Here is a 56,181-nt window from a genome sequence, read left to right on the forward strand (position 1 = left end):
AGAGCTTTTCGTCTCAACCGAGGCGCGCATTCTACGCTTTCCTCAGAGCCTGTCAAGCGTTTATTTTGAAGTTTTTTACCACCACTTCCTTTCGAAAGCTAACAACTTCAACAACTTACCGCTTGCCCCGAAGCGTTCATCGCTGCGAGGAGGCGAATAATACGCGCTTTGAAATCAGAGTCAACACCTTGTTCTGAAAAACTTTTCCATCACCGTTTTGCCGCTAACCGGCAACTAATGAAAGCGCCGTGGATCTGTAAAGAAACACACCACGGAGCGTAGCGGCCATGAGCAATGGGCAAAGCGAGAAAACCCCCGGCCTCTCTGCAGATGAAGAGCAGGAAGTCAGCCACAGCCAACCGCCGCGGGCGGCTGTGCTGCACGAAATCATTCGCTACCAGGGCGACCAGGAGCTGGAACGTACACTTGCCGCGTTGTGGTGGTCGGCACTTGCCGCCGGCCTGTCCATGGGGCTGTCGTTGATGGCCATGGGGCTATTCTACGCCCGCCTGCCGGAAGGCGATGGTGCCCAGGTGGTCGCCAGCATTGGCTACAGTGCGGGCTTCCTTGCCGTGATTTTGGCACGCCAGCAACTGTTCACCGAAAATACGCTCACCGCCGTGCTGCCCGTCATGACCGCCCCTACGCTGGCCAACTTCGGACGACTGCTACGCCTCTGGAGCGTGGTGTTGCTTGGCAACCTGGCAGGCACCCTGCTGGTAGCCTGGGTGATGCTGGAACTGCCGATCTTCGACAGCAAGACCGATGTTGCATTTCTGGAGGTCGGTCGCAAGGTAATGAAGAACGACATCAGCCAGATGTTCGCCAAGGGCATAGTCTCAGGCTGGATGATTGCCACCATGGTCTGGATGATCCCTTCAATGGAGCACGCCAAGATCTGGATCATTCTGATGATCACCTACCTGATGGCCCTTGGCGATTTCACTCATATAGTGGTGGGGTCAGTCGAAGTGTCCTACCTGGTGTGGGCTGGCGACGAAACCTGGAACCGCTTCTGGCTGGAATTTGCACTACCGACGCTGGCGGGCAACATCATCGGTGGCAGTTTCATCTTCGCCTTGATCAGCCATGCACAAGTGCGCAGTGACAGTGGCAAACCACCCTCGCGGCTTCTTAACGACGACCAGCCCCAGTCCGCGCGCAGCAGACATGAGCCAAAATGATACTCAGCGTGCTGCTACAGTGAGCTCATGCCCCTGGCCCTGCTTACTCACGGGCCAGGGCTACACATCCGTTCTGCCCGCCATGCGGTGACTCCAGGTTGCCCCGCCCCCGTCCGCGGCGCGCTCAGTCGCACCTGAGCCTGGTAATCGGCTGCCCACCACAGTGATCGAATCAACCGTGAATTGGCTTGCAAGGTCATTTCTCGCCGATGACACACTGTTCAACAATATTCATGCGTGTTATGCGATGAACGGTACACCGACAGAAAACTGTGAGCACTATGGATAACCGCAACGGCAAAGGACTTTCATTCGTCAAGCGCATCTACCTGCCGCGGGTCATTGGCCTGGGAATCGGCCTGTTCACTGTCATGGCGGCCATTGCGCCGCTGTCGCCCCCCTCCTGGGCATGGCTGCTGGTACTGTTCAATGGTCTACTGTGGCCGCACGTGGCCTACCTGTGGGCTGCCCGCTCGACAACGCCTTACCAGGCGGAACAGCGCAACCTCCTGCTGGACTCCCTGATGGGCGGGTTCTGGACCGCCGCCATGCACTTCAACCCGCTGCCCAGCGTGACCGTGCTGGCGATGATGACGATGAACAACGTCGCCGCCGGTGGCAAGCGCATGGTCTTTCGCGGGGTGCTCGCGCAACTGGCTGGCATGCTCGCCGCCATCCTGCTGCTCGGCCCTGGCTTGCAATTGACCGCCACGCCCCTGCAGGTCTATGCGTGCCTGCCCATGCTGGCGCTGTACCCGCTGGCCTTGGGCTGGGTGTGCTACCAGCTTGCGATCAAGCTGGGCGACCACAAGCGCCGGCTGAGCGCCCTGAGCCTGACCGACAGCCTGACCGGGCTGTTCAACCACGGTGCCTGGAAGGACCTGCTGCAGCTCAAGTTCCAGGCGTGCAAGCAACAACAGGGGCACGCGGTGATTGCCCTGATCGACATCGATCACTTCAAGACCATCAACGACACCTTTGGCCATGTGGTCGGCGACTGTGTACTGCGCCAGCTCAGTGCTGAGCTGCGGCGCAGTTTGCGCGAGGGCGACCAGGCCGGACGTTACGGCGGCGACGAGTTCTGCGTGATCCTGCCCGAAACCAGCGAAGCCCAGGCCTGCCAAGCCATGGAGCGTCTGCGCGAGCGGGTTTCCAGCTACCGCAACCCACAGTTACCGCACCTGCGCATCAGCCTGAGTATCGGCCTGTCACCCTTCGAGGCCAACCTCGAGTCCCCCGAGCACTGGCTCGAACAGGCGGACAAGGCGCTGTACATCGCCAAGCACGCTGGCCGCGATCAGGTCAATTTTGCCCGTGGTGAAGCTGCCGCGCTCAGGCTGGCCTATCCTGATTGAACCTCCTTCCTGACTGCCTGGCGGGAGGTTGCCTGAAGGAGCCGCTCGCGCATGGCCAGGACCGCCAAGCTTCCACCCGCTAGCCCCACACCGCGCTTTCAGGTGCGCCACCTCATTGCCGGTTTCAGCGCAGTGTTCGGCCTGGCTTGCCTGATCATTCTCGGCGCTCTGTTCAATATCGCCCGCACGCTCGACCAACAGGAGCGCCAGCGTAGCGCCTTCCATGCGAACCAGGCGCTGGAACAACGGCTGCTCGCCTCGCGCCAGTTTCTGTCCAGCTATGCCGTATGGGATGCAGCCTTCGAGCACTTGTCGGGCGAAGCCGACTGGCAATGGGCCTACGAGGAAAAAAACATAGGCGAGTCGCTGTACAGCGCCAGCGGCTACGAAGGGGTGTTCGTAGTGGAAAACGACCGCACCACCTATGCCTTGTTCAAAGGACAGCTCAGCCAGGCAGGCGCCGACACCTATATAGACACACCACTGCAGCCGATCATCGAACAGGCCCGCGCGGCGGCGATTTCACGCGAGCAGGTCACCCGTTTCGTGCTGTTCAATGGCTGGCCGGCCGCACTCAGTGCAGCAGCCGTGCGCCCGGACCGGGAGGTTACCGACAGCGAGGTGAGCCAGGCGCCGGTAATGCTGTTCATTGACCAGCTCACCGAAAGCAAACTGGCGCAGTTGGGCAAAGGCGCCGGCCTGACCGGCATGCACGTGGAAAAGGAGGATAGGCAGGATCACAACCACCTGCGCATCGACCTGGGCGACACCGGCTACCATCTGACCTGGAACAGCCCGCTGCCGGGGCAACAGATGCTGCGGGCAGTGTTGCCAGCACTGTTGTGCGCACTACTGATACTTGGCCTGGTGATGCTGTACCTGTTCCGTCATGCCTTGCGCAGCTCCCGGGCAATCGGCCTCACGCTCGTGCATCTGCAACAAAGCAACCAGGCCCTGGAGGCCAGCGAGCAGCGTTTCCGCGCGGTGGCCGAGTCGGCATCCGACTGGATCTGGGAAACCGACCGGCACCAACGGGTGACCTACCTGTCGCAACGCTTCGCCAACGTCACCGGCTACCCGGTGGACGGCTGGCTGGGCCACCCGCTCAACCAGTTGCTGGCCTGCGACACCACGCCGTTGTCACCTTGGCTCGACGCCCTGGCTACCGCTGACCCGCAGCAATTGGCCAACCTGCGCTGCACTTACCGCGACCAGAATGGCCAGAACCGCTACTGCCGGATATCCGCCCGCGCTATCTGGCGCGATGGCAAGGTCATCGGTTTTCGGGGTACCGCCAGCGATATCACCGACGAAGTCGACGCCCACGCGCGCATCCAGCACCTTTCGCTGCACGACCCACTGACCGGGCTGGCCAACCGCAACAAGCTCGCCCGGCACCTGGAGCAGGCCTTGTTGCGCGGCAGTGATTCACCGCCGCTGACCTTGTTGTTGCTCGACCTGGACAACTTCAAGCCGATCAACGACTCGCTCGGTCATGCTGCCGGAGATGCCGTTCTGCAAGAAGTTGCAACGCGCCTGCGCGACACCACCCGCGATGGCGACCTGGTCGCGCGCCTGGGCGGCGACGAGTTCATCCTGGTACTCAGCGGCATGGACAACAGCAGCGAGATCGACCGCTTCTGTGCGCGCCTGATCGGCCTGCTGCAGCAACCCATCGTCTTCGAAAGCCAGCCGCTGCACATCGGTGCCAGCATTGGCGTTGCCCAGACGCGTAATCAGGGCTTCGATGCAGGGGAGCTGATCCGCTGCGCCGACATCGCCCTGTACCAGGCCAAGGCCGATGGAAAGAACACATGGCGCTACTTCGTTGCCGAAATGAACCAGCAGATCCAGTATCGCCGCCAGCTGGAGAATGACCTGCGCCGGGCCCTGCGCAATGAGGAGTTCGAGTTGCATTACCAGCCGCGCTACCGCCTCGACGACCTGCGTATCGTCGCGGTCGAGGCCTTGGTGCGCTGGCGGCACCCACAGGAAGGGTTACTGGGGCCGGACACCTTCATTCCATTGGCCGAGCAGAGCGACATCATTGTTGCGCTGGGCCGCTGGGTGCTTCGCGAAGCTTGCCGCACTGCCCATGACTGGCCAGCCGACGTGCTGGTTTCGGTCAACCTGTCGCCTGCGCAGTTCTTGCGCAGCGATGTGGTAGCCGACGTGCGCGAAATTTTGCTCGACACAGCCTTCCCCGCCCAGCGGTTGGAACTGGAGATTACCGAGAATGTGATGCTCAACGACATCGAGGGCGCGCTAGGCACCATGCTGTCGCTCAAGGAGTTAGGGGTGCGCCTGAACATGGATGATTTCGGCACCGGCTATTCGTCGTTGGGCTACCTGCGTACTTACCCGTTCGACAGCATCAAGATCGACAAGCGCTTCATCAGCGGCCTGAACAACAACGGCGGCAGCGACCGCGCTGTGGTCCAGGCCATTATCAACCTGGGCGAGGCGATGGGGCTGACAGTGACAGCCGAAGGCGTGGAAAGCGAACATCAACTCAAGGCGCTGGAAAAGGACCGCTGCCATGAAGTACAGGGCTATTACCTGAGCATGCCCCTGGACAGCGCAGGGTTGGCGGCGTTATTGCACCAAACCTCCCAAAGCACTGCACAGCCCTTGTAGACGTGGCCTTGCTCCTAAAAAGGCTGGGAGTGCTGCTGCAGGCTGCGCTGCGCCACGATTTCGGGCAGATCACAGCGGCGCAGGTAGGCGCGCAGCGGTTCACCAATGTTCAAGCGGTCATCCACGTGCTGATCCAACAACAGCGACAGCCGTTCGCGGCACAACACCATGCGCTGCCCTTGCTCGGGCCGCCAGACAAACTCGCTGCAGGGGGTGATACTGGCGTCGGCCACGTCCATGCCGAACGCGTCCTCGGAGAAACGCACGATATGAACACCGCGCTTGCCGTGAAAACCGACAAAGCCTTTTAGCTGATCGGCGGCGTTGCAGATATCCTGGGAAGTGATGGCCATGACGTAACCTCGCAATGAAATCGGAAGATACGCACGCCAGGCGGGAAAAGGGTTACCTCTGTCGGGCAACTCACAACGGCAGCCTAACGCAACTGGCCGGCCGCTCGCCAAGTTTTTTCGTGTTTGACCGACGTCGTCGGCGAACTCGAGCTGTACGGCCTTCACCACACGACCCGGCTTTACCGCTTCGAACATTTCATTTCTGTCTAATGAGGCAGCACCATCACTGCGGGTCGCGGTCCTCGTGCACTTGCACACTCGCCGTCATCCCCGCACTCAAGGTCAGCCCTTCCGGCACCTGATCCAGGCGAATCCTCACGGGTATGCGTTGGGCCAGTCGCACCCAGTTGAAAGTCGGCTCTACCTCCGGCAGCAACTGGCTGTCCGGGTTGCTGTTGCGGTCGGTGATGCCGCGGCTGATGCTCTCCACGTGTCCCTGCATCGGTTCACCCGTGCCCATCAGCCACACCTTCACAGTGTCCCCAACGCGAATGCGCGGCAGCTTGGTTTCCTCGAAATAGGCCTGGATGTAGAACGTCGAATCATCCACCAGTGCCATCACCGATTCCCCGGTGTTCACATAATTGCCTTCGGCCAGACGCAGATTGGTGATATGCCCGCTGCGCGGTGCCCGCACCTCACTGCGCGCCAGGTTGATCCTGGCCACCTGCAACTGCGCCTCGGCTTCATGCAGTTCGCCACGCGCGATGGCGGCATTGATCTGGGCGTTTTCACGCAACTCGGCACTGATCGCCTCTGGCCCCAAGGCAGTACGCCGCGCTGCTTCACGCTCGCGCAAGCGCAGTTGCTGGGCGCGAGTCTCGGTCACCGCGCTGGCCTGATCGAACGCGGCCTGGAAGCGCTCGCGGTCAATACTCATCAACAAGTCGCCAGCCTTGACCTGCTGGTTGTCATGGACTTTGAGTTCGCGAACCCAGCCAGACACGTCAGGCGCAATCACCACCACATCGGCGCGTACACGGGCATCGCGCGTCCATGGGGTGAGCATGTAGTACTGCCACAGCTGGTAGCCGGCCAACACGGCCAGGGCCACCACACACAGGGTCACCAGAATACGTACGGCCGCACGCATCGAAACACTCCTTTATAAAGTCCCAGACAGGCGTACCACCAGGAACAGCACACAGACGAACAGCGCTGCGTCGAACAGCGCTTCATGCCAGATCCAGCGCCCCAACGGTGTGGCATGCACCACCAGGCGCAGCAGGCCGGTGAGCAGCAGCGCCAACAACACATAAAGCAGAAACGGGCTGAGCAGCACACCGCCCACTTCCCACTCACGCAAACCCATGGGTGTCCTCCTGCCAGCGGCACCATTTGCCCCAGCTTTTCTGCAATTGCAGCACCGCCCCCTCGGCCAGCCGAAGCGGGTCGCTGGCTGGCTGCCGACGCAAGGCAGCGATGAACTGCTCACTGGCAGCATCCAGCCGCTGCCCACGCCCGGCAGCCGGCCCTTTGGCCAGCACTGCCTCCACGTGTTGCAGGTACTCGCGCTCGGCCCGCCCCAAAGGGGCCTGGGCGACCGCCAGGCACATGCGCAGGTGTACCAGTTCGTCGCCGATATCCAGCCCGTGCAGGCCGTCATCCCAGCGTTTGCGTTCGCCTTCCGGCAATTCACTGGCATGCCGCGCCAGTTGCATCAGCCGGTCGGCCATGCGCCCGCCAAACCAGCTGTCAGCCCCTCGCAGGTCGCGCCGAGTCAGGCGCACCAGGTCGTTCTGCGTGGCCGCACGCAAGCGCCGGCCCAGCCAGGCCGGGTGGCGGAACACCAGCAAGCGGAAGGCCATGACCGCTGCCGACACCCCCACCAGCATGGCCAGGGCACTGTTCAGCATGGTCGCCACGCCGAACTGCATGGCGTTGAGCGGCGACACCAGCACAATGAAGTGCAGGCAATAGGAAGTGGCCGTAGCCCCGGTACGAGGATGGGCCATGCCCAGTGCACCAAGAAACAGTGGCACGCCCATGCCCAGGCAGAGCATGGCGAAGCTGCTCCATTGCGGCAGCATGATCTGCCCGACCACAAACGCCGCCGGTATCGCCAGGAATATCCCGCGCAGGAAACTCAGGCCAATCTGTGCGCCGTTCTCGCGACTGGCGAACAGGCTGCAGACCACGCAGGTCAGCACCAGGCCACCCGGGGCCGAAGGCCAGGCCGTGGCCAGCCAGAAACCACTCATTACCAGGAAGGCCAGCGCGCTGCGCGAGCCGAACAGCAAGGCCAGCGACCAGTCTCGGTGCGCGGCCAGCCCCTGGGACACGTCCTTGGGCGCCCTGCCCGCCTCCACATCCTCAAGTGCCTGGCTGGCGGCCATGGCATAGTCCAATAGCAGGGCCATGCGCGCCAGGCAGAAGTGCTCCGCCGAACTGATCTGCTCATCGTGGGCGGCATCCCAGATACGCTGACGCAACACCAAAAGGCTGGGCTGATCGGGTTGGGCCAGCAGCGTGCGCACTTCCTGCAACCAAGGCGTCAGGTGCTCGATCTCACCCTCATCCAGTTGCCGCCACTGGCGGCGCACCGAACGGGAAATACGCAACAGCACCATCAGTTTCTGGCTAAGGCCACGAATGGCACGGGCACGTTGGCGCCCGCGATTGCCCTCGAACCAGGCATGTTCACGCTGGCTGTCGATGGCAACGATGCGCCCCAGGCTTTCCAGCAGGCCTTTGCGCGCCTCGTCCTCTCCGCCCAGCATGGCACCGGCGGCCTGCAGGCCGTTCTGCCAGGCCTGCCGCGCCTGCCCGCCCAGTTGCTGCTCGACCCGCATGGGCCAGAGCAAGGCACTGCTGGCTGTTGCACAGAAAATACCCAGGCAGATCTCGGTACAGCGAGCCACGGCCTGGTCGAATACCTGCAGGGGGTGGTCAATGGCCGGCAAGGCAATGATTGCCGCGGTGTAGCCGGCCAGCACGAAGGCATAGGCCCAGGCGCTGCGCAACTGGGTGGACGCGGCGGTACACAACGCAAGCCAAAGCGCCAAGGTAAGCAGAAACAGGCCGGGGGTCTGAGCGAACAGGCCGATGAACAGCACCGACATGACTGTGCCGACCAACGTGCCGGCCAACCGCGCCAAGCCTTTCTGCACCACCATGCCCGATAGCGGCTGGGCGACGATGAAAGCGGTCATCAATGCCCAGGAGGGTTGCTCCAGCCCCCAGCGCATCGCCAGCCACAACGCCAGGCCGCCCCCGAGCAGGGTCTTGATGGCAAACTTGAGGGCGAGGCTGCTGGGCGCGAACAGAGCCTGAAAGGTGATGGGCACGAGGCGGACCTTGCGGGGAAAAGTCTTGCTGAAAAGATAGACAATGATGAGCAGGATAAAGCGGAAACGATTAATTAGCTAGCTAATCATGTATATTCGATTAGCCTGCACTGAAAGGGACAGCTCAGACAATAAAAAATGCAGGCAAAAAAAATGGGCGACCGAAGTCGCCCTAAATGCCTTGCGTGCTCGTGTACCCGGAAGGTCAGCGCGGCTTGCGCTTGTTCGAGTCCTTCCAGATGAAAATGCCCAGACCGGCAAAGAAGGCGACCATCAGCCCGACCGTTACCACACCGGCGATAACCACGTTGTCGAAGAACATGCTGGCCTCCCCATTCGTTTGCCGTTGTCCGATGGGTACACGTTAACCAATGTGGCGGCGGGGAAAATTGATCAGTGTCAATGGTGCCCGAGGCCGGGCACGCGAGGGGGGCGCAGGGTTGACCTGCGTCAAGTTTCAACGCTTCTTAGGTTTGCCCTTGGGCTTCTTTTTCTTGCTGGTACTCAATGGCAGGGCCTGCTCGAAAGCATTGCGCATTTCGTTCAGCCGCTTTTCCTTGAGGTCGTGGGCGCGCTTGGCACGTTCGGCATCGAAATCGATGAGGTTGTCTTGGCTCATGGGGTGGGCTCGACGATCAACAGAGAATTGCATGATGAAGCCAGGCGCAGGCGCTGACCAGCCCCGTATCAGACTTCGATGTCCACCAGCAGTCCTTGGCGTACATGCTCGCCCATCAATGGCGCTACCGGCACGGTATTGTCGGCATTGACCTCGTCACCCGGGACGGCATCGTAGCGTTCCTGCTCGCCCTTGTTCCGGCGTTGCTGCTGGCGGCGCTGTTCATCGCGCAGCAACAATACCTGCTCCTGCGGGTCGCGCTGGCGCTTGAGGTCAATGGCACTTTCGCCGGACGCAGGCTGCGTCGGCACCACCGGCTTGATGTCAGGGGTCGGCTTGACCGGGTCCTGTTGCGAGGTGACCGGGGCGGCACTGAGCGGAATGATCGGCGGCAGCATGGGCGTTCTCCTATGCCCACTGTATCGGCAGGCGCAGCTTTACCTTGATGTCATGGACAACATTTACTCGGCTTCGTCACCCGGCTCGTCGTCGACTGGCGGGCTGGCCTCGCTCCAGGGCCGCTTGTACACCTGCTGCCAAACCGCATCCATATGATCGCGCAATACCTGCGGCGCGGATTTCAGCGAAGCGCTGTCCTCGCGCTCACCACCGATCGGTTCCTCGCCCGCCGGGGTGATCAGCGACTGGCCGGTAATGGTGTAACTGGCCTGCCCTTCACGCATTTCGATGGCGATGTCATGCGGGTCGATACCGCCGCCGCAGAATGCATGGCTGGCCACCGTTATCTCGGCCACCCCATTCTTGTTCAGGTCGCTGACATCACTGACGTCATTATAGAAGTCCACGTCCAGGTCCAGCCCCGGGCAGGTCGTTTCCTGCTCGACCTGCCAACGCGCCTTGAAGGCGTCGCTCTCGGCCGTGCGCCCGTACAAGGTGGCCTTGAGCACCACCTTGTCCACTTCCTGTTCGCTTTCCAGGTCGCTGGCCTGGCCATCGCTGCGGCTCAGGACCAGCAGCCCTTCGCCGTCACTGTCACGAAAGTGCACGCTCTTTATCGGCGTCTGCACGCCCAGTACCTCAAGCTGCTCCATCGGAATGGGGGGCAATGTCTCAAAGTTTTTCTGCTCGCAGGCGCTCAGCAGCACCAGGCTGCCCACGGCCATCGAAGCGCTGATCCAGCGGTGCTTGGCAGACATGTTGATCCGGGGCCCTCGTCGGCGGCGCTGTGCAGGGCGATGAAACGACTAGACTGTGCCTTTCGATACCTTTCGGTGCTCTCGGCACTTTGGTCTGACCGGCCGATCCGTTAACATAATCGGCTTTTTCATCGCGGGAGTTCAGGCAGTATGGCGCAGCAGTATCAACCGGGGCAACGCTGGATCAGCGACAGCGAAGCAGAGCTCGGCCTGGGTACCATCCTGGCGCAGGATGGCCGCCTGTTGACCGTGCTCTACCCGGCCACTGGCGACACCCGCCAGTATTCCCTGCGCAACGCGCCGCTGACCCGCGTGCGCTTCTCGCCAGGTGACCAGATCACCCACTTCGAGGGCTGGAAGCTGACCGTTCGCGAGGTCGAGGACATCGACGGGCTGATGGTCTACCACGGCCTGGACGGGCAGAACCAGCCTCGCACCCTGCCTGAAACCCAGTTGTCGAACTTCATTCAGTTCCGCCTGGCCAGCGACCGCCTGTTCGCCGGGCAGATAGACCCACTGTCGTGGTTCAGCCTGCGCTACAACACCCTGCAGCACACCAGCAAGCAAATGCAGTCGGCACTGTGGGGGTTGGGCGGTTGCCGCGCACAGCCCATCGCCCACCAATTGCACATTGCCCGCGAAGTCGCCGACCGCAGCGCCCCACGCGTTCTGCTGGCCGACGAAGTGGGCCTGGGCAAAACCATCGAAGCCGGCCTGGTCATTCACCGCCAGCTGCTGTCGGGTCGCGCCAGCCGCGTACTGATCCTGGTGCCGGAAAACCTCCAGCACCAGTGGCTGGTGGAAATGCGCCGGCGTTTCAATCTGCAAGTGGCGCTGTTCGACGCCGAGCGCTTCATCGAAAGCGACGCCAGCAACCCGTTCGAGGATGCCCAGCTGGCGTTGGTTGCCCTGGAGTGGCTGGTCGACGACGAAAAGGCCCAGGACGCGCTCTTTGCCGCTGGCTGGGACCTTATGGTAGTCGACGAAGCCCACCACCTGGTCTGGCACGAAGACCAGGTCAGCGCCGAATACGGCCTGGTCGAGCAACTGGCCCAAGTGATTCCGGGCGTACTGCTGCTGACCGCCACCCCCGAGCAGCTTGGCCAGGACAGCCACTTCGCCCGCCTGCGCCTGCTCGACCCCAACCGTTTTCACGACCTGGCCGCTTTCCGCGCCGAGAGCGAGCACTACCGCCCGGTAGCCGAGGCGGTGCAGGAACTGCTCGACGAAGGCCGCCTGTCGCCCAAGGCCCACGCCACCATCCTGGGCTTCCTGGGTGCCGAAGGCGAAGCCCTGCTGGCGGCAGTCAGCGACGGCGACACCCAGGCCAGCGCGCGGCTGATTCGCGAGCTGCTGGATCGCCACGGCACCGGCCGCGTGCTGTTCCGTAACACCCGTGCGGCGATCCAGGGCTTCCCCGAGCGTCAGTTGCACCCCTACCCGCTGCCCACGCCCGAGCAATACCGCAACCTGCCAGCCGGTGAGCACGCCGAGCTGTACCCGGAAGTTGCCTTCCAGGCCCAGGGTGAAGTGGCCGATGACGAGCGCTGGTGGCGTTTCGACCCACGCGTCGACTGGCTGATCGACACCCTGAAGATGCTCAAGCGCACCAAAGTACTGGTGATCTGCGCCCACGCCGAAACCGCCATGGACCTGGAGGACGCCCTGCGCGTGCGCTCCGGCATCCCGGCCTCGGTGTTCCATGAAGGCATGAGCATCCTCGAGCGCGACCGTGCCGCTGCCTACTTTGCCGATGAAGAGTTTGGCGCCCAGGTGCTGATCTGCTCGGAAATCGGCAGCGAAGGCCGCAACTTCCAGTTCGCTCATCACCTGGTGATGTTCGACCTGCCGGCGCACCCCGACCTGCTCGAACAGCGCATCGGCCGCCTTGACCGGATCGGCCAGAAGCACACTATCCAGCTGCACATCCCGTACCTGCAGGACAGCCCGCAAGAGCGCCTGTTCCAGTGGTACCACGAAGGCCTCAACGCCTTCCTCAATACCTGCCCCACCGGCAATGCCCTGCAGCACCAGTTCGGCCCACGCCTGCTGCCGCTGCTCGAAGGCGGCGAAAACAAGGCCTGGAATACCCTGGTGGCCGACGCCCGCAGCGAACGCGAGCGCCTGGAAGCCGAACTGCACACTGGCCGTGACCGCCTGCTGGAACTCAATTCCGGCGGCGCCGGCGAAGGTCAGGCGCTGGTCGAGGCCATTCTGGAACAGGACGACCAGTTCGCCCTGCCGATCTACATGGAAACCCTGTTCGACGCCTTCGGCATCGACAGCGAAGACCATTCAGAGAACGCACTGATCCTCAAGCCGAGCGAGAAGATGCTCGATGCCAGCTTCCCGCTGGGCGACGATGAAGGCGTGACCATCACCTACGACCGTGGCCAAGCGCTGTCACGCGAGGACATGCAGTTCCTCACCTGGGAGCACCCGATGGTGCAGGGTGGCATGGATCTGGTGCTGTCAGGCTCGATGGGCAATACCGCCGTGGCGTTGATCAAGAACAAAGCGCTCAAACCAGGCACCGTACTGCTTGAACTGCTGTTCGTCAGCGAGGTGGTGGCACCCCGCAGCCTGCAACTGGGCCGCTACCTGCCGCCGGCGGCACTGCGCTGCCTGCTCGATGCCAATGGCAACGACCTGGCGTCACGCGTGGCCTTCGAAACCCTCAACGACCAGCTCGAGAGCGTACCGCGCGCCAGCGCCAACAAGTTCGTCCAGGCCCAGCGCGATGTGCTGGCCAAGCGTATCAGTGGCGGCGAGGAGAAGATCCTGCCGGCCCACAACGAGCGCGTGGCCGAAGCCCAGCGCCGCCTGGCAGCCGAGGCCGACGAAGAGCTGGCGCGCCTGGTGGCATTGCAGGCGGTCAACCCAAGTGTGCGTGACAGCGAAATCGACGCCCTGCGCAAGCGGCGCGAAGATGGCATGGCAATGCTGGAAAAGGCCGCCCTGCGCCTGGAAGCCATTCGCGTGCTGGTGGCTGGCTAACGCAGGCCCCGCGCCCCTTGTGGGAGCGGGCACGCCCGCGAACACCGGCGAAGCCGGTGGCATCCACCGCAGTGGATGCTTCGCGGGCTCGCCCGCTCCCACAGGAAGGCATTAGGGCCCCAAATTTATTCCTCACTGCGATTGGAGTTATAACCAAATCGTAGAAATCATTGTGCCATTAGTCAGGAAGGCTTAAGTACTCCTTCCTATACTGCCTCTGGACAGTCTGCACAGGGTTGTAGCGCAGACGAGTGAAGACTCGATCAAGAGGCATTCCATGGAATGGCTGGGGCTGCAACTGTTCGCCGATCTTCCCGCAACCGGGCGCATCGTCATCGACTGCCGTCATGAACCGCTCTTGGTTCTGCTCGCCTATTTCGTTGCTTGCGCGGCCTGTTTCGCCACGCTCGACATGGCCGAACGTCAGTCCCACAGCGACGACCCCACCGCCCACCGGCAATGGAACATGCTCGGAGCCTGCTGCCTGGCAGGCGGCATATGGGCCATGCACTTCATCAGCATGCTGGCCTTTCGGGCCCCGGTGGATGTGCACTACGACGTATCCCTGACCATTCTTTCGCTGCTCATCGCACTGGGCGTGGCCTGGTTGGCCATGCACAGCCTCGAACGCAGCAACATGCGCGCGCACCATTTCGTGCCGAGCGCTGGGCTGATTGGCCTGGGCATCATCCTCATGCATTTTGTCGGCATGGCCGCGATGGAAACGGGTGCGCGCCAGTACTACCAAACCGGCTTGCTACTTGCCTCTGCCGCCATTGCCCTGCTCACCGCCCTGACCTCGCTGTACCTGGCCCGCTACTTGCGCAATGGCAGCGGTACCCTGTACCAAGCCATGAAGTACGGCGCCAGCCTGCTGATGGCGGGCGGCATCGTCGCCACTCATTTCACCGCGATGTCGGCCATGACCTTGGTCATCCCTGCCGATACCGCACTGCGCCTGCCGTCTGGCGACAACAGCCTGCAGCTGGGACTGGGCATCGGCTTCATCACCCTGCTGATCAGTGGCGCCAGCATCAGCGCCGCACTGGCCGACAAGAAGCTGCAAAGCAAGGAGCACGACCTGCGCCGGGTCAGCGTACTGCTCAGCCAACTGGACCAGGCCCGCGCTTCGCTGCAGCAAGCGGCGCACTATGATGCCCTGACCAACCTGCTCAACCGCCGCGGATTCAACCAGGTATTCGCCGAGCGCCTGGTCGAACATCAGGCCAGCGAAAACCGCCTGGCCGTCATGTTCCTCGACATCGACCATTTCAAGCGTATCAATGACAGCCTTGGCCACGATGCCGGTGACGAGCTGCTCAAGGTGATCGCCAACCACATCAAGGCCGCTACCCGCAACCACGACCTGGTTGCGCGCTTTGGTGGCGACGAGTTCTGTGTGGTCACCAGTCTGAACAGCCGCGACGAAGGCCGCCACCTGGCACAGCGCATCATGCATCGGATGAAAGAGCCCATCGACCTGGGCGGGCGGCGCATGGTCATGACCACCAGCATTGGTATAAGTATCTTCCCGGACGATGGCAGCACAGCCGAAGAGCTGCTAAAGCATGCCGACCTGGCCCTCTACCAATCCAAGGACAACGGGCGCAACAGCCTGAATTTCTTCAATGATAGCCTGAAGGCTCGCGCGTCGATCGCCTTGCAACTGGAAGAAGAGCTGCGCCTGGCCCTGCTCGAGGAGCGCGGGCTGTGTGTGCACTACCAGCCGATCTTCGACCTGCGCAGCGGGCAAGTGGCCAAACTGGAAGCGCTGGTACGCTGGCAGCATCCTCAACACGGCCTGCTCGGGCCCGACCGTTTTGTCGGCATTGCCGAAGCCAACGGCCTGATCATCGACCTTGATCTGTGGATGCTGCGCCATGCCTGTGCCGACCTGGCCCACTTGCAGCGCCACGGCTACGGCGAGGTCAAGGTCACGGTCAATTGCTCGGCAGTCACCCTCAGCCACGACGAACTGCCTAACGAAGTAGAAAAGGCGCTGTTCCACGCAGGCCTTGCGCCGCGCCACCTGGAGCTGGAAGTGACCGAGAACGCCCTGGTGGGCGATATCCAGCGCACGGTCAGCCTGCTCAAACGCGTCAGGGCTTTGGGGGTGGCACTTTCGATCGATGATTTTGGTACCGGCTATTCGTCACTGGCCTACCTCAAGCGCCTGCCGCTGGATGTGCTGAAGATCGACCGCACCTTTCTGCAGGATGTACCGGGCAGCCAGAAAGACAGGGAAATTGTCCAGGCGATCATCGCCATGGCGCATACCCTGCACCTACGGGTAGTCAGCGAGGGCGTGGAAACCGCCGAACAGCAGGCATTCCTCGAAAGCCATGGCTGCGACTACCTGCAGGGCTACCTGTTGGGGCGCCCCGTACCGCTGCCCGAGTTGCGCCCACTGCTGGAGCGGTTGCAGCGCCAGAACGGCCGGATCACACCTTGTTGCGGTACAGCTCTACCAGGGTCGCCGGATCTTTTTGCAGGTAACCCTGGCTACCGTGCAAGCGCATCAGTTGCGCGGCAAGGCCACTGAGCGGCGTCGCCGAGCCTTGCTCGCGGGAAAACTTGACCGCACCATCTAGGTCCTTGAGCAGCGTGCGTACGTGCCACTTGATTGGCTCGAAGCGGCTCTCGGCCATTTGCGGCGCAAGAATCTGCAATGGTTTGGAATCGGCAAAGCCACCCGCCAGCGCTTCAGCGATCAGCGTCGCGTCCACGCCCGACTGTTCAGCCAATGCCACCACCTCTGCAATTACCAGGGCATTGCACGCTACGATCATCTGGTTGCAAGCCTTGGTCACCTGCCCCGTGCCTACCGCGCCCATATGCGTCACGCGCTGACCAAGCACCTGCAGCACCGGGCGTGCACGCTGCAGATCGGCCGCTTCACCGCCCACCATGATCGCCAGCGTGCCCGCCTCGGCACCGGGGGTACCGCCAGAGACAGGTGCATCCAGCCAGGCCATGCCGCACAGTGCTGCCAGTTCGGCAGCCATTTCACGGGTGGCGGTGGGTTCCAGGCTGGAGAAATCGATCAACAACTGGCCGCTGCGCCCGCCCTGGGCAATGCCTTGCTCGCCGAACACCACTTCACGCACCACCGCCGTGTCGGCGAGGCACAGTAGCACCATGTCGCTGTCACGGCACAATTCGGCCGGGCTGCTGGCCAGGCGCGCGCCAGCAGCGACCAGTGCAACGCACTTGTCCGGGCTGCGGTTCCATACCGTCAGCGGATAACCCGCTGCCAGCAGGCGGCGGCACATGGGCAGGCCCATCAGGCCGATGCCGGCGAATCCAAGCGAAGGTAGTGCAGTGCTCATCGATAAACTCCTGACTGATTCGAACATTTCCCAGGCTGGCGACGGTCCCGGTGGCGCCTGGCAGAACGATGGCCACATTACGCATCCCGTAAACTGTTACCGCCACGCCGAATTGTTACTTCCCTCTACCCGTCTTGATTGCTTTCAAGCACCAAAACGGCGCTGATGCGTATTTTTGCGCACTAAAAAAGATCACGCCTCTTCCTGGCCCTTCACCTGAATCACGATGAACGGTGAAACCACCACCGCCCAGATCTCTGGGTCGCGGCTTTGCAGGTCCAATGCCTGCTCGGCCGACACCGGCCCAACAGTGCCATCACTACGCCACTTGGCGAAGATCTCGCTGCGATTCTCGGCCATCGCCTCGGCAACGGCGATCAGGTCAAGGCTGGGGTCGACCCAAATCAGGTCACCCTTGGCCCAAAAACGCTCCAACGCTTTCCACTCGATGATTGCCGTCTCGCCAAGCAATTTGGCATAGAGGGTGCTTGTTTGATCAGTCATGGGTGGTATCCGCAAAAAATCGGTCAATAAAAAGGCCGGCATTTTTGCAGAAAAACCCGGTTTCAAATATGTAATTTGGTCGATTGGCCCCGAAGTTGTGAGACGGGGTCGCAGATGCAGGCAGTTTGATGGCGCCTTTCTGTATCTTTCTGTCGATCAAGCGACAACGCAGGAAAGACGCACTTTTCGACCGCTTTTCAAGCGCTCGAACAGCGCTCTACACTGTACCGGTACAGTTCCGGGACATGTTCCGGGGGAAGGTGGGCTAGCGCGTTGGCATGGCCACGCCGCAAATCCCGCCCGGTCTGTAGCCCTGGCCGCCAGGACTATAAGAATTACAACAGAATGAGTGGAGCACTATGATCAAGATTTCCAAGCTGTTCGCCGCAATGGTACTGGCCGGGGTAGCCAGCCATTCGTTTGCCGCCGATACCATCAAGATCGGCATCGCCGGTCCCAAGACGGGTCCCGTGACCCAGTACGGCGACATGCAGTTCATCGGCGCCAAGCAAGCCATCAAGGATATCAACGCCGCGGGCGGCGTGGATGGCAAGATGCTCGAAGCCAAGGAATACGACGACGCCTGCGACCCTAAACAGGCCGTGGCAGTCGCCAACAAAGTGGTCAACGACGGCGTCAAGTTCGTAGTCGGCCACCTGTGCTCCAGCTCCACCCAGCCAGCGTCCGACATCTACGAAGACGAAGGCGTGATCATGATCACCCCGGCCGCCACCTCGCCGGAAATCACCGCCCGTGGTTACAAGCTGATCTTCCGCACCATCGGCCTGGACAGCGCCCAGGGCCCGGCCGCCGGCAACTACATCGCCGACCACGTCAAGCCGAAGGTCGTTGCCGTCCTGCACGACAAGCAGCAGTACGGTGAAGGCATCGCCACCGCCGTCAAGCAGACCCTGGAAAGCAAAGGCACCAAGGTTGCCGTGTTCGAAGGCCTGAACGCGGGTGACAAGGACTTCTCCTCGATCATCCAGAAGCTCAAGCAGAACAATGTCGACTTCGTCTACTACGGCGGCTACCACCCAGAGCTGGGTCTGATCCTGCGCCAGGCTCAGGAAAAAGGCCTGAAAGCCAAGTTCATGGGTCCGGAAGGCGTGGGTAACGACTCCATTTCGCAGATCGCCCAGAACGCCTCCGAAGGCCTGCTGGTCACCCTGCCGAAATCGTTCGACGCAGACCCGGCGAACAAGAAGATCGTCGACGCCATCAAGGCTGACGGCAAGGACCCAAGTGGCCCGTTCGTATTCCCTGCCTACTCGGCTGTCGAGCTGATCGCTCAAGGCATCAAGAAAGCCGGTTCCGATGATACCGACAAGGTGGCCGAGGCCATCCACAAAGGCACCTTCAAGACCCCGACCGGCGACCTGTCGTTCGACGACAAAGGCGACCTGAAAGACTTCAAGTTCGTGGTCTACGAATGGCACTTCGGCAAGCCGAAGACCGAAGTCTCCCCTCAGTAACTGCGTGACTAATAGCTGACCTACGAGCCCACTGTGCGAGCAGTGGGCTTCGTTTTATGAGGTTCATGGGCCCGATCCCCGCGATCCGGGGGCAGGTTCACCTGAAAATCTTAAAACCGTCACCCGCGGTTTCCTGGCCGTACCCCTGCCAGTGAAATGCAAATCAGGTTTTTAGGAGCGCTGTAATGCCTGAGATCTACCATTTCTTCCAACAACTGGTTAATGGATTGACCATCGGCAGCACCTATGCCTTGATCGCCATCGGCTACACGATGGTGTACGGCATCATTGGCATGATCAACTTCGCCCACGGCGAGGTGTACATGATCGGTTCCTACGTGGCCTTCATCGCCCTCGCGGGCCTGGCCATGATGGGTATCCATTCGCTGCCGATCCTGATGACCGTCGCCTTCGTCGCGACGATCTTCGTCACCAGTGCCTATGGCTACAGCATCGAACGGGTTGCCTACCGCCCCCTGCGCAACAGCAACCGTCTGATCCCGCTGATTTCTGCCATCGGCATGTCGATCTTCCTGCAGAACACAGTCTTGCTTTCGCAGGACTCCAAGGACAAGTCCATCCCCAACCTGATCCCCGGGAGTTTCTCCTTCGGGCCAGGCGGTGCTGAAGAAGTACTGATCAGCTACATGCAAATCCTGGTGTTCGTCGTCACCCTGGTGGCCATGACCCTGCTCACCCTGTTCATCTCTCGTTCCCGCCTGGGCCGCGCCTGCCGCGCCTGTGCCGAGGACATCAAGATGGCCAACCTGCTGGGCATCAACACCAACAACATCATCGCCCTCACCTTCGTCATCGGTGCCGCCCTGGCTGCCGTGGCGGCCGTGCTGCTGAGCATGCAGTACGGGGTGATCAACCCCAACGCCGGTTTCCTGGTGGGCCTGAAGGCTTTCACCGCGGCGGTGCTGGGCGGCATCGGCAGTATCCCGGGCGCCATGCTCGGCGGGCTGGTGCTGGGTGTGGCCGAAGCGTTCGGTGCCGATATCTTCGGCGACCAGTACAAGGACGTGGTGGCATTCGGCTTGTTGGTTCTTGTCCTGCTATTCCGGCCGACCGGCATCCTGGGCCGCCCGGAGGTTGAAAAAGTATGAACAGAAATCTCAAACAGGCGTTCTTCAGCGCCTTGCTGGTCTGGGCCGTGGCCTTCCCGGTACTGGGCCTGAAACTGAGCATCGACGGCATCAGCCTCGTCGTGCACAGTCAGGGCTCGTTCACCATCAGCATCATCGCCGTGTGTTCCGTGCTGATGTTCCTGCGCGTGCTGTTCGACAAGCAGTGGAGCTCGGTGATGGGCCGCCGATCGGATCGCAAGCTGATCCCCCCGGCAGTCAGCAACTACCTCACCCTGCCCAAGACCCAGCGCTATGTCATCATCGGGTTGATCGTGGTGGCACTGGTATGGCCGTTCTTCGGCTCTCGCGGTGCGGTCGACATCGCCACGCTGATCCTGATCTACGTGTTGCTGGGCCTGGGCCTGAACATCGTGGTCGGCCTGGCGGGCCTGCTCGACCTCGGCTACGTGGGCTTCTATGCCGTCGGTGCCTACAGCTACGCCATGCTCTCGCATTACCTGGGCTGGAGCTTCTGGGTGTGCCTGCCGATTGCCGGCCTGATGGCTGCCACGTTCGGCTTCCTGCTCGGCTTCCCGGTGCTGCGCCTGCGTGGTGACTACCTGGCGATCGTGACCCTCGGTTTCGGTGAGATCATCCGCCTGTTCCTGCGTAACCTCACCGATTGGACCGGCGGCCCCAACGGCATCAGCAACATCCCCAAGCCAGAGTTCTTCGGCCTGACCTTCGAACGCCGTGCGGCCGAGGGCATGCAGACCTTCCACGAGTTCTTCGGGCTGCAATACAACTCGATCAACAAGGTCATCTTCCTGTACCTGGTGGCCCTGCTGCTGGCCCTGCTGGCGTTGTTCGTGATCAACCGCCTGCTGCGCATGCCGATCGGCCGTGCCTGGGAAGCCCTGCGTGAAGACGAGATCGCCTGCCGTGCTCTGGGCCTGAACCCGACCGTGATCAAGCTCTCGGCATTCACCCTGGGTGCCTGCTTCGCCGGTTTCGCCGGCAGCTTCTTCGCCGCGCGCCAAGGCCTGGTGACGCCGGAGTCGTTCACCTTCATCGAGTCGGCGATCATCCTCGCCATCGTCGTGCTGGGTGGCATGGGCTCACAACTGGGCGTGATTCTCGCGGCCATCGTGATGATCCTGCTGCCTGAGCTGATGCGTGAGTTCAGCGAATACCGCATGCTGATGTTCGGTGCGCTGATGGTGTTGATGATGATCTGGCGTCCGCAAGGCCTGCTGCCTATGCAACGTCCACATATGGAGCTGCGTCGATGAGCCGCGAAATTCTGCAAGTCAGCGGCCTGAGCATGCGCTTCGGCGGCTTGTTGGCGGTCAACGGCGTGGCCCTGACCGTCAAGGAAAAACAGGTGGTGGCATTGATCGGCCCGAACGGCGCCGGCAAGACCACCGTGTTCAACTGCCTGACCGGCTTCTACAAGCCCAGCGACGGCACCATCCTGCTCGATGGCCAGCCGATCCAGGGCCTGGCCGGCCACCAGATCGCCCGCAAGGGCGTGGTGCGGACCTTCCAGAACGTGCGCCTGTTCAAGGAAATGACAGCGCTGGAAAACCTGCTGATTGCCCAGCACCGCCACCTCAACACCAACTTCTTCGCCGGCCTGTTCAAGACCCCGAGTTTCCGCCGCAGCGAGAAGGAAGCCTTGGAGCGTGCGCAGTACTGGCTGGAGAAGGTCAACCTGACCGAGTTCGCCAACCGTACCGCGGGCACCCTCGCCTACGGGCAGCAACGCCGCCTGGAAATCGCCCGCTGCATGATGACCCAGCCACGCATCATCATGCTCGATGAACCGGCAGCCGGCCTGAACCCGAAGGAAACCGAAGACCTCAAGGCTCTGATCGCCTACCTGCGTGAGTCGCACAACGTCACCGTGCTGTTGATCGAGCACGACATGAAGCTGGTGATGAGCATTTCCGACCATATCGTGGTGATCAACCAGGGTACCCCCCTGGCCCATGGCACGCCGGAGGAAATCCGCGACAACCCTGACGTGATCAAAGCCTACCTGGGGGAAGCGTAAATGCTGAAGTTCGAAAACGTTTCCACTTTCTACGGCAAGATCCAGGCGCTGCACAGCGTCAACGTGGAGATCAATCAGGGCGAGATCGTCACCCTGATCGGCGCCAACGGTGCCGGCAAGTCGACCTTGCTGATGACCCTGTGCGGTTCGCCGCAGGCGCACAGCGGTAGCATCAAGTACCTGGGTGAAGAGCTGGTCGGCCAGCCGTCCTCGCACATCATGCGCAAAAGTATCGCGGTAGTGCCGGAAGGCCGCCGCGTGTTCGCTCGCCTGACCGTCGAGGAAAACCTGGCCATGGGCGGTTTCTTCACCGACAAGGGCGACTATCAGGAGCAACTGGACAAGGTCCTGCAACTGTTCCCGCGCCTGAAAGAGCGTTACATCCAGCGCGGCGGCACCATGTCCGGTGGCGAGCAGCAGATGCTGGCCATCGGCCGGGCGCTGATGAGCAAGCCCAAGCTGCTGCTGCTCGACGAGCCTTCGCTGGGCCTGGCGCCAATCATCATCCAGCAGATCTTCGACATCATCGAACAGCTGCGCCGCGATGGCGTGACGGTGTTTCTGGTGGAGCAGAACGCCAACCAGGCGCTGAAGATCGCTGACCGGGCGTATGTGCTGGAGAACGGTCGGGTGGTGATGCAGGGCACCGGTGAGGCACTGCTGACCGACCCGAAGGTGCGCGATGCCTACCTCGGGGGTTGAATGAAAAAGGGCCTTCGGGCCCTTTTTTCTGCCCGCAGGACGTGTATCGTGGCCAGCTCTTTGGCAAAGATTCCCCGGAGCCCGCCCATGCGCCTCACCCCTACCCTGCTGCTCAGTGCCCTGCTGCCCCTGTTCGCTGGCTGCCAGTTACTGGCCGAGCAGCCCCGTGACCCGAACATCGGCACCACGCGCATGCAGGGCGAACTGAGCGCCAACGGCGGCCGCCTGTTGTTCAAGCCCTGCAGCGAAGCACGCCGCTTCGTGATCAACGACGTCGCCGGCACCGGCATCCTGCAAGAGTCCGCCAACCTGGCCAAGGACGCCAACGCCAAGTTGTTCGCCGACGTGCGCGGTCGCCTCACTGGCGCCAAGCAGGCCGACAACGACGGCCAGCTGGAAGTCAGCCGCCTGTACCGCCTGGAACCCTCCACCCGCGCTTGCGACGACCCCAACTTCAAGCAGCTGACCCTGCGCGCCAATGGCCATGAACCGGACTGGGACATCAAGGCCAGCGGCAAGGGCATGGTGCTCAACCGCATCGGCAAAGACCCGCTGCCTCTGCCATTCCTCGAAGAAGAAGTGCCCGGCGGCGGCCTGACCCTGACCAGCGAAGCCAACGGCCAGCACGTGGAACTGTGGGTCGCCCCGCAACGCTGCGTCGACAGCGCCACCGGCGCCGTGCGCCACTTGCGCGCCGAACTGCGCATCGACGGCCAGACCCTTCGCGGTTGCGGTTACTACGGTGGTGCGCGCGACAACTGATCGCCGGGCGCTTTAATCCTGCCAGTCGGGGCGGCTAACAGCTTATACTTGGCGGTTTGTGTAAAGCCGCCGGCCGCCCATGGCCGGGATACTGGACCCTGCCATGCTACGAATCACCGAACTGAAGCTGCCCCTGGACCATCCCGACGAAGCGCTGCGCGAAGCCATCGTCCAGCGCCTGGGCATTCGCGACGAGCAACTGCTCAGCTTCAACCTGTTCAAGCGCAGCTACGATGCGCGCAAGAAGAACAGCGAACTGCTGTTCATCTACACCATCGACCTGGAAGCCAGCAACGAAGCCGAGCTGCTCAGCAAGTTCGCCGATGATCGCAACATCGGCCCAGCCCCAGACGTCACCTACAAGTTTGTCGGCCAGGCCCCGGCAGGCCTGCAGGAGCGCCCGATCGTGGTCGGTTTCGGGCCGTGCGGCATCTTTGCCGGTCTGTTGCTGGCACAAATGGGCTTCAAGCCGATCATCCTCGAACGTGGCAAGGAAGTGCGCCAGCGCACCAAGGACACCTGGGGCCTGTGGCGTAAAAGCGTGCTCAACCCCGAGTCCAACGTGCAGTTCGGTGAAGGCGGCGCCGGTACCTTCTCGGACGGCAAGCTGTATAGCCAGATCAAGGACCCGCAACACCACGGCCGCAAAGTGCTGGAAGAATTCGTCAAGGCCGGTGCGCCGGACGAAATCCTGTACATCAACAAGCCGCACATTGGCACCTTCCGCCTCACCGGCATGGTCGAACAGATGCGCCAGGACATGATCGCCCTGGGGGCCGAGGTGCGCTTTCAGGAGAAGGTCACCGACCTGTTGATCGAAGATGGCCAACTGACCGGTGTAGTGCTTGAAAGCGGCGAGCAGTTGCACTCTCGCCATGTGGTATTGGCCCTGGGCCACAGCGCCCGCGACACCTTCCGCATGCTGCACGCCAAAGGTGTCTATATGGAAGCCAAACCCTTCTCGGTGGGCTTCCGTATCGAGCACCCGCAAACGCTGATCGACAAGGCACGCCTGGGCAAGTACGCCGGCCACCCGAAACTGGGTGCCGCCGACTACAAGCTGGTTTACCACGCCAAGAATGGCCGCTCGGTATACAGCTTCTGCATGTGTCCGGGTGGCACCGTGGTCGCGGCCACCAGCGAGCCAGGGCGAGTCGTCACCAACGGCATGAGCCAGTATTCGCGTAATGAGCGCAACGCCAACTCCGGCATCGTCGTCGGCATCGACCCCGAGCGCGACTACCCGGGTGGCCCGTTGGCCGGTATCGAACTGCAGGAGCGCCTGGAGGCACACGCCTATGTGATGGGCGGCAGCAACTACCAGGCTCCGGCACAGCTGGTGGGTGATTTTGTCGCCGGCCGGCCCTCGACCGCACTGGGCAGTGTCGAGCCGTCCTACAAGCCGGGCGTGACCTTGGGTGACCTGGCGCCGAGCCTGCCGGACTTCGCCATCGAGGCGATCCGTGAGGCACTGCCGGCTTTCGACCGGCAGATCAAGGGCTATAACCTGCATGATGCGGTGTTGACCGGTATCGAGACGCGTACCTCGTCGCCACTGCGGATTACCCGGGGTGAGGATTACCAGAGCCTGAACCTCAAAGGGCTGTTCCCGGCGGGTGAAGGGGCCGGGTACGCGGGCGGGATCCTGTCAGCCGGTGTGGATGGCATTCGCATCGCCGAGGCAGTGGCGCGGGATATGCTCGGCCTTTGATGCTTTATCGACTGACAGGGCCTCTTCGCGGGTAAACCCGCCCCTACACGGAACAATGGTCCCCTGTAGGAGCGGGTTTACCCGCGAAAGGGCCCGGTCCGGCATCAGACTATTCCAGCACCTACTCCAGACTACCCTCCCCCATCCTTCCCCAAATCCATCTAGGCTTGCCCCAGGCCTGTCAGTAACAACATATAACAAAAACGAATATGTTTTCTTTTTTAAGGAACATCGTCACAGGCTAGGGTGTACGCCCGTACCCTTCGTAAACTGCTCATGGAGGGCCTACAGCCCGTGCGTAGCCTGTTTGCCCGTTTCTTCCAGCTCGAAGCCGCCAGTGGCCTGCTGCTGATCGCCGCCGCCGTTCTGGCCCTGATCATCAACAACTCGCCACTGTCCTACCTGTACGGCGGCTTGCTCGAGGTACCCGTCGCCATCCAGGTCGGCGCGCTGAACATCGCCAAGCCATTGCTACTGTGGATCAACGACGGCCTGATGGCGCTGTTCTTCCTGCTCATCGGCCTGGAGGTCAAACGCGAGGTGGTCGACGGTCACCTGTCCAAGCCCTCACAAGTGATCCTGCCTGCCACCGCAGCCGTGGGCGGCATGGTGGTGCCAGCGCTGATCTACTGGTTCATCAACCGGGACAACCCTGCGGCCGTGGCCGGCTGGGCGATCCCTACCGCCACCGACATCGCCTTCGCCCTCGGTGTCCTGGCCTTGCTCGGCAAACGCGTACCGGTGTCACTGAAGTTGTTCCTGATGACCCTGGCGATCATCGACGACCTGGGTGCGATCATTGTCATCGCCCTGTTCTACTCCGGCACCCTGTCGAGTGTATCGCTGCTGCTGGCTGCGGCCTGTCTGCTGGTACTGGTGGCGATGAACCGGCTTGGCGTGATCAAGCTTGGCCCCTACATGATCGTTGGCCTGATCCTGTGGGTCTGCGTGCTCAAGAGTGGCGTGCATGCCACCTTGGCCGGTGTCGCCCTGGCCTTTTGCATCCCGCTGCGTACACGCAATGCTGAATCGTCGCCGCTGCTGGCGCTGGAACACGCCCTGCACCCCTGGGTGGCCTATGCCATCCTGCCAATTTTCGCCTTCGCCAATGCCGGCGTTTCGCTGGCAGGCATGACCTTAGACAGCTTCACCCACCCCGTGCCGATGGGCATCACGGTCGGCCTGTTGCTGGGCAAGACCGTGGGGGTTTTCGGCCTGACCTGGGTGGCGGTCAAGCTGCGCCTGGCCGCGCTGCCTGCGGGTGCTGGTTGGGGGCAAATTCTGGGGGTGGCGATACTCTGCGGCATTGGCTTCACCATGAGCCTGTTCGTAGGCTCGCTCGCCTTCGCCCCGGGTAGCAGCGAGTACGCCGGCATGGACCGCATGGGCATTCTTACTGGTTCGTTCTTTGCCGCGGTGATCGGCTACGCCGTCACCGCAATGGCCAGCCGCAAAACCAGCGTTGTCTGACTTGGCTGAGGCATGAAAAAACCCCGACCGGCAGCAGCCATGTCGGGGTTTTGTTTGACTGCGCTACGGTCAGTGCGAAACGCGGCTGGTACCGTCAACTGTCATGATGCGCACGCGTTCGCCAACGCGGAAGACTTCGTTCTCCTGCACGGCCTGTACATAGGCGCGCATGCTGCCATCATCTTCACGAACGGTAATTTCGACACCTTGGGTACGGGTCAGGCCTTCTTCTGCTGCGGAACCCGCCAAGCCACCGGCCACGGCACCGATCACGGCAGCCACGATGCTGCCACGGCCACCGCCCACGGCGCTGCCGGCTACGCCACCCACGATGGCACCGGCACCGCCGCCAATCGGGGTCTTGGTGCCCTCGATCTTGACCGGACGCAGGGATTCGATGGTACCCATACGCACGGTTTGCACGCGGCGGGCTTCGTCACGAGAGTAGCTGTCACCGGTCAGGCTCGAGGCACAGCCCCCCAGCAGCAGCGACATGGTGGTAAAGGTCGCCACCAGCAAAGCGGATTTACGCATGGGTAAAGTCTCCATAAGTCAGGTGCTCATTAGACGCTGCACATTGACGGCTGTCACGGTACAAACGTAATAAAATTGTTTTCATTCAGCCGGGGTACAGCCTGCCGGGCTGTGTCGAAGGCCTTTCAAGTGAGACCAAGAATAGCCATGGATTACTTCATCGTCGTGGTCACCACCGTTACGGGACTGTATTTCCACTGGTGGCTGTATGTGCGCATGCGTCGCTGGATGGACCGCGACCTGGCGTTGTCGCTGGCAGGAGCCGATCCTGAAAAACGCGCGTTCATGCTGGAAAGGTTGGCGCAGGCGCGGCAGGAGAAGGTGGGGCGTAAGCAACTGGCGGGGTGGTTGGCGCGCGAGGCGGCGGGTTATCCGGGGTAGCTTTGATCGATGGCTGGGGCCGCTTGGCGGCCCCGGTTGCTCAGGGCGCCAGCCGCTCTCGCAGCCACTGCCCATCCACCAGTCGGTAGTTCAACCGGTCATGCAGGCGGCTTGCCCGCCCCTGCCAGAACTCGATGCGCTCGGGCAACAAACGGTATCCCCCCCAATGCTCAGGGCAGTGCGGCTGGGTGTCGGAGAAACGCGTTTCGGTGGCCTTTACCAGGCTCTCCAGCTCTTCACGCCCGGCAATCACGCGGCTCTGTGGCGAAGCCCAGGCCCCCAGGCGACTGCCCAGCGGGCGTACCTGATAGTAGGCATCCGACTCCTGCGCCGTGACCTTCTGCACCCGGCCCTCAATGCGCACCTGACGCTCCAGCGCAGGCCAGAAGAAGGTCATTGCCGCAAAGGGGTTGACTTGCAGTTGCTGGCCCTTGGCGCTGTCGTAGTTGGTGAAGAAGGTGAAACCCTGCTCGTCGAGCCCCTTCAACAGCAATACACGGCAATGCGGGCGACCTTCACCGTCCACGGTGGCCAAGGTCATGGCGTTGGCTTCTACCGGTACCTGCTCGGTTTTCACCGCATCGGCGAACCACTGGTGAAACAGGGCGAACGGCTCCCCTGGTGCCTGGGCTTCGGCCAGGCCATCACGGGTGTAGTCGCGGCGCATATCGGCCAGGGATTGGGTCATTACTGCGGTTCCTTGACGATCAGTTGGTCTTCGCAGGGCTGTTGGCAGCTACTTTCTTGTCAACGGCAGCTTTCTTGGCGGCAGGCTTGGCCGGCGCAGCTTTTTTCTTGGCTGCAGTCTTCGCAGGCGTTTTGGCCTTGGCTACAGGTTTCTTCGCCGCAGCCTTGACGGCCGGTTTGCTGCCAGCGGCCTTGGCGGCTGATGCCTTGGCATCCTGCACCGCCACCATCGAGGCCGGGACGGGTGCCGGGGCGGCCTGCTGGTATTTGGCCAGCAGCGCGACCATGGTGTTTTGCGGAGTCAGCAACATCTCCACGCGGCGGTTCAGAGCGCGTCCCTCGGCGCTGTCGTTGGCAGCGCGCGGCATCACCGACCCCATGCCCTTGAGGGTCAGGCGGTCACGCTGCAGGCCGCTGAGGCGGAAGATGGCCGATACCGAAGCGGCGCGCTCCAGGCTGAGCTTCTGGTTGGCAACGGCGGCACCGCTGCTGTCGGCATGGCCCAGTACCAGCACGGCAGTCTTGGGGTCGCCTTCGACCGTCTTGGCAACACGGGTAATCGGGCCCAGGGACATGGGCAGCAACATGTTCGGGCGATCAGGATTGTACGAGCTGTCCACCGGCAGGGTTACCGCCAGCACGTTGTCACGACGCTCCAGCTCCAGCTTGCTGTCCTTGATCGCTTCGCGCAGCTTGGGCTCGTATTCGTCCAGCCAGGCCTGTGTGGCCTTCTGATCGATCTTCGGCACCACCGGCCCCTTGGCTTGCTTGTCGTCACCGCCAAACGGCCACCACCAGCGGCTGGAGCTTTCGGATTTGGCATCGGCTTTGGCCACGTTTTCAGTGACGGCTGACTTCACTTCCTGCTCGGCAACCTTGTCCGAACCGAAAGGCCACCAGCTGGAGCCACCTTCCTTGGAGCCGTCCGGGGAGTGGCTGGCGCAGCCGGTAACGGCGGTCAGGCACAGGGCGAGTGCTAAGGTTTTATGTGAAGACATCAGCGATACACCATGAAATAGAAAGATATTTTGCCTACGAACTTCAGGCGTTGGCATTGAGGATAGTCAAAGGGGTGTGGCAATACCCGCATTACCCGATCAAAGGCAACCGGCAAGGACGCGTACCAGTTTCTGGGCGCGTGGGTCCATCAGCACATAAGGGCCGAGGGTATTGACCACAAAACCGAAGGCCACATCGTACTCCGGGTCGGCAAAACCGACCGAACCACCGGCACCGGGGTGGCCAAAGGCGCGGGCGCCGAGACCAAAGGTGGCATTGGCCACATCGGGCTGGTCGAGCATGCAGCCCAGGCCGAAACGGGTCTGGGTGAGCAAGGTACGATCCTGGCCAAGGCTATGCTCGCGGGTCAGCTCATCGAGCAGTTCGGATTCAAGCAGGCTGCCGTCCAGCAGGCCGGCATAGAACCCCGCCAGGCTGCGTGCGTTGCCATGGCCATTGGCCGCTGGCTGCTGCATGCGCCGCCATTCCGGTTTGTTGGTGCTGGTCAGTATCGCGGGCGGGTTGGTAAAAGCACGGGTCGACAGCGCCTCAGGCTCGCGCATGGTCACCTGCAGCAAGCGTTGCGCTGCACTGTCTCCAACATTGCCCTTGCCGCGGGCGATATGCGCTACACGGTGGAACTCTTCGTCGACCAGGCCAACATGGAAATCCAGCCCCAATGGGCGGGTGGTGCGGGCCACGATCGAGTCGCCAGGGCCACGGCCGTCGGCACGGCGAATCAGCTCGCCGATCAGCCAGCCATAGGTGATGGCGGCATAGCCGTGTTCTGTGCCTGGCGTCCACCACGGTGTCTCGGCTGCCAGGGCATCGACCATGAACTGCCAGTCATACAAGGCTTCAGCCGGCAACAGCTTGCGTATGGCCGGCAAGCCGGCACGGTGGCTGAGTAGCTGACGCAAGGTGATCGACTGCTTACCCGCCTGGGCGAACTCGGGCCAGTAGTTGGCCACCGGGGCATCGAGGGCCAGCTTGCCCTCGCCGACCAGCTGCAGGGCGGTAACGGCCGCGAAGGTTTTGGTGCAGGAGAACAAGTTGGCGATGGTATCGCTGTGCCAGGCCTGCTGGCCGTCCTTGTCGGCACTGCCGGCCCACAGGTCAACAACGGTTTCGCCACCCACCTGGATGCACAGCGCGGCGCCACGCTCCTGGGGATCATCGAACAGCGCGGCAAAAGCTTCGCGCACAGCTTCGAACTTCAGCTCATAGTGACCCTGGATCTGCACCCGCTGCTCTCCGTACGACCATATCCAAAAAGGTGTGCATTGTTTCAGTAGTTGGGTGTTTTGCAAACTGGCTTGGGCCAAGTGGTCGCGACACCAGGCCGCTCTCACTTGAGTTGACTGCATCCACCTGATCTCAGGGGGCCGGTTTTTCCAGCTCGGCACGCAGTTGGTTCATGGTTTGCAGATTGCTTTTGCGCACGGCATCGACAAACCCTGGATAGGGCATATCGGTAATCGCCACCAGGCCGAGGTGGCCGTTCTCACCATCGAGCAGACGACCGCTGGCCGGTTGGTCGAGGTATTGGAACCAGTGCGCGCCAACGATCATCGGCTGCGCCATGGCTGCCTTGAGGAAGTTTGCATAGGCCGGGCCGCGATCCTCTTCCCGCGCCAGCTCCAATGGCCCCGGCCAGAACGGCCCGCGATCACGCGAGCCGAACTGGAACTCGGACACCAGCACCGGCTTGTCCAGCTCTGCCAGGCGGGCAAAGTCGTAGCCGTCCTGTGGCTTGAGGGTATAAAAGTTGAAGCTCAGTACATCGCAGAACTCGGCACAGGCCTTGACCGCCTCCGGTGTACTGACCGCATAGCGGCCCCCCAGGAGCATGTGATTGGGCGCATGCCACTTCAACGAATCGGAAATGGTCTTGAAGTAGGTCTCGGCAAATACCCGCTGGAAATGCTGGTAGTCACGTTCGATTTCCGGGTGCTCCGGGTCAGGCAACGGCGCCTCGAAGCCAGGATCTTCCATGAGTTCCCAGGCGGTCAGTTCGATGCCCCAGGCCTTGGACAACCCTTCCTGGTTGCGATACTTGTCGCGCAACTGCTTGAGGAACGCGCGTTTGGCTGGCACGTCGGTGGTCAGGCGCAAGGTGCCGTAGGCCAGGCCATAACGGCTCTTGGGGTCGCTTCCAGGGGCTGCCCAGGCCAGTTCGTTATCGGCGAAGTAGCCGATGAGCCAAGGGTCGTCACGGTGATCACGCGCGGCGATGGCCACGGCACGCTCGGTGGCCATGGCAAAGCGCGGGTCGAACGGGTCGGGCATGCGGCCCCACCAGTCCATGCCAGTACTGATGCTGGCGTAGTCGCCTACGATCGACAGCGGCAAGGTATACGGCATGCGTCTGGCTTGGCCAAGCGCCGGCTCGCTCCAGTTGCCAACGGTGTTGAACCCCCAGGCCTGAAGGCGATCAAGCGCATGCGCCTGCCAGCGGTCGGCATCCAGCACCGGCGGCGCGCAGTTGGCTGGCTCGCCCTCCACTGCGGGCGGACAGGGTTTGCCATAGGTACGCTGCAGGTTGGCGGCGTAAAAGTCGAACCAGCGCCCCTGCTTGAAATTGCGCCCTTGCGACGAGGCATTGCCATCGTCGTTGTTGCTTTCGCCATAGAACGCGGCCAGTGCATCGCCCTCAGCGGGCAAGGCCTTGAACATGCCTTCGCGCCCGGCGACATACGTACGCCCGCCGTCTGCCGCCACGGCGTTTACCCCCAGGGAATAGAACGGGTGCCCATCCGGCGTTATCAGGTACCAGCGGCCATCACGCTTTTCAGTGCGGAAGAAACCCTTGGCTGCAAAGGCCGGCCCGCCCACCAGGCCACCGTAGGCGTCCAGCTGCTGCTTGCCGCGCTCTGCCAACCAGCCCTTGAGCTGTTGCTGTTCACGGGAATCGGCCGCCTTGAGTTGCTCGTCACTGGATACCTTCTCGGGCCAGTTACCGCGAGTCGACTGGCCATAAACATCAATCAGCTCGTGGTAGGCCGCCCTGTACGCCTGGTCGTCATCCTGGATACCGACACGCTCGATCAGCAGGCTCTGCGCCACCTTGGGGCTGGGGATGCTCAGGCTGACCGAGGTCACCTGCTTGAGGTCGACTCCACCGGCACTGCTGGTCAAAAGAAGGCGCTGGCCACCATGGCTCCAGGGCATCGGCGGGCCGGCGCGCATGCCCTGGTCCAGCGGCGAACTGGCCGTCAGGGGCACCATCACGGTTTGCGCGGGGCCAGCGGGCAGGTCGATACGGCTGGTCAAGGCGCGGCCATCGCTGCTTTGCACTGTGATATCCACGGTCAATGCCCAATCCATGGCACTTTGCAGGCGCAAGGTCAGGAACTGCCCGGCGGACCAGTCCCACACCCCGCTCTGCGGGCTCAGGCGCAGGGTCGGCTGCTGGGCCGGGTTGAACACCACACGCCGCAACACCTCGCCCTCGGCCGTTTGTTCCGCGTTGTACTGCGGCATGCCGGCATCCACCGTCGCCACATTGACCACCGAAGCCGGGCGCACGAAGCTGAACAGCGTTTGCTGCCCGGCCAGCAAGGGCGAACTGCACAACAAGGCGAATACGGCGGGCAGGGTACGGCGGATCATAAGGCTGAGGCTCTCCTTCAGGACCCTGATGGGCCCAAGACGAGTAATGGACAATGCGCCGGCGCAAGTGCTCCGGCGGTCAGGAAATTTCCCGCCGGAACGGCGGCAGCGCATTGAGAATAGCCTTGCCGTAGCGCTGCGTGACCAAGCGCCGGTCAAGCAAGGTGATAACGCCGCGATCCTGCTCGGTACGCAGAAGGCGGCCGCAGGCCTGGATCAGCTTCAACGAGGCGTCAGGTACGGCAATTTCCATGAACGGGTTGCCGCCACGGGCCTCGATCCACTCGGCCAGCGCAGCTTCGACCGGGTCGTCGGGCACAGCAAAGGGAATCTTGGCAATGACGACGTGCTCGCAATACGCACCCGGCAGGTCGACACCTTCGGCAAAGCTGGCCAGGCCGAACAGCACGCTGTGCTGGCCATCGTCGACCCGCGCCTTGTGCTTGTTCAGTGTTTCCTGCTTTGAAAGGTTGCCCTGGATGAGCACCAGCTTGCGCCAGTCACGGTCCAGACCGTCAAACACATCCTGCATCTGCTTGCGTGACGAGAACAACACCAGCGCGCCACGGGCATCTTCGACGATGTTCGGCAGCTCGCGGATGATCGCCGCGGTGTGCGCTGCTGCATCGCGTGGGTCGGCCTGCAGGTCGGGGACCCGCAACAGGCCGGCATCGCCATGCACGAACGGGCTGGGCACCACGCAGGTGACTGCGTCGCGCGGCAACCCCGAACGCATGCGGAAACGGTCGAACTTGCCCAGCGCGGTCAATGTCGCCGAGGTCACCAGCGCGCCGTGGGCGACGCTCCACAGGCTGCGCCGCAGCATGTCGGCGGCGAGGATGGGGCTGGCGTTGACTTCGATGTCGAACAGCGCGCCACTTTCGGCCAAGGTCAGCCAGCGCGCCATGGGCGGGCTGTCTTCCGGGTCTTCGGCGGTAAAGGCCGTCCACAGCTCCCAGTTACCTTGGGCACGGGTGACCAGGCTGCCGAACAGCGGATACCACTCTTCAGCCTGATGGCTGGCGATGCCGATATTGACCTCGCCGTCCATGCCTTCCTTGAGCAGGTCAGCCAGGCGGGTGAACAAATCGTTGAGGCGGGCAAAGCCCTTTTTCAGTTCGATGCCCACTTCACGAATCTGCTCCGGCACCACCCCACCCTCGAAACGGTAACGCGGGCGCTCACGGCCTTCGGTGTCCTCGCTGGGACGGAAGTCAGCCACCTGTTCACAAAGGGTGAACATGAACTGCTGCTGGGTGCGTACTTCTCGCGCCAGCTCCGGCACCTGCTCGATGTACTTGCCCAGGTCGCCGGGCAGCGGATGCTGGGCCAGCAATTTGGTCAGGTTCTTGGCGGTCTGCTCCAGCCAGTCGGCGGTGGAACGCAGCCGCGAATAGTGGGCGAAATGGCCGATGGCCTTGTCTGGCAGATGATGGCCTTCGTCGAACACGTACATGGTATCGCGCGGGTCGGGTAACACCGCACCGCCACCCAGGGCCAGGTCGGCCAGGACCATGTCGTGGTTGGTGACGATCACATCGACCTTGCCCATGCCTTCGCGGGCCTTGTAGAACACGCACTGCTGGAAGTTGGGGCAGTGGCGGCCGGTGCACTGGCTGTGGTCGGTGGTCAGCCGTGCCCAGTCCTGATCTTCCAGGGCCTCTGGCCAGCTGTCACGGTCACCGTCCCAGCGGTTGCCGGCAAGCTTCTCGATCATGCTGTTGAACAGCTTCTGACTGCGCTCGTCGACTTCGATGCGGAAGCCTTCTTCCTCGAACAACTGAGCCGTGGCTGACTGGGCGTGGCCTTCCTGCAACAGGATGTCGAGCTTGGACAGGCACAGATAGCGGCCACGGCCCTTGGCCAAGGCGAAGCTGAAGTTGAGGCCGCTGCTGCGCATCAGGTCGGGCAGGTCCTTGAAGACGATCTGTTCCTGCAGGGCCACGGTGGCCGTGGCGATCACCAGGCGTTTACCGGCAGCCTTGGCCGCCGGGATGGCAGCAAGGCTGTAGGCTACCGTCTTGCCGGTACCGGTGCCCGCTTCCACGGCCACCACGGCAGGCTCGCCAGCGCGGCGGCCTTCATCGTCGCAGGCAATGTCGCCAAGCACCTTGGCCACTTCGGCAATCATCAGGCGCTGGCCATAGCGCGGCTTGAGGCTCTTGGCTTCGAGAAAACGCGAATAGGCGCCCTGGATAGTGGCTTTGAGTTCGTTGCTGATCATGGTCTGCAGGCGCCCGGAGGGCTGGATATATTTTCAGTGTTTCGCATGGGGCGGCTATCATACCCCGCTATTGACCTTTCTGCCGCATGGAGATCCGAATGCTTGCCTTTGCCCTGCCCTACACACTGCATGTTCTGGCCGCGCTCGTATGGGTCGGCGGTATGTTCTTCGCCTGGCTGGTGCTGCGCCCGGCAACGGTTGCAGCCCTTGAAGGGCCTGCCCGCCTGCGCTTGTGGGTGGAAGTTTTCCGACGCTTCTTCGGCTGGGTCTGGCTGGCGGTGGCGATTTTGGCGATAAGTGGTATCGGCATGTTGCACATGCGCTTCAGCGGTTTCGAGACGGCGCCCCGGTACGTGCACGTGATGATCGGTGGCGGGATCGCCATGTTTGCCTTGTTCATGCGCATTCAGGCGTTGCTGCTGCCGGAATTGAAGGTAGCGGTGCAGGCCGAGGACTGGCCGACGGGGGCGGCGGTTCTCGGGCGCATTCGGCGGATGGTGGGGGTCAATCTGCTGCTGGGACTGGCCGTCGTTGCGGTGGCCAGTTCGCGACTGGTGATCTGACAGGCGCTGCGTGCAAACAGCAGTGAAGCAGGTGCCACGATGGATGGCACCGGCGTTACCAGTGTTCGTCGGCATGCCCGCTCCTGCAAGGGATCGCAGCGAGAGACGCTGCAAGATCAGCTCACCCGCGGCGCCTCCCGCGGACGGGGAATGGACATGACATGGAAAATACCCGTCAACAGGATTTGCAAACGGTCGAACCAGCGGTGACTGCGCCCGCGCAGGCTGCGATTGAAAAACAGCACTTCAAGCAGGTGCAGGCCAAACAAGACGATGCCTGCGGCATTGATCAGCAGATTGAAGGGCAAGGGTTGTGGCATCAGCTGATTGAACAGCACCACCCCCCAGAAAGCGACCGTCAGGACCTTGCCCAGGCCCAGGATGAACTTCATACCACGCCCCTATAGATAGTTGTCATGTCGAGGTGGCCTGATCGAGCAAACCGTGCGAGCAGCATTAACGGCAAGGCCAAGACAGGCGCCAGCACCACTCAGTTGAGGTGCAGTTCCACCCGTCGGTTGCGCGCGCGGCCCTCCTCGGTTTCGTTGTCGGTAACCGGCTCGCTTTCCCCACGGCCCTGGCTGGTGACCTTGCCCATCTCCAGGCCCTGGCCGATCAGGTACTCGGCAACGCTGCTGGCGCGGCGTTCGGAAAGTGCCTGGTTGTAGCTGTCGGAGCCCACACTGTCGGTGTGCCCGATCACACGGACCTTGGCCACTGTCGGTGAATTGAGCTTCGCCACCAGGCCTTGCAGGCGTTGCTGGGCCGCCGGCGTCAGCTCGGCGGAGTCGAAGGCGAACATCACCGCGCCGTTGTCATCGAGGGTGATCACCTCTGGCGAGGGTTCGGGTGCACTGGCAGGTGGCGCGGCCGGGTACTGCTTCAGTGGGCAACCCATGTGGTCGACCGCCGTGTTGGCAGGGGTCTCGGGGCAGTGATCGCGCCGGTCGAAAATGCCGTCACCATCTTCGTCACCGTCCTGGGCGTAACAAATCAGCCCGCCGGCGATGGCACCCAGGGCGCCGCCACCGGCAGCCCAGGAAGAACTCTCGATGGCACCAAGGCCACCACCGACCAAGCCGCCCAGCAGGCTACAGATGGGCCAGGTCCTTTGATTGAGGGGCGCGCTGCCATCGCTGTGCGTAGCGCAGCCCGCGAGCAGGCTGGCAGCCACCAACAGCGGCAATGCCGCCTTCGACGTCACACTCATGCTGAATGCTCCTGTGTCATTGGCCACAAACGGCTGGCCGGCATTGAGACGCGCCCGTGCCACTGCTCGAGGCACGGGCGCCCGCCGTCTTAACGCTGGATCTTGATCTCGGTACGACGGTTCATGGCACGCCCTTCGGCCGTGGCGTTGTCTGCCACCGGCTGGGTTTCACCCGCGCCGACCACCGAAACGAAGCTGCTGCGCGGTACGCCGCTCTCGACCAGGTAATCGGTCACCGAATGGGCACGTCGCTCGGACAGTTTCTGGTTGTAGCTGTCGGAACCGACGCTGTCGGTATGGCCGCTGACGCTAAGGCGGGCAGAGGGCGCTTCCTGCTTCAGGCGCGTGGCAATGGTATTGAGGCGCTCTTTGTCACTGGCAGTCAGGCGCGCAGAATCGAACTCGAAGTGCACATCGCGGATGACAATGACTTCTTCCTTCTGCACCACCACTTCTTCGACCACCGCAACCGGCTCAGGCGGGCATCCGTTGGCATCGACCTGCACACCACGCGGGGTGCCAGGGCACTTGTCACGGCTGTCTGGCACGCCGTCGCCATCCTCGTCGCCATCGCCATGGGCCCAGCAATAGCCCGCTGCCAGGCCACCGCCCAGCAACGCACCCCAGCCAGCCCAGCTGGAGCTTTCGATGGCGCCCAGGGCGGCGCCGCCTACACCCCCGACGGCGGCACATTTCGGCCAGTCGGTTTTTTGCAAACCTGCACAACCAGTCAACACACTGGTGAGCAGTACCAGGGGTAACGCTGTGCGTACTATGCTCATTTCATTGCTTCTCCTAGGGGGAATCGGCATAAGGCCGATCTCTGGGAGTAAAGACCGCGCATTCCAACCCTGCCAGCAATAAGCTACGACACGGTCACATGCCTCTTTGCCCGCACGCCGCAGCCCGCTAGTCTTGGATGACTTGAACGAGGAATGGCAATGACCGAAGGTTTCTCCACACGCACCCCGCAACAGGCCCTGGCAGCCCTGCTCGAACGCTTCACTCCACATCGGCTACTGCTGGTAGGTACGCGCTTTCCGGCGCTGGACGCCTTCGCCCAGGCACACCCCCAGGTCACCATCGACACCGCCGCCCCTGGCCCGCTGCCGGCCGATCTGGCCGCCAAGCGCTTTGACCTGGCGGTACTGGTGGACTGCCTGGAACACCTGCCCAAGCGCACCGGCCTGGAGCTGCTCGGCGGCATTCGCAACCTCAATGCCAGCCGGGTTGCAGTGCTGGCCGACTTGGCTGCCTGCGGCTGGCAGGACACCGACTTTTTCGCCCTGGCCATGTCGGCCAGCGAGAAATTCTGCCGTGACCAACAGGTTTTGAGCCTGTTCACCTATGATCTACATGACTATAAGCAGGTCCCGGACTGGCTCAATGCCAGGTTCTGGGCCAACCCTGAAAACTTCGGCAAGTACTGGTGGTGATGATGAGTGTCTCGGTCTGCCCTTGTGGCAGTGGCAACCTGCTTGAAGCCTGCTGCGGGCATTACCATGCCGGTACCCCGGCACCGGATGCCCAGGCCCTGATGCGCTCACGCTACAGTGCCTACGTGCTGGGCCTTATTGACTACCTGGTAGCCACCACCCTACCGGCCCAGCAAGCCGGCCTGGACCGTGCTGCCATGGTCGACTGGAGTGCACAGAGCACCTGGCTGGGCCTGGAGGTGGAAAGCGCAGAAGTGCTGGGCGGCCAACCCGAGCACAGTTTCGTCACCTTCACCGCACGCTGGCACGACCAAGACGGCGATCATCAGCACCGCGAACGCTCGGCGTTCGTCCAGCATGCCGGCCGCTGGTATTTCATCGACCCAATGGTCGGGCTGAAGGCCGGGCGCAACGACCCCTGCCCCTGCGCCAGCGGGCACAAATTCAAGAAATGCTGCGCCAGCTACGTAGGGAGCTGAACATGATCAAGCGCACCCGTCTGCTACTGCTCGGTGCGCTGCTGGCATGGCTGACGGGCTGTGCGAGTTGGGGCGAGGACTGGCGCGAACCCGAAGTGCATCTGGTCGAGGTCGAAACGGTCAAGGCCAGGTTGCTGGAACAGGAGTTCGTGTTGCACCTGCGGGTCGATAACCCCAATGACAGCCGCCTGTTCATTCGCAACGTGTCGTATGCAATACGCCTCAATGACCTGCTACTGGTGCAGGATGAAGCCAGCGTATGGCGCAGCGTGGGCGGGCATGCAGGGCGCACTTTCAAGATCACCGCACGAACCAACCTGTGGCAGCACCTGAAGCCACTGGCCAAGCTGCTCAGAAGCAAGCAGCCCCTGCATTACACCCTGCAGGGCGAACTGGCGACCGGGTTGCTCATCCATCGGGACCTGCACATCTCGCGCAGTGGTGAGATAATCCCCGACGATTACCTACCGGAGTAACCCTGCAATGTCCCAACAACCCCACGTTCATGGCCCTGACTGCAACCATGACCATGATCACCACCACGACCACGGCCATGTACACGGCCCGCACTGCAACCACGGCCACCAGGAGCCGGTACGCAACGCCCTGAAGGACGTTGGCCGTAACGACCCGTGCCCGTGCGGTAGCGAGAAGAAGTACAAGAAGTGCCACGGTGCCTGATCGACTGACGCGATAAAAATCTGAGATGGCACTGTGGGAGCGGGCTTCGCCCGGGAACACGGGCGAAGCCCGTGCCATCCACCGCGTCGCCTGCTTCGCGGGCTTGCCCGCTCCCACAGGTACCGTGCCAGCCTCTGGACCATGGGCCTGACACAGGTGGCTACGCGGCCTTTCGCCGGTTAGCCCCCAACAAATCCTGATACCAGAGGCCGGCATCATAGGCGATGGTCACCAGGGTGGTCTCGACATACCGCGGGTGCTGGGCCATGCGCTGGGCAACCGCCAGGCAGGCAGCGGCTGTATTACCGACGAAAATGCCACTCTGCATGTAGAACCAGCGCTGAGCAGCCAGCATCTCTGCGTGCTGCACCTGGGCCCGCTCGTCCACCAGCGACCAGTCCATGAACGGCGGGCAAACGCCCACGGCCATGCCTTCAAAACGATGATCGGCGAACACGCCAGCCCTCGAATCACAGCCATTGGGGTCGACCAACACCGTCGACACCTCGAAGCCATGGTCTTTCAGCCCCAGGGTGATACCCGTGAAACTGGCGCCAGTACCCGCACAGCCCACGAACAGGATCTGCCGCCCAGCACCGGCGTTGGTCAGTTGCACGGCCAGTTCACTGGCGGTCTGATAACGATGGGCTTCGATGCCCACCGGGTTGTTGAACTGGTCGGTATAGAAGTATGACTTGCCCAGCGCGGCCTGGTTATCCAGGTGATGCATCACCACGTCCTTGGGTGTGGCACCGGCCATCAGCATTTCCTTGCCGATCAGTCGGGCACCGAAACACTCCAGCAGATCCCGCTTGGTCTGACTGAAGCTCAGCCCGACCGCCAGCTCTACGGCGACCTGGTACTTGTGGCAGGCCGCCAGCAAGCCAAAGCCGAAGCTGCCACCGGTTTTTTCGATGACGGTCGTCACCCCGGGAATGATCTCACCCTTGCGCACGGCATGTTCGACGATCCGCCGCGCCGCCCGGTACTTGTGGCTTCCGCCCGGGTTGTTCATTTCCAGCTTGGTGTAGATACGATCGCTGACACTGATGAGCTCGCTCATTTGCGGCTACCTTCCATTGAAGTTTGCAGGCCGACCTTGTTCTGCAGCAGGCCGGCAGTGGCAACCAGCAGCCCCAGGCAGAGGACCATGCAGATGGCGTTGGTACCGTCCCAGCCGACCGAGCTGAGCAACAGCGAAGGGCTGAATGCGCCGAGGGTGGCAAAAATGGCGATGGCCAAGTCGTTCTTGCCCTGCATCTGCATCGCTGCCGGGCTGTTCTGCAGTGACTGGGCCAGCAAGGCACCTCCGCCTACATAAGTGAGGTTCCAGCCCAGCCCGAGGGCAATCAGTGCCAGGGTCATCATGGCGTAGCTGTGCGACCAGATATTCATCGCCGAGCAACCGATCAACAGGGCCAGGCCCGCGCAAATGGTGGTCTTGATACCCAGCCGCTGGATGATGGCGCCGGTGAAGAACGACGGGGCAAACATGGCAATCACATGCCACTGGATCGCCAGGCGGACGTCAGTGAAGTCCTCGTGCATGTGTTTCATGTGCATCGAGGCCTGGATCATCAGCAGGTTCATGATCCCGTAGCCCAGCGCAGCGACAGCCATTGCCACAACCACGCTCGGGCCTGCCGGCTCGGCACGGACACTGGCCGGCTTTGCTGCGCTGTTGACCGCGCTGGCCATACCGGCATCGTTGGGCAGGCAAAGCGCAATCAACAATGAAAGCAACGCCAGGCCGACAAACGCGGCATAACACAGCGAAAACAGTGGGTAGCCACCCACGTCACGCAGCCATTCGGTAAGCGTCGGCCCGACGACAGCCGCGATGACCCCGCCCGCCACGACCAGCGAAAGCGCCTTGGGCTTCAAGGCCTGGGAAAGATTGTCGGTTGCGGCGAACCGGTTGAAGTTGGCGAACGCGATGTACACACCCAATGCAGAGTGGCTGAGGACCAGCGTTGGAAAATGCTGGTGCTCCACCGCCAGAAAGCCGCTGACGCCAGACAGCGCCAGGGGAATCGCGCCCAGCATGAACGCCTTTTTACGGCCGATACGGCTCATCAGCCTGGAGACCGGATAAGTTGCCAGCATCAGGCACAGAAACTGGAACCCGTACGGCACCGTGGACCATGCGGCATCAGGCGCCAGCGCAGCCCCGACAATGGCGGCCATCGTCACCGACATCACGGCAGTCGTCAGGTTGATCGACTGTGCAGTGAAGTACAGGTACGTGCGCCGCGGTAACGTGCTGTTCATAGTGCGTGCTCGTGATAAGTGGACAGGTCGATTTCGGCCTCGGGGAACACGCAGATCAGCCGTTCCTTGCCTTTACCCAGGCGTTTGCGCTTGACGCTAAGGCGCCCGATGCGCCGAGGCGAATCGAGGTGCGTACCACCGCACGGGATTTCGATGCCGTCGTAGGTCCACAAACGCGCGTCTTCCAGGCCTTGAACCGCGTAGTGCTCGATCGGCGCATCGCAGCCAATCAGTTCATTCGCCCGTCGTTCAATTTCAAGCACGTCTTCAGCCGTGAAAGCGTCCTCGACCAGGAAGTCGAAACGTGCCGTGTCCTCCTTGATATGGCAGCCGATAGTCCATTGCTTCAGTTCTTCACGCAGCCCGATGGCGGCGGCATACAGGAAGTGGCTGGCACTGTGAGACAACGTCAGCCGTTCGCGCCGTTCAATATCGATAGTGACGCGGGCCGGCATGCCCACGGTGACTTCATCCAACAGGTGTAAATCATCCGGGTGCAGGCTGTGAATAATAATGCCGCCCAGTTTTCCGCCTTTGAAGCCCTCCAGGCGAATAGGGCTACCGTAGAGTTTTTTAACCCAGACGAATCGCACGGTACCCACCGGTAATTCAATGGTGCCGAAGTCCGCTTCCTGGCCGCCCCCTTCTGGATAGGCCACCGTACTCAGCAACTCGATGCCGTCACTGTGCACCCGCGCTACTTGCGTATTCGCGCCCGCCAGGTACTGGTCTTTGTAATACAGTTTTTCGGTATTTCTTAAAACTTCATAGTTCAGAGCGTTCATGATTCCAATACCACCTGCAATGATGTTTTAACCTGTACCCGGGCAGCGGCCGGGACGTCTTTGGTCACAATGCAGCCCGGCCCGATAAACGCACCGTCACCGACATGAATTGCGCCCAGCACACTGGCGAAAGCGCCGATCTGCACCCGGTTACCCAACGTCGGATGCCTGGGGCTGGAGGGGTTGTCACTGATACCGCGGGCGCCCAGGGTTACGCCGCCAAGCACGTAACAATCGTCACCAATGGTCGACGTTTCACCAATGACGGTGCCCATGCCGTGATCGATGATGAAGCGCGCACCAATGCGGCTGCGGAAATGGATCTCCGCCCCCGAAAGCATTTTTCCGCGCCTGGAGATCATGGCGGCCAGGCATTGACCGCCGGCGCCGTAGGTCGCGGCGCTATTGTTGTAGATCCAATGGGCAAGCCGATAATGCAAAACCGCAGAATAAGAGGTGTAGGTTTTTGCAACGAATACCAGGTCGCGGCCGGCAGCCGGATCTTTCATGGCAAATGCCTGTAAATCGGCATGTGCCTGTTCAGTCACATGTTCTATGACTGTTGTTTCCTTCAGTGCTTCGAACTCGACGATTGAACAACACTCCAATAACGCCGAGGTCACAAGATTCTTTACAACTTTGAATGACTCCAGTTCGTCAGGGACAGGAAGCCTGGCAATGACGGCTGATTGCATGTCCATAGGGTGCATGGGCTTGATATCCAGTTGTCTGGTCTGCACAGACGCTAAAAGTGCCGCCTTTGTTGGCAGCCGAAAGTTCCGACACGGGGATATTGGCATGTGCTGGCCATTTGCAAACGAACAGTCGACAAGCATTTCCGTTAACTGTTAGGCTTTTTTTTCTAACGGTTCGGACCTGCCATGATCCCCTGCAGCCTTCATCACCTTTTGAAACAACGCCTGGATGCAGGCGAGTGGTTGCCTGGGCAACGCATGCCCTCCATCCGCAAGCTGACCGCTGCAGTGGACTTCAGTTACCACGACGTCGTGTCGGCCTATGCCCAGCTGGTCAGCGAAGGGGTGTTGACGGCATCACCCGGGCGAGGCTACTTCGTGGCAAACCGCGCCCGGCAAACCAGCGTGATCCACGAACCCGAATGCATGGCCGGCGACCCGCTGTTCCGGCTGCTGCAGGGCGGCCAGCACTTCACCAAGCTGGGCAGCGGCTGGCTGCCCCCAGCGTGGCGCGACACCGAACTGCTGGCCAAGGCAATTCGTCGCACAGCGCGGCTTGAGCAGAGCTCGCTGGCAGAGTACGGCGACATCCAGGGGTACCTGCCCATGCGCAAACAGCTGTGCGTGCACATGAAACGGCTGACCCGTGTCGAAGCCCGGCCCAACCAGTTGCTGACCACACTGGGTGCCACACAAGGCCTGGACCTGGTTGCACGGTTGCTGATCAAACCAGGCGACCACGTTTTCGTCGACGAGCCGGGCAACGGCAACCTGATCAAGCTGATCCAACTGGCTGGCGGGCACGTCGTGGGCATTCGGCGGACCCAGGACGGGCCGGACGTGGAAGAAATGAGAAGCCACCTGGCCAGGCACAAGGTCAAGGCGTTTTTCTGCAACAGCACCTTCCACAACCCGACCGGCAGCAACATCAGCCCGCACAACGCCTTCAGCGTCCTGCGCCTGGCGGTGGAGCACGAGTTCTTCGTGGTCGAGGACGATGTCTATGGGGACTTCAGCCCTGCTGTGCGTCAGACCTTTGCCGAGCTCGACAACCTTGACCGGGTTATCTACATCGGTAGCTTCTCCAAATGCCTGTCGGCATCGCTGCGCGTGGGGTTCATTGCCTGCTCGCAAGACCTGATCGAACCGCTTACACGTCTTAAACTGCTGACCTGCGTCGCCGTCCCCGCGTTTTGCGAACGCTTCGTCAACACCATATTGTCGGATGGCACGTATGCCCGGCACATGAAAGACGTGCAGCAGCGCCTGATCCGCCAGCAAGTGCAAACCCAACGCTTGCTGCTTGAGCGCGGCTGGCAGTTCGATATTGCGCCGCAAGGGGGTATGTTCCTTTGGGTCTACCACCCGGACCTGCCCGACCTGCAACCTTTCATGCGTAAAATGGAGCAACACAAGATCCTGCTGATGCCCGGCTCTGCATTCGCGGTGAGCCGTGACTACCAACGCTACACGCGCATCAATTGCACGCATTTTTCCGACGCCTTGGCCGAGCACTTCGACGTTGGACCCGGCGCGATCAAATAAACCGACCTGGGACCTTGCATGGCGCCTGCGCGCTTACTACCTTAGCGCCTTTCCAAACCAGCCTCGCCTTGCAGGAGCCCTTGCCATGGCCGCCCCCGCCTTTCCTCCCTTCCGCCTGCGGTTCGCAACCGCTGCCACCCTGCTCGGCATGCTCGGGCTGGCCGGCTGCCAGACGGGCGGCTACCAGGATAGCGTGCCACCGACCAGCGGCGTGCAGCCGCTTAAAGGCCTGGCACAGAATGTTTCGGTACGGCGCAATGCCATGGGCGCGCCGCTGATCGAAAGCAGCAGCTTCCATGATGCGCTGTTCAGCCTGGGCTATGTGCACGCCGGCGACCGCATCGAACAGATGGTCGCCATGCGCCTGCTCGCCCAAGGCCGTCTGGCCGAATTGGCCGGCAGCGAGGCGCTGGATATCGACCGCCTCATGCGCGCCGCCAACCTCAAGCAGAGTGCCGCCCAGCAATACGCCGACGCATCGCCACGCCTCAAGCGCTTCTTCGAAGTGTACGCGCGCGGGGTCAACGCCTACCTGTTCCGCTTCCGCGACAAGCTGCCAGCAGGCCTGGCCAGTAGTGGCTATCGCCCTGAATACTGGAAGCCTGAGGACTCGGCGCTGATCTTCTGCCTGTACGCGTTCAGCCAGTCGGTCAACCTGCAAGAGGAACTCAGCGCCCTGACCCTGGCGCAGAAAGCCGGTAGCGACAAGCTGGCCTGGTTACTGCCCGGGGCCCCCGACGAGCCGTTGGCCGAAATGGAAGTGGACAAGCTCAAGGGCCTGAACCTGGCCAGCCAGTTGCCGGGGCTGCCAGCCCTGGCAGCTGCCAGCCAGAAGCTCGCCGACCTGGACCTGCTCGGTAGCCCGGGGTCGGCCAACCTGGCCCTGGGCCCGCAGCGCAGCCGCAGCGGCAAGAGCCTGCTGGCCAGCGACAGCCGCGCCGCCTGGGCCTTGAGCCCGGTACAAATCAATACCAGCAAGTACCAGGTTGCCGGCCTGTCCTTGCCGGGGCTGCCGATCGTGCTGGCCGGCTACAATGGCAAGCTGGCCTGGAGCAGCAGCGCGGTCATGGCCGACAATCAGGACCTGTTCCTCGAGCAGCTGCGCCGCCAAGGCAATCAGCTGAGCTACCTGGCCGATGGTAAATGGCTGCCGGCCCGCGCCCGTAGCGAAACCTACTTTGTACGTGGCCAGCGACCCGTGCGCGAAGTGATGTACGACACCCGCCACGGCACCCTGCTGGCCCAGCCAGAAAACGCCAGCCTGGGCCTGGCGCTGAACCTGCCACAGTTCAAAGGTGATCGCAGCCTGGATGCCCTGTTCGACCTGACGCGGGCCAAGAACGTAGAGCGGGCCTTCGACAGCACACGTGAAGTGACGGCTGCTGCCGTCAACTTCGTTTTCGCCGAGCCTGAGCATATCGGCTGGCAAGTCAGTGGCCGCTACCCCAATCGCCGCGAAGGCCAGGGCCTGCTGCCCTCGCCGGGCTGGGACGGGCGTTACGACTGGGACGGCTATGCCGACCCGATGCTGCACCCGTACGACCAGGACCCACCCGCGGGCTGGATCGGCCACGCCAACCAGCGCAGCCTGCCGCGCGGCTATGGCATGCAGCTGTCCAGCACCTGGTACTACCCCGAGCGTGCCGAACGCCTGGCACAGCTGGCCGGCAACGGTCGCCACGACAGTCGCAGCCTGATGGCCCTGCAGAACGACCAGGTGACCTTGCTGGCCAACAAGCTCAAGCAGATGTTCGACGCCCCCGGCATGGCCCAGCCACTGAAGCAGGCGATCGACGCCCTCCCGGCCGGGCAGCGCGAAAAGGCCCGCGACACGCTGGCCCGGCTCAAGGCCTTCGATGGCCGCCTGAGCCCGGTGTCGGCAGATGCCGCGCTGTACGAGTTGTTCTTGCAGGAGGTCGCTCGCCAGACCTTCCTCGATGACCTGGGCCCGGCGTCCGGCCCGGCCTGGCAGGCATTCGTCAGCAATGCACGTTTGTCGTTCTCGGCGCAGGCCGATCATCTGCTGGGCCGCGATGACAGCCCCTTCTGGGATGACCGCAACACGCCGCAAAAAGAAGACAAGCCCGCCATCCTCGCCCGCAGCCTGGCGGGCGCAATGGAGGGCGGTATCGCACAGCTGGGTGCCGACCGACGCAGCTGGCAGTGGGGCAAGCTGCACCAGTACCGCTGGCCGGCACCGGCCTACCATGGCCTGGGTGATGCGATCAGCCGTTCGCCGCTTGCCGCAGGCGGCGACTTCACTACCCTGGCCCTCACACCATTCGCCTGGGGCGGCGACTTCGACACGCGTCTGCCAGCCTCGGCACGGATGATCGTCGACTTCGGCCAGGCCGAGCCGTTGCAGATACTGACCAGCAGCGGCCAGTCCGGCAACCCGGCCAGCGCGCATTACCGCGATGGGCTGGATGCCTGGTTCAAAGGGCGCTTCATGAGCCTGCCACTGCAACAGCAGAACTTCAGCAGGGCATATGGCAACCAGCGGCTTACGTTGGTGCCGGGGCGGTAAGGGCGTTCTTCAGGGGCGCATGAGGGGGCTTGATTAACTTTTTCAGCAGCTCCCTCCCAAATCCATCCGAACTAACGTCCAGCACCATGCCTCTTAACGGGTAACCCCAGAACCAGTGCCCGTGCCATGGACCTCGTCATCGCCCGCCCCGAAGGCCTGTACTGCCCACCCGGAGATTTCTACATCGACCCCTGGCGGCCCGTGGACCGGGCTGTCATTACCCATGGCCACGGCGACCACGCACGCACCGGCAATGGCCATTATCTGACCGCCAGCCCTGGTGCTGGCATTCTTCGCAGCCGCCTGGGCCAGGACATCAATCTGCAGACCCTGCCCTACGGTGAGCGCCTGCTGCACCACGGCGTGACGTTGAGCCTGCACCCGGCCGGGCACGTGCTGGGTTCGGCACAGGTGCGCCTGGAGTACCGAGGTGAAGTCTGGGTTGCATCCGGTGACTACAAGGTAGAACCCGATGGCACCTGTACGCCCTTCGAACCGGTGGCGTGCCACACCTTCATCACCGAATCGACCTTCGGCCTGCCGATCTACCGCTGGCCAAGCCAAAGCGAGATCTTCGCCAGCATCAATGCCTGGTGGCGGGCCAACCGTGAACAGGGCAAGGCCAGCGTGCTGTTCTGCTATGCCTTCGGAAAGGCCCAGCGGATTCTGCATGGGCTGGATGCCAGCATCGGCCCGATCCTCGTGCATGGCGCCATGGAGCCGCTCAACCGGGTGTACCGGGATGCCGGCATCCACCTGCCGGAAACCCGCTACGCAGGCGATATTCCGCGCAACGATCCACTGCTGCGCCAGGCACTGGTCCTGGCGCCCCCGTCAGCCGGCGGGAGTAGCTGGATGCGCCGTTTTGGCGATTACAGTGATGCCTTCGCCAGCGGCTGGATGCTGCTACGCGGCGCCCGCCGGCGGCGCGGCGTGGACCGGGGCTTTGTGCTGTCCGACCACGCCGACTGGCCTGGCCTGCTCTGGGCCATTGGCCAGACCGGTGCCCAACGGGTGATGGTCACCCACGGCTCGGTCGAGGTACTGGTGCGCTACCTCACCGAACAAGGCCTGGATGCCCGCGCCTTTGTCACCGAGTATGGCGACGAAGACGATGTGCCCAACACCGCCCCCTCGCCATGAAAGCCTTCGCTACGCTGTTCCTGCGCCTGGACGCGACCACCTCCAGCAATGCCAAGCTCGAGGCACTGCGGGACTATTTCGACATGGCGCCTGCCGACGATGCTGCCTGGGCGGTGTATTTCCTGGCCGGCGGGCGCCCACGCCAGCTGGTGCCCACCCGCCTCCTACGTGAACTGGCAACGACGCTGGCTGGCCTGCCGGACTGGCTTTTTGAAGAAAGCTATCAGGCCGTGGGCGACCTGGCCGAGACCATTTCGCTGCTGCTGCCGCTGCACGCCGATGGCAACGAGGAAGGCCTGGCCACCTGGGTGGAACAGCATTTGCTGCCCCTGCGCGGGTTGGCGCCTGAGCAAGTCCGCCAGCGCCTGCCGCTGCTCTGGGCCCGGTTGGACCGCGCCAGCCTGATGCTATGCCTGAAGTTGATCACTGGCAGCTTTCGCGTGGGCGTGTCAAAGCTGTTGGTCACCCGCGCCCTGGCGCAACTGGCCGGGCTGGACGCCAAACGCGTGGCCCAGCGCCTGGTCGGCTACACCGATATAGGCCATCGCCCGACTGCAGCCAGTTACCAGAGGCTGATCGCCCCAGAGTCCGCCGATGAACACAACCAGCGTGGCGGCCAGCCCTACCCTTTCTTCCTGGCCCATCCGCTGCAAGTGTCCAGCGATCAATTCGATACCCTGCTCGGGCCACCAAGCGATTGGCAAATCGAATGGAAGTGGGACGGCATTCGGGCGCAAGTGGTGAAGCGCGATGGCCAGCTGTGGGTGTGGTCACGCGGCGAAGAACTGGTTACCGAGCGTTTCCCCGAACTGCACGGCCTGGCACAGACGTTGCCCGATGGCGTGGTGCTCGATGGCGAGATCCTGGTCTGGAAACCTGGTGAAACCGAGGCGGAACTGGCCGTGCAGCCTTTTGCCTTGCTGCAACAGCGTATCGGTCGCAAAACGCTGGGCAAAAAACTGCTGAACGATGCGCCGGTGGTGCTGCAGGCCTACGACCTGCTGGAGTGGCAGGGCGAGGACTGGCGCAGCCGACCGCAACACGAACGCCGAAGCCAGCTGGAACACCTGGTGGATGAACACCCACTTGCCCCCGTGCTGTTGTCGCCTCTGCTGCAAGGCCCGGACTGGGCCGACCTTGCCCGCCAGCGCGAACAGTCACGCAGCCTGGGCGTGGAAGGGCTGATGCTGAAGCAGCGCGAGGCCCTGTACGGCGTGGGGCGCACCAAGGACATGGGCATCTGGTGGAAGTGGAAGATCGACCCTTTCAGCGTCGATGCAGTGCTGATCTATGCCCAACGCGGCCACGGCCGCAGGGCCAGTCTGTACAGCGACTACACCTTTGCCGTATGGGATGCACCGGCAGGTACCCCTGGTCGGGCGTTGGTGCCCTTTGCCAAGGCCTATTCAGGGCTCAGTGACGAAGAAATGCGCAAGGTCGACGCCATCATCCGCAAGACCACGGTGGAAACGTTCGGGCCGGTGCGCAGTGTGACCCCAACGTTGGTGTTCGAGCTGGGCTTCGAAGGCATCGCCCTGTCCCGGCGCCACAAAAGCGGTATTGCCGTGCGCTTTCCGCGCATGCTGCGCTGGCGGCTGGACAAGCCGGTGGAAGAAGCAGATGACCTGGCCACCCTGCAGGCGCTACTGGCCTGAAAAAGTTTGCGGTGCCTGACTGCTGCAGGATGAGGCGCATTCGCTGAAACTATGCTTCTATTTTTGAGCCGACCCGTGTCGCAGACCGTTTTCGCCACGCAGCCAGGACCAACATGCACCATTCAACCCATGACCTGCTCTCCCCCGTACCGGGGATCACCCGCCAACTGCACAGCTTCCACTTCGGCCCCCGCAGTGGTGGCAAAGTCTATATCCAGGCCTCGCTGCACGCCGACGAACTGCCGGGCATGCTGGTAGCCTGGCACCTCAAGCGCCGCCTGGCCGAACTGGAACAGCAAGGCCGACTGCAGCGCGAGATCATTCTGGTGCCGGTGGCCAACCCGGTGGGCCTGGAGCAAGTGCTGCTGGATGCGCCATTGGGGCGTTTTGAACTGCAAAGCGGCGAGAACTTCAATCGCAACTTCGTCGACCTGTCGGACAGCATCGGCGACCTGATCGAAGAACACCTCACCCAGGACCCGACGCACAACCTTGCACTGATCCGCGAATACCTGCGCCGCGGCCTGGATGCACACCCGGCCCGCACCCCCTTGCAGGCCCAGCGCCTGATACTGCAGCGCCTGGCCTGCGATGCCGATATGGTGCTGGACCTGCACTGCGACTTCGAAGCAGTCGAGCACCTGTACACCACCCCCGATGCCTGGCCCCAGATCGAACCCTTGGCCCGTTACCTGGGCGCCCAGGCCAGCCTGCTGGCAACTGACTCGGGCGGGCAGTCGTTCGATGAATGTTTCAGCCTGGTCTGGTGGCAATTGCAGCAGCGTTTCGGCAAACGCTTCCCGATTCCGCTGGGCTGCTGCTCGGTCACCGTCGAGCTGCGTGGCCAGGCGGATGTCAGCCATGATCTGGCCAGCAAGGACTGCCAGGCGATCCTCGACTTCCTGACCTACGCAGGTGTCATCGAAGGCACCAGTGCCGCCCTGCCCGCGCTGTTACGCCACGCCACGCCGTTGGCCGCGGTGGAACCCGTGGCAACGCCACTGGGTGGGTTGCTGGTTTACCACGCCAAACCGGGCCAGCACCTGGAGGCCGGCCAACTGATTGCCGAAGTCATCGACCCACTCAGTGACCGAGTCACCGCCCTGCGCAACAGCCAGCCGGGCCTGCTGTATGCGCGTAGCGTACGGCGCATGGCCACGGCTGGCATGGTCATCGCCCATGTGGCCGGCGAACAGGTATGCCGCAGCGGCTACCTGTTGGCCAATTGATCCGGTAAAACCATTGCAGCCGGCAAGTGGTCTGTAGAAGCACAGCCTTCGGAGGGCCATCTGCCTCATGCCTGCTGCTACCGACCTCGCCAATGCCTGGTTTGCCAAGCGCGGCTGGAAGCCCTTCGCCTTCCAGCGGCGCGTATGGGCTGCCGTCGAACGGGGCGAGTCCGGTTTGCTGCATGCCAGTACCGGTGCCGGCAAGACCTACGCGGTCTGGCTCGCTGCGCTGCGTGCGTTCAAGCCCAGGCCCCAGGGCCGCCACTTGGCCCCCATACAGGTGGTGTGGGTGACGCCCATGCGTGCCCTGGCCGCCGACACCGCACGTGCGTTGCAAGCGCCGCTTGATGAGCTCCAACTGCCTTGGAGCGTAGGGGTGCGCAGCGGCGACACCAACAGTGCCGAGCGCGCCCGACAGGCACGGCGGCTACCCAGTGTGCTGATCACCACCCCCGAAAGCCTGACCCTGCTGCTGACCCGGGCACAGGCACATGAGGATTTCGCCACGCTGCAACTGGTGGTGGTGGATGAATGGCACGAGCTGCTTGGCAACAAGCGCGGGGTACAACTGCAGCTGGCCTTGGCGCGCCTGCGGCATTGGCACCCAGGCCTACCGACCTGGGGCTTGTCGGCAACGCTCGGCAACCTGCAACACGCACGGGATGTCTTGCTGCCCCAAGGCGGCCTGCTGGTACAAGGCCGGCAAGACAAGGCACTGCAAGTCGACACCCTGCTGCCAGCAGCGATCGAGCGCTTCCCTTGGGCTGGACACATGGGCCTGAAGATGCTCGACCAGGTCAGTCATGAGATCGACGCCAGTGCCAGTAGCCTGGTGTTCACCAACACCCGTGCCCAGGCAGAAATCTGGTATCAGGCCCTGCTTGAGGCCCGCCCGGACTGGGCCGGGCTGATCGCCCTGCACCACGCATCGCTGGCCCGTGATACCCGCGACTGGGTCGAGCGCAGCCTCAAGCAAGGCAGCCTCAAGGCGGTGATCTGCACGTCCAGCCTGGACCTGGGCGTGGACTTTCTGCCCGTGGAACGGGTGCTGCAAATCGGCTCGGCCAAGGGCATCGCCCGCCTGATGCAGCGGGCGGGTCGCTCAGGACACGCGCCTGGGCGGCGCTCCAGGGTCACCCTGGTGCCCACCCATAGCCTGGAACTGGTGGAGGCGGCGGCGGCCCGGCAGGCGCTGATAGCCGGCCACATCGAAGCCCGCTTTTCACCGCGCCTGTGCATGGACGTGCTGGTACAGCATCTGGTCAGCATGGCCTTGGGCAGCGGCTTTCGCCCGGAGCAACTGCTCGCCGAAGTGCGCAGCACCTGGGCCTTTCGCCAGTTGCGCGACAGCCAATGGCAATGGGCGCTGGACTTCGTCTGCCACGGCGGCAGCTCACTGACCGCCTATCCGGACTACCAGCGCGTCGAGCGCCAGGCCGACGGTGTTTATCGGGTTACCAGCGAACGCCTGGCGCGGCGCCACCGCATGGGCATCGGCACTATCGTCAGCGATGCCAACCTGCAACTGAAATACTGGAGCAAGGGCGGCGGCGGGAAAACGCTGGGCAGTGTTGAAGAAGCGTTCATCGCCCGCCTGCGCCCCGGCGATACGCTGGTATTTGCCGGGCGGGTACTGGAGCTGGTACGCGTGGAAAACATGACGGCCTATGTGCGTCGCAGCACGGCGCGAAAGGCTGCGGTAGCGCGCTGGAACGGCGGGCGCATGCCGCTCTCGAGCGAACTGGCCGAGGCGCTGGTCGAGCAGCTCGACGCTGCAGCCCATGAACGCTTTGACGGGCCGGAAATGCGGGCAGTACGCCCGCTGCTTGCGCTTCAGGCGCAGTGGTCAGCCTTACCCACCACAGGCACGCTGCTGGCCGAAACCTTCAAGTCACGCCAGGGCTGGCACCTGTTCCTGTATCCCTTTGCCGGGCGCATGGCCAACCTGGGCTTGGCCAATCTGATTGCCTGGCGGGTCAGCCGCGCACAACCGCTGTCGGTGTCGATTGCTGTCAATGACTACGGATTCGAACTCCTCAGCCCTGCCCAGGTGGACTGGGCCAGGCACTTGCCACAAGCGCTCGGCACCGCGGACCTGCTGGAAGATGTGCTGGCCAGCCTGAATGCCGGGGAAATGGCACTGCGGCGCTTTCGCGAAATTGCCCAGATTGCCGGGCTGGTGTTTGGTGGCTATCCCGCCGCGCAGAAGAGCACGCGGCAAATCCAGGCCTCCAGCGGGCTGTTCTATGAGGTGTTTCGCAAGCACGACGCGGGGAATTTGCTGCTTGGCCAGGCGCGGGATGAAGTTTTGAGCGAAGAGCTGGAAATCGAACGGTTGCATCGGCAACTGCTGAAAATGAGTGATTTGCAACTTGACCTGCGGGCTTTGAAGCGGCCAGGGCCCCTGGCGTTTGCCTTGTTGGTGGAAGGCATGCGCGAGACATTGAGCACCGAGAAGCTGGCAGACCGCATTGCGCGGATGGTAGCGGAACTGGAACAAGCGGCGGACGCGGGATGAATTACCAACCCATCGAACACTGGGGGCAGGCGCTCTGGCTGCTTGCCGACAAAGCCATCTACTGGCCCGCCCGTCGCGCCTTGCTGGTGGCCGACGTGCACATCGGAAAGGCCGCCAGCTACCGCGCCCTGCATCAACCGGTGCCACGTGGAACGACTGAGGCGACACTCGCCAGGCTCGATCGCCTGCTGGCCGCACATGACTGTGAGCAACTGATCATCCTGGGCGACTTTCTGCATGCCCGCACGGCCCGTGCACCGGCAACGCTGGCCAAGGTGGATGATTGGCGCAAGCGGCACAAAAATCTGAAAGTGGTGCTCATACGCGGCAATCATGATCGCAACGCCGGCGATCCACCTGCCTCGCTCGATATTCAGGTCGTGGACGAGCCTTGGGTTCTGGAGCCCTTTGCCCTGCAGCACGAGCCGCAGCCCCACCACACACACCCGGTACTGGCGGGCCACGTACACCCCGTCTTCGTCCTGCGCGGCAAGGCCCGTCAGCGCTTGCGCCTGCCTTGCTTCGTGATCGATGAGCAAGTCAGCCTGCTACCTGCATTCGGTGAGTTCACCGGGGGGTGGGAAATCACCCCCGCCAGCGCCAGCCGGCTGTACCTGGCTGGCGCTGAACGCGTCTGGCCGCTTTAGCGACGCTCAGGCCACAGGGGCGGGAGGCGGCTCGTCCGGCAAGGTCGGCTCACCCGGCTCCATGGGAGGCGTCTCACCGGGTTCCGGCGGTTGCGGGGTATCGGGGTCAGGCTGATGGGGCACGCCCCCCGCCTGCATGGGCAGCGGGTGCGCCAGCAGTGACCAGGGCAACAACCCTACGTGATTGGGCTGCAGGCCTGCCAGCTTGGCACTGATTGCGGGATGGAGTTTCATTGGCTGCTCCTGACGAAAGCCGATGTACATCATGCACACCGGCGTTACTTCGTTGGAGTGCCAAAGGCGCGGGTAATTCCCCGCGCTTGTCGGCTCAGGTACGTGGCAGGGTGACGCCGCGCTGGCCCTGGTATTTGCCGCCACGGTCCTTGTACGACACTTCGCACTCTTCGTCGGACTGCAAGAACAGCATCTGCGCCACGCCTTCGTTGGCGTAGATCTTCGCCGGCAGCGTGGTGGTGTTGGAAAACTCCAACGTCACGTGGCCTTCCCACTCAGGCTCGAGCGGCGTGACGTTGACGATGATGCCGCAACGGGCGTAGGTGCTCTTGCCCAGGCAAATGGTCAGCACGTCACGGGGAATGCGGAAATATTCGACAGTGCGCGCCAGGGCGAAAGAGTTTGGCGGGATGATGCACACGTCGCTCTTGATATCGACGAAGCTGCCAGCATCGAAATTTTTCGGGTCGACGGTGGCCGAGTTGATGTTGGTGAACACCTTGAATTCGTCGGCGCAGCGTACGTCGTACCCATAGCTGGAGACGCCGAAGGAGATCACGCGGTTGTCCTGCTCGCCGCGCACCTGGCGCTCGACGAACGGCTCGATCATGCCGTGTTCCTGCGCCATGCGGCGAATCCACTTGTCCGATTTGATGCTCATGGCGGGGTGTCCTGAAGAGTTGCGAGGTGAAAATCGTGACGCGCATATTACCGGTCCCGGCGCCCAGGTTAAAGTTCCATCCCTCATCCCGCGCCGGGTGGGGGCTGCAGCCGCCGCCGATCCGAATTTGCCTAAAGCGTCTTCTGACCATTGGCAGGTTGCGGAAAGTGGGGTAAGGTGTTGCCACTGTGCTGCACGTGACACCGAGAATCTCTAGTTTGATGCACGATCCTGATCGGCCCATCGCTGAATTTTCTGCTCTCTTTGCGCTCAGTCCCGGGCAGGGTTTTTCCTGACCGTTATCAAATTGTCCAAGGAGACAGAAAAATGTCCAACCGTCAATCCGGTGTTGTTAAGTGGTTCAACGATGAGAAAGGCTACGGCTTCATCACCCCTCAGTCGGGCGACGACCTGTTCGTGCACTTCAAAGCCATCCAAGCTGACGGCTTCAAAACCCTGAAAGAAGGCCAGGCTGTTACTTTCGTCGCTACCCGCGGCCAGAAAGGCATGCAGGCTGAAGAAGTTCAGATCGCCTAAGTCGATCTAGCTTCCTAGCTTTCAAAAAAACCCGCCTTCTGGCGGGTTTTTTTATGCCTGTCTGAAGGCCATGCATTGAAAGTGTGTGGAGCCTTGTGTCGCGAAAGGGCCGCAAAGCGGCCCCAGCAATCTATGCATTATGCCGAGATCCTGGGGCCGCTGCGCGGCCCTTTCGCGACGCCAGGCCGCTCCCACAGGGATCGCGCCAGCTTTTAGAAATTGAGCAAGACAGTTGCCCCCACAGGGAATGCGTCAGTCTT

The 56,181-nt window shown here is 62.4% G+C and carries 53 protein-coding genes (1 of these 53 only partly in view); 27 read left to right on the forward strand and 26 right to left on the reverse strand.

Going from position 1 to position 56,181, the window contains the following annotated elements:
* Window positions 1-287: 287 nt before the first annotated feature.
* From QYE47_RS12450 to QYE47_RS12460, 3 genes are all read left to right on the forward strand, one after another.
* A complete protein-coding gene (locus tag QYE47_RS12450; RefSeq protein ID WP_014589957.1) occupies window positions 288-1,184 on the forward strand; it encodes a formate/nitrite transporter family protein in 897 nt (298 codons plus the stop codon).
* Between the two features lie 281 nt (window positions 1,185-1,465).
* The gene (locus QYE47_RS12455; protein ID WP_014589956.1) at window positions 1,466-2,539 is read left to right on the forward strand and encodes a diguanylate cyclase; all 1,074 of its coding nucleotides are present in this window, start codon (window positions 1,466-1,468) and stop codon (window positions 2,537-2,539) included.
* A 51-nt stretch (window positions 2,540-2,590) separates the two neighbouring features.
* Complete coding sequence (locus QYE47_RS12460) at window positions 2,591-5,176, forward strand: EAL domain-containing protein (RefSeq protein ID WP_014589955.1); 2,586 nt, start codon at window positions 2,591-2,593, stop codon at window positions 5,174-5,176.
* A gap of 14 nt (window positions 5,177-5,190) precedes the next feature.
* Here the strand turns inward: QYE47_RS12460 and QYE47_RS12465 are convergent, their stop codons facing one another.
* From QYE47_RS12465 to QYE47_RS12500, 8 genes are all read right to left on the reverse strand, one after another.
* Entirely contained in the window at window positions 5,191-5,529 is a 339-nt protein-coding gene (locus tag QYE47_RS12465) for a DUF2025 family protein (protein WP_014589954.1), read from the reverse strand.
* A 223-nt stretch (window positions 5,530-5,752) separates the two neighbouring features.
* Window positions 5,753-6,622, reverse strand: a complete 870-nt coding sequence (locus tag QYE47_RS12470; RefSeq protein ID WP_003254857.1) for an HlyD family secretion protein — start codon at window positions 6,620-6,622, stop codon at window positions 5,753-5,755.
* 12 nt (window positions 6,623-6,634) lie between these two features.
* Entirely contained in the window at window positions 6,635-6,841 is a 207-nt protein-coding gene (locus tag QYE47_RS12475) for a DUF1656 domain-containing protein (protein WP_010952308.1), read from the reverse strand.
* Complete coding sequence (locus QYE47_RS12480) at window positions 6,828-8,816, reverse strand: FUSC family protein (protein WP_070383540.1); 1,989 nt, start codon at window positions 8,814-8,816, stop codon at window positions 6,828-6,830. The genes QYE47_RS12475 and QYE47_RS12480 overlap by 14 nt, the downstream gene beginning before the upstream one ends.
* Window positions 8,817-9,021: 205 nt before the next feature.
* Window positions 9,022-9,138 (reverse strand): cytochrome c oxidase subunit CcoM, encoded by a 117-nt coding sequence (gene ccoM / locus QYE47_RS12485; RefSeq protein ID WP_003254862.1) that lies wholly within the window; start codon window positions 9,136-9,138, stop codon window positions 9,022-9,024.
* Between the two features lie 135 nt (window positions 9,139-9,273).
* Window positions 9,274-9,435 carry a hypothetical protein gene (locus QYE47_RS12490; RefSeq protein ID WP_014589951.1) on the reverse strand — a complete coding sequence of 54 codons (162 nt, stop codon included), beginning with the start codon at window positions 9,433-9,435 and terminating at the stop codon, window positions 9,274-9,276.
* A gap of 68 nt (window positions 9,436-9,503) precedes the next feature.
* A complete protein-coding gene (locus QYE47_RS12495) occupies window positions 9,504-9,833 on the reverse strand; it encodes a hypothetical protein (protein ID WP_003254865.1) in 330 nt (109 codons plus the stop codon).
* 63 nt (window positions 9,834-9,896) lie between these two features.
* A complete protein-coding gene (locus tag QYE47_RS12500; protein ID WP_014589950.1) occupies window positions 9,897-10,592 on the reverse strand; it encodes a M949_RS01915 family surface polysaccharide biosynthesis protein in 696 nt (231 codons plus the stop codon).
* A 150-nt stretch (window positions 10,593-10,742) separates the two neighbouring features.
* Here QYE47_RS12500 and rapA point away from each other — a divergent pair, with 150 nt between their 5' ends.
* Both rapA and QYE47_RS12510 read left to right on the forward strand, forming a co-directional pair.
* Window positions 10,743-13,589: an RNA polymerase-associated protein RapA gene (gene rapA, locus QYE47_RS12505; protein WP_014589949.1), complete on the forward strand. Its 2,847-nt coding sequence runs from the start codon at window positions 10,743-10,745 to the stop codon at window positions 13,587-13,589.
* A gap of 277 nt (window positions 13,590-13,866) precedes the next feature.
* Window positions 13,867-16,131, forward strand: a complete 2,265-nt coding sequence (locus tag QYE47_RS12510; protein WP_070383539.1) for a bifunctional diguanylate cyclase/phosphodiesterase — start codon at window positions 13,867-13,869, stop codon at window positions 16,129-16,131.
* Here the strand turns inward: QYE47_RS12510 and QYE47_RS12515 are convergent.
* Both QYE47_RS12515 and QYE47_RS12520 read right to left on the reverse strand, forming a co-directional pair.
* Window positions 16,031-16,918: an NAD(P)-dependent oxidoreductase gene (locus QYE47_RS12515; protein ID WP_070383538.1), complete on the reverse strand. Its 888-nt coding sequence runs from the start codon at window positions 16,916-16,918 to the stop codon at window positions 16,031-16,033. The two genes, QYE47_RS12510 and QYE47_RS12515, sit on opposite strands and share 101 nt — an antisense overlap.
* Before the next feature lie 192 nt (window positions 16,919-17,110).
* Window positions 17,111-17,422 carry a DUF2288 domain-containing protein gene (locus QYE47_RS12520; RefSeq protein WP_012051427.1) on the reverse strand — a complete coding sequence of 104 codons (312 nt, stop codon included), beginning with the start codon at window positions 17,420-17,422 and terminating at the stop codon, window positions 17,111-17,113.
* A gap of 359 nt (window positions 17,423-17,781) precedes the next feature.
* Between QYE47_RS12520 and QYE47_RS12525 the strand changes: the two genes are divergently transcribed.
* The 8 genes from QYE47_RS12525 (at window position 17,782) to nhaA (ending at window position 26,668) form a co-directional block, all read left to right on the forward strand.
* Window positions 17,782-18,897: a branched-chain amino acid ABC transporter substrate-binding protein gene (locus QYE47_RS12525; protein WP_010952299.1), complete on the forward strand. Its 1,116-nt coding sequence runs from the start codon at window positions 17,782-17,784 to the stop codon at window positions 18,895-18,897.
* A gap of 185 nt (window positions 18,898-19,082) precedes the next feature.
* The gene (gene livH / locus QYE47_RS12530; RefSeq protein ID WP_008097482.1) at window positions 19,083-20,006 is read left to right on the forward strand and encodes a high-affinity branched-chain amino acid ABC transporter permease LivH; all 924 of its coding nucleotides are present in this window, start codon (window positions 19,083-19,085) and stop codon (window positions 20,004-20,006) included.
* A complete protein-coding gene (locus QYE47_RS12535) occupies window positions 20,003-21,259 on the forward strand; it encodes a high-affinity branched-chain amino acid ABC transporter permease LivM (RefSeq protein WP_010952298.1) in 1,257 nt (418 codons plus the stop codon). Before livH ends, QYE47_RS12535 begins: the two co-directional genes overlap by 4 nt.
* Entirely contained in the window at window positions 21,256-22,023 is a 768-nt protein-coding gene (livG, locus tag QYE47_RS12540; RefSeq protein WP_014589947.1) for a high-affinity branched-chain amino acid ABC transporter ATP-binding protein LivG, read from the forward strand. The genes QYE47_RS12535 and livG overlap by 4 nt, the downstream gene beginning before the upstream one ends.
* A complete protein-coding gene (locus tag QYE47_RS12545) occupies window positions 22,024-22,725 on the forward strand; it encodes an ABC transporter ATP-binding protein (protein ID WP_003254879.1) in 702 nt (233 codons plus the stop codon).
* A gap of 87 nt (window positions 22,726-22,812) precedes the next feature.
* A complete protein-coding gene (locus tag QYE47_RS12550) occupies window positions 22,813-23,487 on the forward strand; it encodes a COG3650 family protein (protein ID WP_014589946.1) in 675 nt (224 codons plus the stop codon).
* A 103-nt stretch (window positions 23,488-23,590) separates the two neighbouring features.
* Complete coding sequence (locus tag QYE47_RS12555) at window positions 23,591-25,198, forward strand: NAD(P)/FAD-dependent oxidoreductase (protein ID WP_019750617.1); 1,608 nt, start codon at window positions 23,591-23,593, stop codon at window positions 25,196-25,198.
* 276 nt (window positions 25,199-25,474) lie between these two features.
* Window positions 25,475-26,668 (forward strand): Na+/H+ antiporter NhaA, encoded by a 1,194-nt coding sequence (gene nhaA, locus QYE47_RS12560; protein ID WP_026031914.1) that lies wholly within the window; start codon window positions 25,475-25,477, stop codon window positions 26,666-26,668.
* Window positions 26,669-26,737: 69 nt separating this feature from the next.
* Here nhaA and QYE47_RS12565 read toward each other — a convergent pair whose 3' ends face one another.
* Complete coding sequence (locus QYE47_RS12565) at window positions 26,738-27,202, reverse strand: glycine zipper 2TM domain-containing protein (RefSeq protein ID WP_003254883.1); 465 nt, start codon at window positions 27,200-27,202, stop codon at window positions 26,738-26,740.
* A gap of 147 nt (window positions 27,203-27,349) precedes the next feature.
* Between QYE47_RS12565 and QYE47_RS12570 the strand changes: the two genes are divergently transcribed.
* Complete coding sequence (locus QYE47_RS12570) at window positions 27,350-27,583, forward strand: hypothetical protein (protein WP_014589944.1); 234 nt, start codon at window positions 27,350-27,352, stop codon at window positions 27,581-27,583.
* Between the two features lie 40 nt (window positions 27,584-27,623).
* On the opposite strand, the gene pdxH is transcribed toward QYE47_RS12570, so the two are convergent.
* The 5 genes from pdxH to dinG form a co-directional block, all read right to left on the reverse strand.
* Window positions 27,624-28,271 (reverse strand): pyridoxamine 5'-phosphate oxidase, encoded by a 648-nt coding sequence (gene pdxH, locus QYE47_RS12575; protein WP_070383537.1) that lies wholly within the window; start codon window positions 28,269-28,271, stop codon window positions 27,624-27,626.
* Between the two features lie 19 nt (window positions 28,272-28,290).
* Window positions 28,291-29,268: an OmpA family protein gene (locus tag QYE47_RS12580; protein WP_070383536.1), complete on the reverse strand. Its 978-nt coding sequence runs from the start codon at window positions 29,266-29,268 to the stop codon at window positions 28,291-28,293.
* 99 nt (window positions 29,269-29,367) lie between these two features.
* Window positions 29,368-30,513: a serine hydrolase domain-containing protein gene (locus tag QYE47_RS12585; RefSeq protein ID WP_070383535.1), complete on the reverse strand. Its 1,146-nt coding sequence runs from the start codon at window positions 30,511-30,513 to the stop codon at window positions 29,368-29,370.
* 133 nt (window positions 30,514-30,646) lie between these two features.
* Window positions 30,647-32,881, reverse strand: a complete 2,235-nt coding sequence (locus QYE47_RS12590; RefSeq protein WP_070383534.1) for a beta-galactosidase — start codon at window positions 32,879-32,881, stop codon at window positions 30,647-30,649.
* Window positions 32,882-32,960: 79 nt separating this feature from the next.
* On the reverse strand, window positions 32,961-35,105 hold the full coding sequence (gene dinG, locus QYE47_RS12595) for an ATP-dependent DNA helicase DinG (RefSeq protein WP_003254889.1): 2,145 nt from the start codon (window positions 35,103-35,105) through the stop codon (window positions 32,961-32,963).
* Window positions 35,106-35,203: 98 nt separating this feature from the next.
* Here dinG and QYE47_RS12600 point away from each other — a divergent pair, with 98 nt between their 5' ends.
* Window positions 35,204-35,668, forward strand: a complete 465-nt coding sequence (locus QYE47_RS12600) for a CopD family protein (protein WP_014589939.1) — start codon at window positions 35,204-35,206, stop codon at window positions 35,666-35,668.
* Between the two features lie 116 nt (window positions 35,669-35,784).
* Here QYE47_RS12600 and QYE47_RS12605 read toward each other — a convergent pair whose 3' ends face one another.
* The 3 genes from QYE47_RS12605 to QYE47_RS12615 form a co-directional block, all read right to left on the reverse strand.
* The gene (locus QYE47_RS12605; RefSeq protein WP_014589938.1) at window positions 35,785-36,060 is read right to left on the reverse strand and encodes a DUF1145 domain-containing protein; all 276 of its coding nucleotides are present in this window, start codon (window positions 36,058-36,060) and stop codon (window positions 35,785-35,787) included.
* Window positions 36,061-36,158: 98 nt separating this feature from the next.
* Window positions 36,159-36,878 carry an OmpA family protein gene (locus QYE47_RS12610; protein ID WP_014589937.1) on the reverse strand — a complete coding sequence of 240 codons (720 nt, stop codon included), beginning with the start codon at window positions 36,876-36,878 and terminating at the stop codon, window positions 36,159-36,161.
* A gap of 89 nt (window positions 36,879-36,967) precedes the next feature.
* The gene (locus QYE47_RS12615; RefSeq protein ID WP_010952284.1) at window positions 36,968-37,660 is read right to left on the reverse strand and encodes an OmpA family protein; all 693 of its coding nucleotides are present in this window, start codon (window positions 37,658-37,660) and stop codon (window positions 36,968-36,970) included.
* Between the two features lie 159 nt (window positions 37,661-37,819).
* Between QYE47_RS12615 and QYE47_RS12620 the strand changes: the two genes are divergently transcribed.
* From QYE47_RS12620 to QYE47_RS12635, 4 genes are read left to right on the forward strand one after another with little or no spacing between them, the layout of a single operon-like run.
* On the forward strand, window positions 37,820-38,314 hold the full coding sequence (locus tag QYE47_RS12620; RefSeq protein WP_014589936.1) for a DUF6231 family protein: 495 nt from the start codon (window positions 37,820-37,822) through the stop codon (window positions 38,312-38,314).
* Between the two features lie 2 nt (window positions 38,315-38,316).
* Entirely contained in the window at window positions 38,317-38,793 is a 477-nt protein-coding gene (locus QYE47_RS12625) for a YchJ family protein (RefSeq protein WP_041166856.1), read from the forward strand.
* Between the two features lie 2 nt (window positions 38,794-38,795).
* On the forward strand, window positions 38,796-39,269 hold the full coding sequence (locus QYE47_RS12630; protein ID WP_014589934.1) for an LEA type 2 family protein: 474 nt from the start codon (window positions 38,796-38,798) through the stop codon (window positions 39,267-39,269).
* 7 nt (window positions 39,270-39,276) lie between these two features.
* Window positions 39,277-39,474 (forward strand): SEC-C metal-binding domain-containing protein, encoded by a 198-nt coding sequence (locus QYE47_RS12635; RefSeq protein ID WP_003254900.1) that lies wholly within the window; start codon window positions 39,277-39,279, stop codon window positions 39,472-39,474.
* Between the two features lie 160 nt (window positions 39,475-39,634).
* Here the strand turns inward: QYE47_RS12635 and QYE47_RS12640 are convergent, their stop codons facing one another.
* From QYE47_RS12640 to QYE47_RS12655, 4 genes are read right to left on the reverse strand one after another with little or no spacing between them, the layout of a single operon-like run.
* On the reverse strand, window positions 39,635-40,537 hold the full coding sequence (locus tag QYE47_RS12640; RefSeq protein ID WP_014589933.1) for a pyridoxal-phosphate dependent enzyme: 903 nt from the start codon (window positions 40,535-40,537) through the stop codon (window positions 39,635-39,637).
* Window positions 40,534-41,745, reverse strand: a complete 1,212-nt coding sequence (locus QYE47_RS12645) for an MFS transporter (RefSeq protein ID WP_014589932.1) — start codon at window positions 41,743-41,745, stop codon at window positions 40,534-40,536. The genes QYE47_RS12640 and QYE47_RS12645 overlap by 4 nt, the downstream gene beginning before the upstream one ends.
* Window positions 41,742-42,530, reverse strand: a complete 789-nt coding sequence (locus QYE47_RS12650) for an alanyl-tRNA editing protein (RefSeq protein WP_070383533.1) — start codon at window positions 42,528-42,530, stop codon at window positions 41,742-41,744. The genes QYE47_RS12645 and QYE47_RS12650 overlap by 4 nt, the downstream gene beginning before the upstream one ends.
* Window positions 42,527-43,240 (reverse strand): serine O-acetyltransferase, encoded by a 714-nt coding sequence (locus QYE47_RS12655; RefSeq protein ID WP_026031912.1) that lies wholly within the window; start codon window positions 43,238-43,240, stop codon window positions 42,527-42,529. The genes QYE47_RS12650 and QYE47_RS12655 overlap by 4 nt, the downstream gene beginning before the upstream one ends.
* 171 nt (window positions 43,241-43,411) lie before the next feature.
* On the opposite strand from QYE47_RS12655, the gene QYE47_RS12660 reads away from it, so the two are divergent.
* The 7 genes from QYE47_RS12660 to pdeM all read left to right on the forward strand — a co-directional run bounded on the left by QYE47_RS12660 (window position 43,412) and on the right by pdeM (window position 54,489).
* Window positions 43,412-44,770 carry a PLP-dependent aminotransferase family protein gene (locus tag QYE47_RS12660; protein ID WP_014589929.1) on the forward strand — a complete coding sequence of 453 codons (1,359 nt, stop codon included), beginning with the start codon at window positions 43,412-43,414 and terminating at the stop codon, window positions 44,768-44,770.
* A gap of 85 nt (window positions 44,771-44,855) precedes the next feature.
* Window positions 44,856-47,297, forward strand: coding sequence for a penicillin acylase family protein (locus QYE47_RS12665; RefSeq protein ID WP_070383532.1), 2,442 nt, complete (start codon window positions 44,856-44,858; stop codon window positions 47,295-47,297).
* Between the two features lie 126 nt (window positions 47,298-47,423).
* Window positions 47,424-48,440: a ligase-associated DNA damage response exonuclease gene (locus QYE47_RS12670; RefSeq protein ID WP_019438150.1), complete on the forward strand. Its 1,017-nt coding sequence runs from the start codon at window positions 47,424-47,426 to the stop codon at window positions 48,438-48,440.
* Window positions 48,437-50,095, forward strand: a complete 1,659-nt coding sequence (locus tag QYE47_RS12675) for an ATP-dependent DNA ligase (RefSeq protein ID WP_070383531.1) — start codon at window positions 48,437-48,439, stop codon at window positions 50,093-50,095. The genes QYE47_RS12670 and QYE47_RS12675 overlap by 4 nt, the downstream gene beginning before the upstream one ends.
* A 113-nt stretch (window positions 50,096-50,208) precedes the next feature.
* Window positions 50,209-51,324 (forward strand): succinylglutamate desuccinylase/aspartoacylase family protein, encoded by a 1,116-nt coding sequence (locus QYE47_RS12680; protein WP_070383530.1) that lies wholly within the window; start codon window positions 50,209-50,211, stop codon window positions 51,322-51,324.
* A 67-nt stretch (window positions 51,325-51,391) separates the two neighbouring features.
* Window positions 51,392-53,842, forward strand: a complete 2,451-nt coding sequence (locus tag QYE47_RS12685; RefSeq protein ID WP_070383529.1) for a ligase-associated DNA damage response DEXH box helicase — start codon at window positions 51,392-51,394, stop codon at window positions 53,840-53,842.
* Window positions 53,839-54,489 carry a ligase-associated DNA damage response endonuclease PdeM gene (gene pdeM, locus QYE47_RS12690; protein WP_070383528.1) on the forward strand — a complete coding sequence of 217 codons (651 nt, stop codon included), beginning with the start codon at window positions 53,839-53,841 and terminating at the stop codon, window positions 54,487-54,489. The genes QYE47_RS12685 and pdeM overlap by 4 nt, the downstream gene beginning before the upstream one ends.
* 6 nt (window positions 54,490-54,495) lie before the next feature.
* Here pdeM and QYE47_RS12695 read toward each other — a convergent pair whose 3' ends face one another.
* Window positions 54,496-54,723: a hypothetical protein gene (locus tag QYE47_RS12695; RefSeq protein WP_003254918.1), complete on the reverse strand. Its 228-nt coding sequence runs from the start codon at window positions 54,721-54,723 to the stop codon at window positions 54,496-54,498.
* Between the two features lie 94 nt (window positions 54,724-54,817).
* Window positions 54,818-55,384 carry a dCTP deaminase gene (gene dcd / locus QYE47_RS12700; protein ID WP_003254920.1) on the reverse strand — a complete coding sequence of 189 codons (567 nt, stop codon included), beginning with the start codon at window positions 55,382-55,384 and terminating at the stop codon, window positions 54,818-54,820.
* A 327-nt stretch (window positions 55,385-55,711) separates the two neighbouring features.
* On the opposite strand from dcd, the gene QYE47_RS12705 reads away from it, so the two are divergent.
* Window positions 55,712-55,921, forward strand: coding sequence for a cold-shock protein (locus QYE47_RS12705; protein ID WP_003254922.1), 210 nt, complete (start codon window positions 55,712-55,714; stop codon window positions 55,919-55,921).
* Window positions 55,922-56,173: 252 nt separating this feature from the next.
* Here the strand turns inward: QYE47_RS12705 and apbC are convergent, their stop codons facing one another.
* Window positions 56,174-56,181: the 3' portion of an iron-sulfur cluster carrier protein ApbC gene (apbC, locus tag QYE47_RS12710; RefSeq protein ID WP_070383527.1), read on the reverse strand. Its footprint extends 1,087 nt past the window's final position; the window shows 8 of its 1,095 coding nt (coding positions 1,088-1,095); its start codon lies off the right edge, out of view — the gene reads right to left on this strand; its stop codon occupies window positions 56,174-56,176.

The sequence above is a fragment of the Pseudomonas sp. 2,4-D genome, from assembly GCF_030418155.1.
In the GTDB taxonomy this organism is placed as follows: Bacteria; Pseudomonadota; Gammaproteobacteria; order Pseudomonadales; family Pseudomonadaceae; genus Aquipseudomonas; species Aquipseudomonas alloputida.

What these genes read in the sequence shown, in the direction of transcription:
- QYE47_RS12655 (WP_026031912.1), bottom strand. Translation starts at nt 43,240, where the DNA reads ATGCACCCTATGGACATGCAATCAGCCGTCATTGCCAGGCTTCCTGTC.
- pdxH (WP_070383537.1), bottom strand. Translation starts at nt 28,271, where the DNA reads ATGACCCAATCCCTGGCCGATATGCGCCGCGACTACACCCGTGATGGC.
- QYE47_RS12625 (WP_041166856.1), top strand. Translation starts at nt 38,317, where the DNA reads ATGAGTGTCTCGGTCTGCCCTTGTGGCAGTGGCAACCTGCTTGAAGCC.
- QYE47_RS12455 (WP_014589956.1), top strand. Translation starts at nt 1,466, where the DNA reads ATGGATAACCGCAACGGCAAAGGACTTTCATTCGTCAAGCGCATCTAC.
- QYE47_RS12680 (WP_070383530.1), top strand. Translation starts at nt 50,209, where the DNA reads ATGCACCATTCAACCCATGACCTGCTCTCCCCCGTACCGGGGATCACC.
- QYE47_RS12525 (WP_010952299.1), top strand. Translation starts at nt 17,782, where the DNA reads ATGATCAAGATTTCCAAGCTGTTCGCCGCAATGGTACTGGCCGGGGTA.
- QYE47_RS12555 (WP_019750617.1), top strand. Translation starts at nt 23,591, where the DNA reads ATGCTACGAATCACCGAACTGAAGCTGCCCCTGGACCATCCCGACGAA.
- QYE47_RS12460 (WP_014589955.1), top strand. Translation starts at nt 2,591, where the DNA reads ATGGCCAGGACCGCCAAGCTTCCACCCGCTAGCCCCACACCGCGCTTT.
- QYE47_RS12685 (WP_070383529.1), top strand. Translation starts at nt 51,392, where the DNA reads ATGCCTGCTGCTACCGACCTCGCCAATGCCTGGTTTGCCAAGCGCGGC.
- QYE47_RS12580 (WP_070383536.1), bottom strand. Translation starts at nt 29,268, where the DNA reads ATGTCTTCACATAAAACCTTAGCACTCGCCCTGTGCCTGACCGCCGTT.
- QYE47_RS12535 (WP_010952298.1), top strand. Translation starts at nt 20,003, where the DNA reads ATGAACAGAAATCTCAAACAGGCGTTCTTCAGCGCCTTGCTGGTCTGG.
- QYE47_RS12645 (WP_014589932.1), bottom strand. Translation starts at nt 41,745, where the DNA reads ATGAACAGCACGTTACCGCGGCGCACGTACCTGTACTTCACTGCACAG.
- rapA (WP_014589949.1), top strand. Translation starts at nt 10,743, where the DNA reads ATGGCGCAGCAGTATCAACCGGGGCAACGCTGGATCAGCGACAGCGAA.
- QYE47_RS12600 (WP_014589939.1), top strand. Translation starts at nt 35,204, where the DNA reads ATGCTTGCCTTTGCCCTGCCCTACACACTGCATGTTCTGGCCGCGCTC.
- pdeM (WP_070383528.1), top strand. Translation starts at nt 53,839, where the DNA reads ATGAATTACCAACCCATCGAACACTGGGGGCAGGCGCTCTGGCTGCTT.
- QYE47_RS12495 (WP_003254865.1), bottom strand. Translation starts at nt 9,833, where the DNA reads ATGCTGCCGCCGATCATTCCGCTCAGTGCCGCCCCGGTCACCTCGCAA.
- QYE47_RS12590 (WP_070383534.1), bottom strand. Translation starts at nt 32,881, where the DNA reads ATGATCCGCCGTACCCTGCCCGCCGTATTCGCCTTGTTGTGCAGTTCG.
- QYE47_RS12605 (WP_014589938.1), bottom strand. Translation starts at nt 36,060, where the DNA reads ATGAAGTTCATCCTGGGCCTGGGCAAGGTCCTGACGGTCGCTTTCTGG.
- dcd (WP_003254920.1), bottom strand. Translation starts at nt 55,384, where the DNA reads ATGAGCATCAAATCGGACAAGTGGATTCGCCGCATGGCGCAGGAACAC.
- QYE47_RS12610 (WP_014589937.1), bottom strand. Translation starts at nt 36,878, where the DNA reads ATGAGTGTGACGTCGAAGGCGGCATTGCCGCTGTTGGTGGCTGCCAGC.
- QYE47_RS12470 (WP_003254857.1), bottom strand. Translation starts at nt 6,622, where the DNA reads ATGCGTGCGGCCGTACGTATTCTGGTGACCCTGTGTGTGGTGGCCCTG.
- QYE47_RS12570 (WP_014589944.1), top strand. Translation starts at nt 27,350, where the DNA reads ATGGATTACTTCATCGTCGTGGTCACCACCGTTACGGGACTGTATTTC.
- dinG (WP_003254889.1), bottom strand. Translation starts at nt 35,105, where the DNA reads ATGATCAGCAACGAACTCAAAGCCACTATCCAGGGCGCCTATTCGCGT.
- livH (WP_008097482.1), top strand. Translation starts at nt 19,083, where the DNA reads ATGCCTGAGATCTACCATTTCTTCCAACAACTGGTTAATGGATTGACC.
- QYE47_RS12695 (WP_003254918.1), bottom strand. Translation starts at nt 54,723, where the DNA reads ATGAAACTCCATCCCGCAATCAGTGCCAAGCTGGCAGGCCTGCAGCCC.
- QYE47_RS12650 (WP_070383533.1), bottom strand. Translation starts at nt 42,530, where the DNA reads ATGAACGCTCTGAACTATGAAGTTTTAAGAAATACCGAAAAACTGTAT.
- QYE47_RS12510 (WP_070383539.1), top strand. Translation starts at nt 13,867, where the DNA reads ATGGAATGGCTGGGGCTGCAACTGTTCGCCGATCTTCCCGCAACCGGG.
- QYE47_RS12545 (WP_003254879.1), top strand. Translation starts at nt 22,024, where the DNA reads ATGCTGAAGTTCGAAAACGTTTCCACTTTCTACGGCAAGATCCAGGCG.
- nhaA (WP_026031914.1), top strand. Translation starts at nt 25,475, where the DNA reads ATGGAGGGCCTACAGCCCGTGCGTAGCCTGTTTGCCCGTTTCTTCCAG.
- QYE47_RS12635 (WP_003254900.1), top strand. Translation starts at nt 39,277, where the DNA reads ATGTCCCAACAACCCCACGTTCATGGCCCTGACTGCAACCATGACCAT.
- QYE47_RS12465 (WP_014589954.1), bottom strand. Translation starts at nt 5,529, where the DNA reads ATGGCCATCACTTCCCAGGATATCTGCAACGCCGCCGATCAGCTAAAA.
- QYE47_RS12705 (WP_003254922.1), top strand. Translation starts at nt 55,712, where the DNA reads ATGTCCAACCGTCAATCCGGTGTTGTTAAGTGGTTCAACGATGAGAAA.
- QYE47_RS12660 (WP_014589929.1), top strand. Translation starts at nt 43,412, where the DNA reads ATGATCCCCTGCAGCCTTCATCACCTTTTGAAACAACGCCTGGATGCA.
- QYE47_RS12565 (WP_003254883.1), bottom strand. Translation starts at nt 27,202, where the DNA reads ATGCGTAAATCCGCTTTGCTGGTGGCGACCTTTACCACCATGTCGCTG.
- QYE47_RS12500 (WP_014589950.1), bottom strand. Translation starts at nt 10,592, where the DNA reads ATGTCTGCCAAGCACCGCTGGATCAGCGCTTCGATGGCCGTGGGCAGC.
- livG (WP_014589947.1), top strand. Translation starts at nt 21,256, where the DNA reads ATGAGCCGCGAAATTCTGCAAGTCAGCGGCCTGAGCATGCGCTTCGGC.
- QYE47_RS12615 (WP_010952284.1), bottom strand. Translation starts at nt 37,660, where the DNA reads ATGAGCATAGTACGCACAGCGTTACCCCTGGTACTGCTCACCAGTGTG.
- QYE47_RS12620 (WP_014589936.1), top strand. Translation starts at nt 37,820, where the DNA reads ATGACCGAAGGTTTCTCCACACGCACCCCGCAACAGGCCCTGGCAGCC.
- QYE47_RS12675 (WP_070383531.1), top strand. Translation starts at nt 48,437, where the DNA reads ATGAAAGCCTTCGCTACGCTGTTCCTGCGCCTGGACGCGACCACCTCC.
- QYE47_RS12670 (WP_019438150.1), top strand. Translation starts at nt 47,424, where the DNA reads ATGGACCTCGTCATCGCCCGCCCCGAAGGCCTGTACTGCCCACCCGGA.
- QYE47_RS12630 (WP_014589934.1), top strand. Translation starts at nt 38,796, where the DNA reads ATGATCAAGCGCACCCGTCTGCTACTGCTCGGTGCGCTGCTGGCATGG.
- QYE47_RS12450 (WP_014589957.1), top strand. Translation starts at nt 288, where the DNA reads ATGAGCAATGGGCAAAGCGAGAAAACCCCCGGCCTCTCTGCAGATGAA.
- QYE47_RS12550 (WP_014589946.1), top strand. Translation starts at nt 22,813, where the DNA reads ATGCGCCTCACCCCTACCCTGCTGCTCAGTGCCCTGCTGCCCCTGTTC.
- QYE47_RS12515 (WP_070383538.1), bottom strand. Translation starts at nt 16,918, where the DNA reads ATGAGCACTGCACTACCTTCGCTTGGATTCGCCGGCATCGGCCTGATG.
- QYE47_RS12520 (WP_012051427.1), bottom strand. Translation starts at nt 17,422, where the DNA reads ATGACTGATCAAACAAGCACCCTCTATGCCAAATTGCTTGGCGAGACG.
- QYE47_RS12665 (WP_070383532.1), top strand. Translation starts at nt 44,856, where the DNA reads ATGGCCGCCCCCGCCTTTCCTCCCTTCCGCCTGCGGTTCGCAACCGCT.
- QYE47_RS12475 (WP_010952308.1), bottom strand. Translation starts at nt 6,841, where the DNA reads ATGGGTTTGCGTGAGTGGGAAGTGGGCGGTGTGCTGCTCAGCCCGTTT.
- ccoM (WP_003254862.1), bottom strand. Translation starts at nt 9,138, where the DNA reads ATGTTCTTCGACAACGTGGTTATCGCCGGTGTGGTAACGGTCGGGCTG.
- QYE47_RS12490 (WP_014589951.1), bottom strand. Translation starts at nt 9,435, where the DNA reads ATGAGCCAAGACAACCTCATCGATTTCGATGCCGAACGTGCCAAGCGC.
- QYE47_RS12640 (WP_014589933.1), bottom strand. Translation starts at nt 40,537, where the DNA reads ATGAGCGAGCTCATCAGTGTCAGCGATCGTATCTACACCAAGCTGGAA.